The following is a 55,670-nucleotide window of genomic DNA, read 5'->3' as shown; positions in this document are numbered from 1 at the left end:
CCGGCAATTCGGGGCTGAATTTCATCTGCTTCTCGACGATCTGTTCCCAGCGTCCCTTAACGCCGAAGCTCTGCTCGAGCTGAGGGACCATCGCCTTGCACCAGCTCTCGGTCGGCTCGTCGAGATGTCCGATCGCCTTCAGCACCCAGGCGTCGACGAAGCGCAGAAAGGGCTTGTCGGTATAGCGGTCACTCACCTGTCTTCTCCATCATCCATTCGTCACGCAGCAAGCCGAAGATCAACGAATCGCGCACGCCGATATGCGTTTCCCATTCGCCGCGCAGCCGGCCCTCGCGCTGGAAGCCCAGCCGTTCGAGCAATGCGATCGATCCGCCGTTCTCGGGATCGGTATCGGCAAAGATGCGGCGCAGCCCGAGATCGTCGAAACCATGCGCGATCACCCGCGCCACCGCCTCGCGCGCAATGCCCGCGCCCCAATGATCGCGGCGCAGGATATAGCCGATCTCTTTCACTTGCGTCTTGCCGTCGATCAGGATCACCCAGCCGAGCGCGACATCGTCACCGGCGGTGATCGCCCAGCAATGATAGCCCTGCCCCTCGGCGGCATTGCCTTTGACATAGGCCTCGGTCTCGGCGAGCGACGCGTGCGGGCCGCTCGACCACCAAATCATCACCTCTGCGTCGGACAGCACAGGGAATAGCGCCGCGGCGTCATCCTCGCGGAGCTGGCGCAGCACGAGCCGCGCGGTCGTCAGTGTCGGCGCGGGCATGGGGCTATTTCTTCTCAGCCGCCTTCTTCTTGCGCATCGCGTCGTGGAAGCGGTCGGCCCAGCCGGGCTTGACCAGCTGCTCGCCGCGCACGAGGCGGAGCTCGCCGTCGGCGACGTCGCGCGTCACCGCGCTCCCCGCGGCGACGATCGCATCGGCGCCGATCTTGACCGGCGCGACGAGCGCGCTGTTCGATCCGATGAAGGCGCGCTCGCCGATCTCGGTCCGATATTTGAAATAGCCGTCGTAATTGCAGGTGATCGTCCCCGCGCCGATGTTCGCGCCCGCGCCGACGGTGGCGTCGCCGATATAGGACAGGTGGTTCGCCTTCGCGCCCTTGCCGAGGGTCGATTTCTTCACCTCAACGAAATTACCGACCTTCGCCTTCTCGCCGAGGATCGTGCCGGGGCGCAGCCGCGCGAAGGGACCGACTTCGCAGCCCGCGCCGATCGTCGCGCCCTCGATATGGCAATTGGCGCGGATATTAGCGCCGTCGGCGACCGTCACGCCGGGGCCGAAAAACACATTGGGCTCGATCGTCACGTCGCGACCGAGCACGGTATCCCATGAAAACCAGACGGTTTCGGGAGCCTTCAGCGACACGCCGGCGGCCATCGCCTCCTCGCGCCGGAACGCCTGCCATTGCGCCTCGGCGGCGGCGAGTTCGGCGCGGCTGTTGATCCCGGCGACCTCGGCGGCATCGGTTTCGATCACCGCGACGCGCTTCCCTTCAGCGATCGCCCCAGTCGCCACGTCGGGCAGATAATATTCGCCCTGCGCATTGTCGTTGCCGACCGCTTCGAGCAGGCGCCACATGTCCGCCGCGCCCGCGACGATCACGCCCGAGTTGCAGAGGTCGACCGCGCGCTCGGCCTCCGACGCATCCTTATACTCGACCATCTTGCGGACGGTGCCGTCGGCGTCGGCGATGATCCGGCCATAGGCGGCGGCGTCGGCCGGACGAAAGCCGAGCACGGCAACCGCCGCACCGCCATCGAGCGCGCCGCACAGGCGCAAGACCGTTCCCGCGGTCAACATCGGGCAATCGCCGAAACAGACGAGAGCGATGCCTTCGAAACCGGCCAGCGCATCCTTCGCCTGCAGCGCCGCATGCGCGGTCCCGAGTTGCGGGTCCTGAACCGCGACGACCGCGCCGGTCCCGGCGAGTGCCGCTTCGACCTGTTCGCGCTTGTCGCCGACGACAACCACCGTCGCCGCGGAGCGCAATTCGGCGAGCCCGCCGAGCAAATGCAGCAGCATCGGCCGCCCCGCAATCGGGTGCAGCACCTTGTGCAGGTCGGACTTCATGCGGGTTCCCTTGCCCGCGGCAAGGACGATAGCGGCGATCGGACGGGTCATGCCCGCCGCCATGCCAGCAAATCATTGCGGTTTCCAGCACATCGCGCCATGTGCGGCCGATGAACGGATTTCCTTTTGCGATCGTCGGCTTCGACCTCGACGGCACGCTGGTCGACACGCTCGGCGACCTCGCCGCCGCAGTCAATCATGCACTGGGGTTAGTGGACCGCGCACCGCTGGACGAGGATGCGGTGCGGCCGATGATCGGGCGCGGCGCCCAACATATGCTCGAAGAGGGGCTGCGTGCGACCGGCGGCGTGCCGGACGGCGCGGTCGAGCGGCTGTACCCCGAACTCCTTTCCTTCTACGAAGCACATATCGCGGTGCGAAGCCGTCCCTTCCCCGGCGTGATCGCCGCGCTCGACCGGCTCGATGCACTGGGCGTCCGAACGGCGGTGGTGACCAACAAGGCAGAGCATCTCGCGCGCCTGCTGCTCGCCGAACTCGGCCTTGCCGACCGGATGACAACGATCATCGGTGGCGACACGCTGGGCGTGCGTAAACCCGCGCCCGAGCCGATCCATGCGATGATCGAGCGCTGCGGCGGCGGCCGTTCGATCTTCGTCGGCGACAGCATTTACGATGTGCTGGCGGCGAAAAATGCCGGCGTACCCAGCGTCGCGGTCAGCTTCGGCTTTCTCGACCGGCCGACGGCCGAACTCGGCGCCGACCATGTGATCGATCATTTCCGCGAGCTGGCACCGCTGCTCGATACGCTTTGACGCTTGCGCCATTTCGTCCACAAATGCCGCGCCAGCATCGCGGGCGGCATGCGCAGCCAGTGCGAACGGATATAGAAGGCCTGCTCGATCAACGGCTCCGTCACGCGCCCCCAATCGTCGCGCGCGAGCAAGCGGCGGCGGAACCAGCCGTCGGTGCCATACTGCCGGTCCCAACCCTCGGGCAGCCGGGCCCCGTAGAGATCGCGCGACAGGCGCGCGGCGCGATGCACAGCTTCGCGCAAGCCGTGCAGCAGGGCGCGCCCGTCGAGCTTTCCCCAATAGCCCGGATCGGCTGCCGCAAAATCGCGCGTCATTATGTGGAAATCCCACAGGTTGCGCAGCCCGCCCTGCAAGTCGCCGTCGGCGAGCATATGCGCGGCACAATGAACCGCCATGTCGGCCGGGCAAAGCACGGCATAGCCCTTGGCGCTTTCGACCGCATCGCTCATCAGCGCGAGGGCGTCGGGTGTGATCCGGTGCGTGCGCGGCAGGATCGTGTGGTGAACGTCGATCATCCGGTCGCGCGCCTTGTGGATGAGGGGCGGCAGCTCGTGCATATGTTCGCGATAATAGGCGTCGTCATAGGGGTCGGATTTGACCCATTCCCACCCGGCGTTGAGCAGCGCATTTTCGGCGCGGCGGATGTCGGAGGCGAGGACGAGGATGTCGAGGTCGCCGATCTGGCGCCCCGCCGCGCACGCCATGCCCGCCGCGGCATAGGCGGCGCCCTTCAGCAGCACGAACTCGATGCCGGCGGGCGCGAGCGCACGCCGCGCCATTTCGGCCTCCCACAGCGCCTGCGCCTGCGCGACCTGGGCAGCCGCGCGCTGATCGGCGAACAGCGCGGCGACCGCAGGCGGCAGGTCCGCGCCGTGCAGCCGGTGCGCCAGCGTCGCCAGCATCGCCTCGCTTCGCGCAACGCCAATCGCGCCGTCCCAGTCGGACCGCGCCAGCGTCGCCGGGTCGCGGCGACCGGCGAGCAGGTCGACGAAGGTTGCAATCGCACTCATCGTGCGGCCTCCGCCCACAGCTGTTCGACCAGCGCCATCCCGGCCTCGCTGTCGGGATAGGAAATGCCGAACGCCGGCGTTTCGCGCACAAGGCGCGTCAACGCGGCAAAGCCCGCTTCGCCCAGCGCGACATAATTGGTCGATGCCTCGGTCAGCCGCACAAAGGCTTCGCCCTCGCCCATCGGCTCGACAGCCAATTCGCCGCCGAAACGCGGGAAGAGCAACAGCGCCGGACGCGCGGGCTCTTGCATCGCGGCGATCGCGTCGGCGCGCGGGATGAGGTGGCGGATATCGCCCTTCGGCGTTCCCGACAGCAAAGGCCCGAGCCGCGCGGCGTCGACGCGCGACGCAACCTCGGCGATCGCATCATTCTTGAGGCTGACCGCGCGGGGGAAAGCGATGGCGTCGCCCGCCGCCGGATCGATCAGCGTGAACTCGTCGCCCATCAGCCGCCAGTCGCCCTCGCCGAGCAGCGCAGCGAGCGTCGACTTGCCCGACCCTGACTCGCCCGACATGATCAGCGCGCGGCCATCCTTCGCGACCGCGCTCGCATGCAGCAGCATATGCCGCCGCCAGCCGAGCGCGACCTGCAAATTCATCCCCATCTCGGCGGCGAGCAACCCCATCGACAGCGGCAACGGCAGCGCGTCGGGGACGATAAAATCGCCGCCGATATGCACCGACGGGCGCAGCCAGCGCCGCCAGGGCCGCGCCGCGAACAGGCGCACCGTCGCGTCGGCGGACCGCGTTTCGTCCTGCGGATAGCCGGCGTAGAGATGGCGCAACGCCGCGACGGGTTCGGCCCAGTCGCTGCCGATACGAAATTGCACCGGACCGACCGCGATGCGCACACTATGCCTCACGCGCGCTCCACCAACCCCATCGCGGCAAGTTCGGTGAGCCGATCTGCGAGGATTGGCTGGGCCTCCGCTTCGCTATCCAGTTCGAACGTCGCGGCGAGACGCGCCGCCAATAGCGCGGCGTTGCATGCCTCGTCGCCCATCGCGCCCAGAATTTCGGGAATCGGCGACACGACGAGATGCGTCTGCATCGACCGGCGATCGAAGATGGCGGTGAGGTCACCGAGCGCTTCGATGCGCAGCGCGCCGGGCGGTGCGGCGCGATAGGCGCGATCAACCATAGTCTTCGGCAGCGTCGGTAAGCTTCGCGAGAATGGCGAGCAGCGTCGCGCGTTCGTCGGCGCTGATATTCGATTCGAGTTGCGCCTCGCTCGCCAGCGCCGCCGGGACAATTGCGTCGTAGAGCGAGCGCCCGGTCGCGGTGAGATCAAGATGGTGCGAGCGCCCGTCGGCCTGATGCGCCTCGCGGGCGATTAACTGCCGGTCAGCGAGCGCTTTTGCCGCGCGGTTCACCGTCACCTTGTCCATGCGCGTCGCTTCGACCAGTTCGCGTTGCGTCTTCGGCGCTCCTTCGCCAAGGACCGCCATCAACCGCCATTCGGGGATCTTCAACCCGAAGCGGTTCTGATATTCAGCGGCAATCCGGCTCGACAGGGCATTGGAGGCAATGGACAGGCGATACGGCAGGAAATTGTCGAGATTCAGTTTCTTCGCGGCCATGCTTTTCAAAACCCCCAAATCCAAAATCCCGGCAAAGCCCATCCTATCGCCTGTTTCGGGCCTGTGAAGGGCGGAATGCCGGGAAAATCAGAAAGAAAGGCGCGCGCCGACCCATAGGGTGCGCGGGGTGGCGCGCTCGACGATGCCGGCGGACGAGATCGCGGCGGGCACGAGCTCATCGAACAGATTTTCCCCACGCGCCTCGACGCTGACCGCATCGGTAACGCGCCAAGACAGTCCGGCATCAAGCGTCAGCGCATCGCCCAGCGCGAGCAGCCCCAGATCGTCCTCATTCTGCTTGCCGATATAACGCAGCGTTGCGAAGCCACCGAACGGGCCGCCAGCGTTGCTGCGCAGCGAGACGCTGCCGCCGTGCTTCGCGATCTGCGCCGGCCGGCGGCCATCGAGCGTCGCAGCGGCGCCCGACGCATCGACCTTCGCGTCGGTGAAGGCATAGGTCGCGCGTATCGTGAACGGCCCCAATCCCTGCTCGGCGCTGAATTCGATGCCCTTGCTGTCGATCGCGTCGAGATTCTGCCGCTGGCCATATGTCGCCCCAGCCGCGACGAAACCCACGCCCGGAAAATTGCCCGGCCCGGTTCCAAGCGTGACATTGGCGATGGCATTCGACAGGCGGTTTGCGAACAGGGTCACGCCCAGTTTGGTTTGGCCCGCCGACCAATCAGCGCCGACCTCCCCACCCCACAGTCGTTCGGGTTCGAGCGCCTCGTTCGCGGCGGTCGCGTCTGGGCCGACGCGGAACGGTCGGTAGAGCTCGTTGAGCGTGGGGAGCCGCCAGCCGCGATAGGCGGCGGCGCGAAGCGCGAGCGGACCCGTTATCCATTTAACGCCGACTCGGCCGCTCGCTTCCCAGCCATCCCTTGCGGCAAAGCGTGCGTCGGTAATGGGGGCACCTCCGATATTGGTTTCGAACCGATAGCCCTCGCCCAGCCACCAGCGATCGAGGCGGCCGCTCGCCGTCAACACCAGCCGGTCGTCTGCCAGGCAATCGGTCCATTCGGCAAAGGCGCCGAGCGTGTCACTGCTGCCCCCTGCCACGCGGCGGCGTCCGGGGACCAAGCCGGTGAAAAAATAGCTCTCCTCGGTGCGGCCAACCGTGCGCCGCCAGTCGATCCCGACGCGAAGCGGGTTGCGCGATCCGAAGGCGGGGCGCAGTTCGAAACGCGCGCCCAGGCCGGTCGCCGGCACGTGTTGGTCGAGCGCGGGGTTCGCGCTGTCGCGATCGGCCGCGACGCTCGCAAAGCCGGTGTCGAAGTCGCGAAGCTGGACATAGGCGAGCGCGCTCGCCCGCCAGCCGTCGCCGAAACCCGGATCAAGGACATAGCGGACGCTGGCATCGACGGCGTCGGTGCGGCTCCGCGAATAATCGGTACCACGGTCGCGTCGGTCGAAGAAGCCGCGCACCGTCGCCTCGATCCGCCCCGAATCGCCCGTCAGCGCCTGAAGCCGGATGCCGCCCCCGCCCTGGCGATAGCCCGCCGCGCGGTCGGCGGCGCCGCGCTGGTCCGCGACGACCGGGGTGAAACCGTCGCCGCCGGCGAAGCGTGCGTCGAGTGCGATCGCGCCTTCGCCGAGATTGCTTCCGACGCTCCCCGACAGGTCGAACGCGTCGCGCGAGCCATAGGCGGCGCTCGCCTCGGCGCCGTAAGTAAGGCTGCTGTGCAGGGCGATCGTGCCGGCCAGCGCGCCCGGCCCGTCGCCGCCACCACCGCCGCCGCGCGTGATCCGGATCCCGCCAAGCCTGACCGCATCGAAACCGCTCCACGCCACCCAGCCGCCGAAGGGATCGGCTTGCGGCACGCCGTCGAGCAGCACGACCGCACGGCTGGAGGCATTACCCCCCAGGCCGCGCAGCGTGACACCCTGGCTCGTCGGATGCGCAGACCGACCGTCGGAGCGCCGGAATTGGACGATCCCCGCCTCGCCGCGCAACCGGTTTTCGACCCGCGCGCCGAATCCGGGCTCGACATCGCGGATCAGCGTGACGGCCTGGACGCTGTCGCTCGCAGTCGGCGCGAGGCTGCCGGCGCCAGTCACGACGATCGTTTCGCGCGTTTCGTGCACGAGGACGATCGGCTCCTCGTTCGCGGCTACCGGACTGTCCTGCGCCGCCGCGACCGCCGGCAACGCCAGCGCCGCCACCCCCCCCATCAGCCGAATCACGCGGGCTTGACCGCATCGGGGTGCGCCTTTTGGAACGCGTCCAGTTCTATGCACGCGGCGTCGATCTCCACCAGCCGTGGATAGGCGTCGAGCGGCACCTCGAAGCGCCGCGCATTATACATCTGCGGGACGAGGCAGCAGTCGGCGATTCCCGGCGTCTCGCCGCCAAGGTAAGTCCCCTCACCCGCCATCGCCTCCAGCGCCTCGAAACCCTGCGCGATCCAGGTCGCGATCCAGCGGTCCTTGGTCTGTTCGTTGAGGCCGAGGTCCTTCGTCAGATATTTGAGCACGCGGAGGTTGTTGAGCGGATGGATATCGCTCGCCACGACCTGCGCCTGCGCCAGCGCGACCGCGCGCGGCATTGCCTCTTCGGGGATCAAGCGCGGCTCGGGATAAGCGCGGTCGAGCCAGTCGATGATCGCCATGCTCTGGATGATCGGCTCGCCATCGGCGACCAGCATCGGGACAAAACCCTGCGCATTGAGTTCGAGATAGGCATCGCTGCGCTGTTCGCCCGCGATCAGGCTGACCTCGACGCGCTCGTAATCCAGCCCTTTCAGATTCAGCGCGATGCGGACGCGATAGCTGGCCGAGGAGCGGAAATAATCGTGGAGGACGAGTTGGGTCATGCAACGCTCCTTAAGGCCAAGCGGTCGGCATAGAAACCCACGTCATTGCGAGCGTAGCGAAGCAATCCAGAGCGGCTTAGGCAGGCGCTGGATTGCCGCGTCGCTTCGCTCCTCGCAATGACGGGTAATCAGAGCGAGACCGCTCTTATCAGCCGCCCTTCGGCATTTCCGCAATCCATTGCCGCAGCAACGCAGCGCCTTCCTTGTGCACCGTCGACCGCCCGACCTCGGGCATCGCGATCCCGGGATCGGTGCTTTCGAGGCGATAGATCAGGAAGCTGTGGTCGGGATCGCCGGGCGCAATCGCGAAATCCATTCCCCCGCTGCCGCGCCCCGCCGCGGTCGGGCGCTTGCCGATACCGTAATTGACGCCTGCAGGATCGTCGGTCCAGCGCAGAAACAACCCGCTGTTCGATGCGCTGCCCGCCGGATTGTGGCAATGCGCGCAATTGACGTCGAGATAGGCACGTGCGCGGTCGGCGACCGTTCCAGCTTTCGGGTCGTCCCATTGCGGCATGGCCGGTTTGAACGCAGCCGGATTTGCGAAATAGAGGCTGCGCAGTTTGTCGGATGCCGCAGGATCGGGAATGAAATTCCGCGCCTTGGGCCCGATCGGCACGATCGCGCCGTTCAGGCTGTGACATTCCTTGCACTGATTCTTGTTCGGCACCGCATAACGGATGCTGTGCGTTTCGCCGTCGGGGCTTTTGAAACTCACCGGCACGCGGCGCCCGCCGAGCGCAAGCGTCGCATCCTTGCCGTCGGCGTCCCAGATATAGGGCAAGGCGATCCACCCCGACGCGCGGTGGATGAGCAGGCGCGTTTCGACCGGGCGTCCGCCGTTCACGTCAGCCCAGCCGAAGCTTTTGACGAGCACCGTACCGACCGGAAATTCGATCTCCCCGTCGGCGGCGACCGTCGCCTTTTTCCCTGCCGGGATCGATACGAAGCGATGCTTCTCGGTATAGTCGCTGAACAGCGGCGCGCGCAGCGTATAACCGATGCCGGTCGCCGGCTGTGCCGGGTCATTACCGCGAAACAGTCCGAAAGACGACAGTTTCGTCGGCATCGCGTCGCTTTCGACCAGCGCCTGATCGATCCCGAGCAGCGATCCTGCTGCCCCGCCGCTCGCACATAGCAGCGCCGCCGCAAGGGCGGCCAATACGCGCTTCACCGGACCTTCGCCTCCATGCTTTCGGGCAGCGTGATCGCCGGCAGCGCGGCGGGCGGCGTCGCCTTCGACAGATCGGCCGGCGTTGGCTTCGCCTCGCTCTGCGGCGTCTTCACATCGGGCAAGTTCAGCGACAGCACGCCGACCTTGTCGAGCACCACCGCGTCGCCCGCGCCGTCCCACAATATCGGCGGAATACTGCCGCCCATCGCCGCCGCGATCTGGTCGCCCCCGGGGAACTTCGGAGCATAACCCGCCTTGCCGTGCTGATTGCCCCGCACGACGATCGCGCGGGGCAGCGGCTGGTATTTCGGGTCCTTATGGTCGTAGCGATAGCCGACGATCATCACATTGGCGGTGCAATTGTCGGCAAAGACATTGTCGAAAATCTCGACATTGCGGTTCGCCATCACCAACACGCCGGTGCCCGTCGGCACACTCGCGACGATGTTGCCCTTGGGCGCAAAATTAGGCGTGCTGTTGTCATTGACGATATTGTCGAACACGCGGACGTTGTGCCCGCCCTGCATCGGCAGGCTCGGCAGATCGAACACGAGGATGCCGCCCGTGTTCTTCGTCGCAATATTGTCGTGGACGTCGGCGTCATAGCTGTTCTCGATCTCGATACCCGCGACATTTTCGGTCGCGATCGAGTCGCGGACGACGATGTTTTTCGACTGGCCGACATAGATGCCCGCATCCGACGCCCCGCGAACATAGACGCTATCGACCAGCACGTCGCTGCTTTCGACCGGATAGATCCCATAGGCGCCATTGGTTTCCGTGGGCCCGGCGGTCCATTCGACGCGCAGCTTGTGATAGACGATGCGGTCTGCGCCCTTCGACTTGATGCCGTCACCCTTGGTGTTGAGGACCGCGAAGTCGGCGAGCAAGACATCGTCCGAGGTGACGAGCAGCCCCTCGCCCGCACCCTGCTGGCCTGAAAAATCGAGGATCGATCCGCCCTCGCCGGCCCCGGCGCCGCGCACGGTGACATTCGCGACGTCGAGCGACAGGCCGTCGGTCAGCCTCCAAGTACCGGCGCCCAATTGCACCGTATCGCCGGGTTCGGCGAGAATCAGTGCCTCCTGCAGCTTTTCATTGGCGTCGGGCGTTACTGCACTGACGCTGATCACTTTCGCCGCCGCCGGTTGGGCGGCAAGCGCCGCCACGATGCAGAGCGTCGCCGCGTGACGGCTGAGGCCATGGAATCGCATATGTCTCTCCCCAAATTTTCGGGGAGCATGGTGCAAGACTTGACGGATGCCAAGCGATGTTGCTGACATATGTGTAGCTAACCGGGGAGAGGTCGCTTGATTCACAGATATATGCTGGCGCTTGCCGCCTTTGTCGCCTTGCCCGCGTCGGCGGCGGCGCCCGCGTCGCTGACGGGGCGCTGGAAAACCGACGACGGGAAAGGCATCGTCGCGATGGCGCCGTGCGGCGCCAAGATGTGCGGTCGGATCGCCGAGCTGCTGATCAAGGAGCCCGCCGGCGGTCAGCGCGACGAACGCAATCCCGACAAGTCCAAACGGACCCGCAAGGTCGAAGGCCTGCAAATCTATTGGGACCTCGCCCCGCATGGCGATGGCTGGAAAGGCGAGGGCTATAGCCCCGAGGACGGCCGTTATTACAAGGCGCACCTGCGCGTGAAGGGCAACAAGCTGACGATGAAGGGGTGCGTCGCGGTGTTCTGCCGGACGGTCACCTGGACGCGGATGGGGTGAATCCGATCCTCCCTGTGGCGAAGCCATGGGGAGGTGGCAGCGCGAAGCGCTGACGGAGGGGCCCATAACGCGACGTCGCAGCCCCTCCACCATTCGCTGCGCGAACGGTCCCCCTCCCCATCGCTTCGCGACAGGGAGGATGTTTCTCAATCCTCGCCCAAAATCCAGTCGACGCCCGCCGCGACATGGATGCGCGTGGTGTCGTAGATCGGCAGGACATTGGCGTCGGTGTCGACCAGCATCACCAGTTCGGTGCACGCGAGCACGACTGCCTGGATATCCTGCTTCGCGATGTCGGTGACGAAGGTCTTCATCGTCCGGCGCGAACTTTCGTTCACCTTGCCAAGCATCAACTCCTCATAGATGATCCGGTCGATCTCGTCGGCACGGCTCGCATCATAGGGCGCAAGCATCAGCCCGTGGCGGACAAGGCGCTGGCGGAACCAGGGTTCGGTCATCACATTGCGCGTGCCGATCACCGCCGCCGCCTTGATCCCGTCGGCCTTCATTTTCTCACCGGTTTCGTCGACGATGTGGATAAGCGGGATCGAGATCGCTGCTGCGACATCCTCGGCGACCTTGTGCATCGAATTGGCCGCGATCATCAGCGCAGTCGCGCCCGCCGCCTCGAGCCGCTGTGCAGAGGCGATCAGCACCTCCTTCGCATGCGCCCATTGCTCGGGCGTCGTAATGCGCGACAGCTCGCAATAGTTGAGGCTCTCCATCAGGATCGGCGCCGAACAGGCCGTGCCGAGGCGCTTTTGCACCCCCTTGTTGAGATGGCGGTAATAAAGCTCGGTCGATGCCCAGCTCATTCCCCCGATCAGGCCGATTTTGCGCAAGTGGTCCTCCGAAATACAACAGGACCGGGTCTCACTGGACCCGGTCCCGAACTTGGCTAGAAAAACTGGCGCCCGCGGGCAAGCCCGGGAGCGAAACTTTGCGGCAATCCGTCAGTGCCCGGTACCGCTCAGCGCCTTGACGATGTCGTCGGCCATCTTCTTGGCATCGCCGAGCAGCATCATCGTCTGGTCCATGTAGAAAACATCGTTGTCGACGCCGGCATAGCCGACCCCGCCCATCGAGCGCTTCACGAACAGCACCGTCTTGGCGTTGGCGACGTCGAGGATCGGCATGCCGTAGATCGGCGATGTCTTGTCGGTCTTTGCCGCCGGGTTCGTCACGTCGTTCGCACCGATCACGAAGGCGACATCGGCCTGCGCGAACTCGCCGTTGATGTCCTCGAGTTCGAACACCTCGTCATAGGGGACATTCGCCTCGGCGAGCAGCACGTTCATATGGCCCGGCATACGGCCCGCGACCGGGTGGATAGCATATTTGACGTTCACGCCCTCCTTCTTGAGCTGATCGGCCATTTCGCGGAGCGCATGCTGCGCCTGCGCCACCGCCATACCGTAACCGGGGACGATGATGACATTTTCCGCCTGGCTCATCAGGAAAGCGGCGTCGTCGGCGCTGCCCGGCTTCCACGGGCGCTGTTCCTTCGCCCCGCCACCGGCACCCGCTTCGGCATCGGCGCCGAAACCGCCAGCGATCACGCTGATGAAGCTGCGGTTCATCGCGCGGCACATGATGTACGACAGGATCGCACCCGACGAACCGACGAGCGCGCCGGTGATGATCATCGCGGTGTTGCCGAGCGTGAAGCCCATCGCCGCCGCGGCCCAGCCCGAATAGCTGTTGAGCATCGACACGACGACCGGCATGTCGGCGCCGCCGATCGGGATGATCAGTAGGAAACCGATCGCGAAGCTCAGCCCCGTGATCGTCCAGAACACCCACGGCGACTGGTCCTGCGTGAAATACGCCGTCAGCGCGACGATCGCAGCGAGCGTGCCAAGGTTGATGATGTGTCGTCCAGGCAGCATGATCGGCGAACCCGACATATTGCCGTTGAGCTTGAGGAAGGCGATGACCGACCCCGAGAAGGTGATCGCGCCGATTGCAATGCCAAGGCCCATCTCGACGCGGCTGACAACATGAATCTGCCCCGCGGCGTCGGCGATGCCGAAGGCGACGGGGTTGAGATAGGCGGCCGCCGCCACCGCGACCGCAGCAAGGCCAACGAGGCTGTGAAACGCCGCGACGAGCTGCGGCATCGCCGTCATCGCGATGCGGCGCGCCATGACGATACCAATGACCGCGCCGACGCCGATCGCCGCGAGAATTTCGATCAGCGAAACCCAGTCGACCATTAAATCGTGGGGATTGCCCTGCGGCAATGGATCGGACCGCATTGGCATATGCGTGAGCAAGGTCGTGACGACCGCAATCGTCATGCCGATCATGCCGAAGCGGTTGCCGCTCTGCGCCGTCGCGGGGCTCGAAAGCCCGCGCAGCGCGAGAATGAAGAGAATGCCCGACACCAGATAGGCGATCGCCGCGTAAGGATTTACTGCGCCATGGCCGCCGGTCGCGGCGGAAAGGATTGCCTGGATGTCCATCTCAGTGCTCCTTTGCCACAGCCGCATCCGCCGCGTTGTCACGCATGGCCATGTCTTTACCAACCGTATAGCCGGCGAAAATCACGAGCCAGAACGCGATTGCCCAGCGGTTGGCCTGAGCCCAACAAGAAATGCGTTGCATCGTCATGATCAGCGCTCCTTCTTCTTGTACATCGCGAGCATGCGCGACGTCACGGCGAAGCCGCCGAAGATATTGATGCTCGCCATCACGACGGCGGCGAGACCCAGCCATTTCGAGGTCGCCGACCCCGCGGCGGCGCTGGCTATCAGTGCGCCGACGATGATCACCGACGAAATGGCGTTGGTGACGCTCATCAGCGGCGTGTGCAGTGCCGGGGTCACCGACCAGACGACGAAATAGCCGACGAAGCACGCCAGGACGAAAATCGAAAAAATCGCGATAAAATCCACGGGCTCGCTCCCCTGCTGATTCCGTTTCGCGCACCTCTTGCCGCGCGCGGTGCGGCCTGTCGACTCCTAAACCGGCCAAAAAAGGGCGCGCGCATTTCCCTGCGTGAGAAAAGCGCGCGCTTTGTGAAATAAAATATCGCTTTATGGGCCTTGCGGGCGATCGATTTTACATTTGCGGGATAAGCACCGCGTCGATCACGTGGATGACCCCGTTCGACTGCCCGATATCTGCGGCGGTGACCGTCGCCTTGTTGCCGCTCGCGCTGGTCAGCAGGATATTGTCGCCGCTTTTCGTGGCGGTCAGATCCTGCCCGCCGACGGTCTTGAGCACGGCCTTGCCCCCGCCCTCGGCGATCTTGGCGGCAAGGTCGGCAGCGGTCAGCGCGCCGGACACGACATGATATTTCAGTACGCCGGCGAGAACATCCTTTTGCGCGGGGCGCATCCAACCGTCGCGGGTCACCGGTGCGACCTGGACAAAAGCCGCGTCGGACGGCGCAAACATGGTGAAGGGTCCGGTTCCCGAAAGCGTTTCGGCGAGACCAGCCGCTTCGATCGCGCTGGCAAGGCTCGTGAGGGTCGGCGCGCCCTTTATGCCGGCCGCGATGGTCGTCGTCGCGTTCGCCGTCATCGCCCCGCTGGTTGCGGAAGCGGCCTGCTGGTCGGCGGCGGGCGCATCACCGGGCTTTCCGTTGCACGCGGAGAGTGCCAGCGTAGCTGCTGCGACAATCAGGATAAGCGGGGTTTTCATGTTCCGTCCTTCAAAAATGACGACCACAGCGGATCGAATCGTCAGCCGAAGGCCGGCATCAACACGCTGTTGATGACATGAATGTTACGATGGTGCGATCGGCAAGGGTCGAGGCTATAGGCATCCCATGAACAGCAAGCGTTCCGTCGTCATATCGTCCGAATTCGCCAGCTTCGTGGGGCGCGGCCCATGCGACGCAGACGCGCTTCCCGACGATGCGCTGATCCTCGGCTTTGGCGACATCGGCGAGCCGGCCGTCATGATGCTTGGCAAAGCCGATCTGACCGACCAGGCGATCGACCATCTGGTCGTGCTTGCCATTGGCCGCGCGGAGTGTCTGCGGCTGTTCGGCATCCTCCCCAAAACCGACGGTCGCTGGTATTTGCCCGCCGACCTGCGCGGGCTCGGTCGCGCGCTGGTCGCGGTCGAGGGGGACGGCGCGGCATCGACGATGCTCCGCATGGCGCGCAGCATGGAATTGCTTTGCCAGCTCTTCGCGGCGCTCGAGGCCCATCGCATGGTAGAAGTCGGCGGTGCAACGACGCTGAACGAACAGGATATCACGCGGGTCGCCGCCGCGCACCAGATCGTAAACGAATGCTGGCACGAAAAATTGACGGTCGGCATCGTCGCGCGGCGGTGCGGCCTCAGCAAGGCCAAGCTTACGCACGGGTTTCGGCAGCTTTACCAATGCACCGTTCCCGAAGCGATCAGCGCGCGCCGGCTGGAACAGGCAAGGCAGTTGCTCGCGCAAAGCGACCTGCCCATTTCGAGCATCGGATATCGGTGCGGCTATCTGAGCAATGCGAGCTTCACGCGAGCGTTCGCGCGACGTTTCGGGATGGCGCCAACCGAAATGCGGCGCATGGAGATGACTCCGTAGATGCGAAGGCCTGCCGATTCCCGCGAAACGCTGTTATCGACGGCGCGCCAAACGATCCGCGAGGAGACTATCCGTTGAGTATCGCCAGCATCGCCCTGCCCCGCATTTTCCGCATCGGCGGCGGGGCGTCTAGGCAATTGCCCGAGGTGCTGGCGTCGCTGGGGCTGGCACGCCCGCTGGTCGTGACGGACAGCTATCTAGTGAGCAACGGACGCGCGGCGGAAATGGTCGACGGCCTGGCGGCTGCGGGGATCGTGGCGCGGGTGTTCGCCGATACGGTGCCCGACCCGACGGTGGCGTCGGTCGATGCCGGGGTCGTGTATCTGAAGGACGGCGATCATGACTGCGTTGTCGGCTTCGGCGGCGGTAGCCCGCTCGACAGCGCAAAGGCGATTGCGCTGCTCGGAAGGCATGGCGGCGCGATGGCGGATTATAAAGCGCCGCATGTGCAGGATGCGCCGGGCCTGCCGGTGATCGCGATCCCGACCACCGCGGGCACAGGGTCGGAGGCGACGCGCTTCACGATCATCACCGACGAGACCACCGACGAGAAGATGCTGTGCCCGGGACTCGCTTACCTGCCCATCGCGGCACTGGTCGACTATGAGCTGACTTTTACCAAGCCGAAGAGGCTGACCGCCGATACCGGCATCGACTCGCTGGTCCACGCAATCGAGGCCTATGTGTCGAAGCGCGCCAACCCGTTCAGCGATGGCATGGCCTTGCTCGCGATGCGTGCGCTGGCGCCCAATTTGCGGCGCGTGTGCAGCGACCCGCTGGACGCCGCCGCGCGCGAGGCAATGATGCTGGGCGCGACGCAGGCGGGGATCGCTTTCTCAAACAGCTCGGTCGCGCTAGTGCACGGTATGAGCCGGCCGATCGGGGCGCATTTCCACGTCCCGCACGGTCTGTCGAATGCGATGTTATTGCCTGCGGTGACCGCCTGGTCGGCGCCTGCGGCGCTGCACCGCTATGGGGACTGCGCACGGGCGATGGGCGTCGCCGACGAGGCCGAAGGCGACCAGTCGGCGGTGGCGCGGCTGCTCGACGAATTGGCGGCATTGAACCGCGAGCTCGAGGTGCCGGGACCGGCGGCGTGGGGCATCGACGCGGCGCGCTGGGACGCGCTGGTCCCGACGATGTGCGCACAGGCGGCGGCATCGGGCTCGCCCGCCAACAACCCGCGGGTGCCGGATGCCGAAGAGATGGCAATGCTTTATGCGCAGGTTTGGGCTGGTCAGGCCTAGGCGATGGCGATCAGGCGCTATCGTCCGTCGGACTTCGACGGTGTGCAATCGCTTTGGGAAGAGGCCTTTCCGAACGATCCGCCGTGGAACCGCGCCAAGGCGGCGATTCCTGCCAAGCTTGCCTTCCAGCCCGACCTGCTGTTCGTCGCGGTCGAGGGTGGCGCGGTGATCGGGTCGGTCATGGCGGGTTATGACGGGCATCGCGGCTGGCTCTATGCGATGGCGGTGCGAAGGGATTGCCGGCGTGGCGGGGTCGGCACCGCGCTGGTCCGCGAAGCCGAACGCGCGCTGGCGGCGCTGGGGTGCGAAAAGGTGAACCTGCAGGTGCGCGCGTCGAACGAAGCGGTCGCGCGCTTCTATACGAAGCTGGGTTATGCGATCGAGGATCGTATCAGTCTGGGTCGGCGTCTTTTAGCGGAGCCTTGACCGGATTTCGCGCATATTCGGTCAGCGGCAGGTCGAGCCAAGTGTGACGCTGTTCGGCCCATACCGCCTGTTCGGGCACGGGAAAGCCCGAATCCTCGAACGCCCCCGCCGCGACACCGGCCAAGTGCGGCATGCGCGCAGGTTCCCACCAGAGCGACGAGCCGCATTCGGGGCAGAAGTGGAAGGCAACGTCGAAACCGCTCGCCGAGGCGCGCGCGAAGACTTTCGCAGTCCCCGCGATCACCGTTACGCATTCGCGCGGAAAGAACGCCGCGACGCTGAACAGCGAGCCCGTCCGCCGCTGGCAGTCGAAGCAATGGCAGAGCGAGACCTTGGAAGGTTCACCGGTGCAGCGGAGCAAGAGCTGGCCGCAATGGCATGTGGCGCGTCGTTCCATGGGAGGAAGGAATAGCGCTGCCCAGCCCGAGAGCAAGGGCACCAGAAAAGTTCCGGAATACAATCCTGTTCATCATCCGGCAACCTGCACCCTGCTTAAGCGCCCCCGCCCTGCCTCCCTCTCTCCTACGTCTCATCGAGGAGGCGGGGCATCCCCCAACCGTCGTCATCCCGAACGTGATCCCGGATAGACGGCGGGCGAGCGTGCCGAGCGGCTGACAGGGATCGCGAGCGCCACAGCACAGCGGGCGCGGCCGACGCCGGTCCCATGATTGTCCTCGGGCATAGCCACCGTCGTCGCAGAACACCGAAAATCGGCCGAATCTGCAATTTCGGTCTGTTAGGGCAGATCTTTTCCCATCGATGTTTGCAGCACTGAATACCATTCGGCGCGCGTCCAGCGCGGGGCGAGAGCCTGCGGGATTTCCTTGATCCGTTCGACACTCTGCGTGCCGACGATCGGGATCGGGCGCGCTGGATGCGCCATCACCCAGCTGTAGGTCGCGGCGGCCCGCGAGACGCCGTACTCGGCCGCCTTGGCATCGAGCAGCTCCGCGACGGCGCCCGTGCGCTCCTCGGCAGGCTCACCGAGCCGGCCGCCGCCAAGCGGCGACCAGGCTAGGAAGCCCATGCCCTCCGCCATCGACTGGTCGAAAATGCCGTCGAAGATCGGAGCGAGATGGAGCGGCGAAAACTCGCTCTGATGGCTGACCACTGAAACGGGCAGGAATTTGGCAAGCGCAGCGGTCTGGGCAGGCGTGAAGTTCGAGACGCCGATCGCGCCGATCTTGCCCGCCCGGTGCGCGTCGTCGAGCGTCCGGGCGATTTCCTGCGGATGGGTGAGCAGGTCGGGGCGGTGAATCTGCCACAGTTCGACATGATCAGTGCGCAGGCGTTTCAACGACATATCAATCGCCGAGGCCAGATAGGCCGCGCTGCTGTCGTAGGGGACGCCGGGGATGATCCCGCCCTTCGTCGCCAGCATCATCTTGTCGCGCAGGCGCGGCGCTTCAGCAAAAACCTCGCCGAGCAACGCCTCTGCCGAGCCGAAGCCACCCGGCGTGTCGCAGCCATAAATGTCGGCGGTGTCGAACAGCGTGACCCCGGCCTCGAACGCGGCATCGATACGCGCACGCGCGGAGCGGATATCGACACCGGCAAAGCGCCACATGCCCCATGCGATCGGCGAAACGTCACGGCCGGCGAGGGTCACATTGGCGGGAGCGGGCAGAAAATCTGACATCACTGTCATATACTCCAAAAGCCGGTGCGAGCGATCGTCAGCGTGGGAAAGCAGGCGCGCGGCTCACCATCGCCGGCAGTGGACGGTCCATCACCCCGGCGAGCCAGCCTGCGGCCTCGACGATGTGCGGCAGCGCGAGGCCGGTGCGAACGCCGCCGCGTTCGAGCATATAGGCAACATCCTCGGTCGCGACATTGCCCGCCGCGCCCGGTGCGAAGGGACAGCCGCCGAGCCCGCCGAGCGACGCATCGACCGTCGCCGCGCCTTCGCGCACCGCGGCCCAGACATTGGCGATACCGGTGCCGCGTGTGTTGTGGAAATGCACGCGCACGGGAAGATGGCCGACCGCCTCGCGCACCCGGCCTACCATCTCGGCGACCTGCGCGGGCACGCCGACGCCGATTGTGTCGGCGAGCGCGATTTCGCGCGGGGCCGCATCGGCGGCGCGTTTTGCCATCTCGACCACGCGGCCCAGCGCAACCTCGCCCTCGAAGGGACAGCCGAAAGCGGTCGCGATGGTGATATGGCCGCTCCGCCCCGCCGCCTTCGCCAGCGCAACGATCTCGATCGCGGCGGCGAGCGATTCATCCGAGCTTTGCCCTTGGTTGCGAACGCCGAACGTATCGCTCGTCACACACACCGCGCCCAGTTCGTCGATGCGGCCGGTGGCGAGGGCGCGTTCTGCGCCGCGGCGATTGAGGACGAGGCCAATCCAAGTCACATCGTCGCGATCGGGCAACGTCGCCACCAGGTCCTCGGCATCGGCGAGTTGCGGCACCTTCTTCGGGTTGACGAAGCTCGTCACCTCGATACGCCGGACGCCATAGTCGATCGCGCGGCGGATCAGTTCGAGCTTGTCGGCGGTCGAGACGATCGCACTTTCATTTTGCAGCCCGTCGCGCGGACCGACTTCGACGATTTCCACGGCATGGTTTTTCAACATCTTGCGTCCCGATTGTCCCGAGTCATTTAGCAGGTTGAAAATTACATAGCATTCTAAGTATACAATGGCCATGGGCGAGGCAGGCCGTCTTACCAGAGTCGGCCGCGAAAGGAATGATATGAGCGAGACGGGCAGCGGGGGCGCGCTGGAAGGCATCAAGGTCGTCGAAATGGGGCAGCTGATAGCGGGGCCCTTCTGCGGCCAGCTCCTCGGCGACATGGGCGCCGAAATCGTCAAGCTCGAACCCCCGGTGACGGGCGACCAGATGCGCAACTGGGGTCAAGGCGACAAACCGAGCTGGTGGCGCGTAATCGCACGCAACAAATATTCGGTAGCCGTCGACCTGCGCAGCGAAGAGGGACAGGCGCTCGCACGCGAGCTGATCGCCAAGGCCGATATCCTCATCGAGAATTTCCGCCCGGGCACGCTCGAAAAATGGAACCTCGATCCAAAGGAGTTGCGCAAGACCAACTCCGGGCTGATCGTCGTGCGCGTGTCGGGTTACGGTCAGACTGGACCCTATTCGGCGCGCGCGGGCTTCGGCGGAATCGGCGAGGCCATGGGCGGCTGGCGCGGCATCGTCGGTTATCCCGACCTGCCGCCCGCGCGCATGGGCGTGTCGATCGGCGACACGCTCGCTGCGACTTACGGGTGCATGGGCGCGCTCGCGGCGCTCCATCATCGCAGCAAGACCGGCGAGGGCCAGATCGTCGATTCCGCACTCTATGAGGCAGTGCTGCAGGTGATGGAATCGACTGTGTCCGACTATTCGGCGAGCGGCACCAAGCGCCGCCGCACCGGCTCCACCCTGCCCGGGATCGCACCGTCGAACGTCTATCCGTGCAAGGATGGCGAATATCTGATCGGCGCCAATCAGGACGGCGTCTTCGCGCGGCTGGCGGCGGCGATGGGGCGGCCCGAACTCGCCGTCGACGAACGTTACGCGACGCACCGCGCGCGCGGGGTGCGTCAGGAAGAGCTCGACGCGCTGATCGGCGAGTGGACAAGCACGCTGACGATCGAAGAGCTGGAGAAGAAGATGGTCGAGGCGGGGGTTCCGGCGGGCCGCATCTTCGATGCCGAGGATATGCTGGCCGACCCGCATTTCGCCGCACGCGAGGCGCTGGTCAGCGTTCCCGACGCGGAACTCGGCGAAATCCGGATGCAGGGCATCTTTCCGAAACTGTCGGCGACGCCGGGCAGCGTGCGGCGCCCTGCCCCGCTGACTGTCGGACAGGATAGCGCCGAGGTGCTGAAACGCTGGCTTGGGCGGGAGGTTTGACGCGATGATCACGCTTTATGGCGGCCCGACCCCCAATGCGCGCAAGATCGCGATCGCGCTGCTCGAAATGGGGCTCGACTGGCAGCTGGACTATATTGACATCCTCGCGGGCGACCAGCTGACCCCCGAATTCCTTGCGCTCAACCCGAATAACAAGACGCCGGTGATCGTCGACGACGAAGGGCCGGGTGGCGAACGCTTCGCGCTGTGGGAAACCGGCGCGATCCTGCTGTATCTTGCCGAAAAGACGGGACGCTTCGTGCCGGTCGATCCGGTGAAGCGCGCGATCTGCTGGCAATGGCTGATGTTCCAGGTGTCGGGGGTCGGCCCGATGTTCGGGCAGGAGGCGCATTTCACCCATTATGCCAAGGACCGGCACGACTATGCCATCGCGCGGTACAGCCGCGAGGTCGACCGGCTGATGATGGTGCTCGACAAGCGCCTGGGCGAGGCCGAATGGCTTGCGGGCGAAGACTATACGATCGCCGATATGGCGACCCTGCCCTATCTGCGCCGCCAGCTGATCGAAAAGGCGGGGCGTTTCCCCAACGTCGATCGCTGGGGCGCCGCGATGCTCGAACGCCCCGCGGTCGCCGAGGGCATGACCGTGGACGTCGCACGCGCCGAGACGATCGAGGGCGGCCTCACCGGCTTTACCGACGAGCATCGTGCGATCCTGTGGGGCGACCGCCAGCATGTGAAGCGGTAAGAGATCGTCCTTTTTGGGGTTGGGGGGCGGACGCTACCTAATCGTCGCCCCCCCGAAGGCGACGGCTGATACCGGTCGTTTTCGGATATTCGGACCTCAATCCCCCCGCACCACCGCATGGTTCGCATCGCCAAACATGTTCGACCATTCCGCATCATCAAGCTGCTGGTGGCGGCCGATATATTTGGCGGGTGCCTTCAGGTCGCCGCGCGCCGTCGCGCGCGCCACCGCAGGGCGTTCGCGGATGCGTTCAAACCAGCCGCGCATCGCGGGCCATTCATCGAGCCCCAACCCCATCACGAACGCCGACGCGCGGCCGGGCCAGATCGCCATGTCGGCAATCGTGTAATTCTCGCCCGCGACATAGGTGCTTTTTTCCAGCCGCTTTTCGAGCACCGTGAGCAGGCGCGTGAGTTCTTTCGTGTAACGTTCGATCGCATAATCCTGCCCCGCGGGGGCGTAGCGGAGGAAATGACTCGCCTGCCCGCCCATCGGCCCGAGTCCCGCGACCTGCCAGTTGAGCCACGACAAGGTCGCGGCGCGCGCCGCGCCCGATGCGGGCAGGAAGCGCCCGCTTTTTTCTGCCAGATATTGCAGGATCGCGCCCGATTCAAAAACGGTGATCGGATCGCCCCCGCCTGCCGGGTCGAGGTCGACGATCGCCGGCAGTTTGTGGTTCGGATTGATGCGCCCGAATGCCGCGGTCAGCTGGTCGCCCGCGAAGATGTCATAGGGAATGACGCGATAGGGCTCGCCGATTTCCTCGAGCATGATCGCGATCTTCTGTCCGTTCGGCGTTGCCGAATAGTGAAGGTCGATCATCACAATATCTCGTGGATCACGTGGCGGACGCCAAAAGCAGTGCGCTCGCCGACGCCCACCGCGAGCACGCCGTTGAGCCAGCTATATTTCGCGCTCGCGGTCTCGAACACCGGCGCGATTCGCAGATAATAGCGCGAGGGATCGGCGTCGGGCGTCGCCGGATCGGCAAAGGTCGCGCGCACATCGTCGGGGATGATGTTGCGGCCGGTGTAGCTCAAGTAGATGAGGTCGCCGTCGTCGGTTTGCCACACCGCGCGGGCGTCGAAGGTGCCGACCGAGGCACCGTCGCCGAGCCGTCCGCTGCGTGACCAGTTGCCGCCGCCGGGAAGGACCATGCCGTTGATCCGGGAACCGAAAAAGCGGCCGCCGCTGATATAGCCGAGTCGCTGGTCACCAAAGGGCGACGCACCGATCCCGATGATCCCGCCGCCCACTTCGAACTCGACGGTGCAAAGGTGACGGGTCGCCAGCGGCGCGTGCGAATTTTCTTCGTTCATGATGCGAATCCTGTTCCAGCCTATGGACAAACATAAAACCATTAGTATACTAAGGGTCAATCAGATTGACGGATCGGAAGCCATTCCGGGACCGGCGACAACAAGCTCTATGGGAGGGTGACAATGAAGGCGCATAACCAGTTCCTGCTGTCCGGCGTGGCGGCGATCGCGATGCTCGCCAATGCCGCGCCGGCGATGGCGCAGACGGCCCCCGCCGACGCCGCGCCCGATGCGTCGAACGTCGACGACAGCAACACCAACGAGATCATCGTGACCGCGCAGAAGCGCGAGCAGAATCTGCAGAATGTGCCGATTTCGATGGAAGTCGTCAGCGGCGCCAAGCTCGCCGAGTTCAATACCAGCGATATCAAGGCGGTGATGAACTACACGCCGAACGTCTTTGTCCAGTCGACCGCGGGCAACGACGTCATCTACATCCGCGGCTTCGGCTCGCCGCCGGCGAACTTCGCCTTCGACCAGTCGGTGTCGCTCTATGTCGACGGCATCTATGCCGGCCGCAACCGGCAGGCGCAGGCCCCGTTCTTCGACCTTGCGCGCGTCGAGGTGCTGCGCGGGCCGCAGGGCGCGCTGTTCGGCAAGAACACCGCCGCGGGCGCGGTCAGCGTGGTGTCGGCTGGCCCGACGAAAGATTTCGAGGGCGCGATCACCGGCCTCTATAATTTCGACCACAAGGGCACCGATTTTTCGGGCTATCTGTCGGGACCGATCACCGACACGCTGGGCGCGCGCCTTGCGTACAAGATCGTCAACCAGGACGGCTATATCTATAACCGTGCGACCGATCACGACGATCCCGAAATCAAGTCGCAGTTGCTGCGCCTGACGCTGAAATGGGAGCCGTCGGCCAATTTCGACTATACCGCGAAGGTCGAATATGGGAACCGCGAAGTCAACGGCGGCATCACCGTATCGAGCCCGCTGACCAGCGGGCAGGATCCGCAGACGACGCGCTATCTCGAACGCTCGGCGCTGGGTGACGAGGGCAATGACAACAAGTCGGTGATGATCTCGGGCGTCGGCAACCTCGCGCTCGGCGATTTCACGCTGACCTCGGTCACCGGCTATAGCTGGTTCAAGTCGAAGATCATCAACGGGTTCGACCAGACGATCCCGAACAGCGGCGGCGCCTTTACCGCCAACTCGGTTTATAACGCCTTCCCCGAACGCTTCGACCAATTCTCGCAGGAAGTCCGCCTGTTGTCGCCGACCGGCAAGACGTTCGAATTCATCGTCGGCGCCTATTACGACAAGTCGAATTACACGCTGGAACAATATCAGGGCTTCGACCTGCCGAGCCTGACTATCCCGGGCGTCTTTACCGGCCCCTATTTCGGCCGCATCGACAGCGTATTCAACCAGGAAGCCGAAAGCTGGTCGGTGTTCGGACAGGGCACGTTCAACGTCACCGACGCCTTCCGCGCGATCGGTAGCCTGCGGTACAGCCACACCAAGAAGGACGGCGATTTTGCTGCGCGCCTCGTCTATGGTTCGAATGGCGTCAACGGCCAGCCTTTTGCGTTGCGCCCGATTTCGAGCGCGGTCGGCAAGATCAGCGAAGGCAATGTCGATCCGTCGGTGACGCTGCAATATGACGTCGCGCCGCGCGTGATGATCTATGGCACGTGGGGCCGCGGTTCGAAGTCGGGCGGTTTCGTGTCGAACACGCTCGGCACGACGAACGCCACCTTCACCTTCGAGCCCGAACGGTCGGAGAATTTCGAGGCGGGGATCAAGTCGACGCTGTTCGATGGCAAGGTCGTCGCGAACGTCTCGCTCTATCACACCAAGTTCAAGGATTTGCAGGTTTCGGTCTACCAGCCCGCGACGTCGAGCTATCTGACCGGCAACGCCGCGGCCGCGACGTCGAAGGGGGTCGAAGGATCGCTCAGCATTTTCCCGATCGACAATTTCGACATCAGCGCGTCGGCCGCCTATTCGGACATCAAATATGACGATTACCCGGGCGCGGCCTGCCTTGCCTCGCAGGTCGGCTGTACGCCCGCGACGAACAACCTCGCCGGCTATCCGGTCGCCTATTCGTCGAAATGGACGGGCAGCGTCACCGCACACGCGCGTTTCGACATGTCGCAAGACTTGAAGCTCGACGTCACCGGCGTTGCGGCCGGGCGGTCCAAATATTTCAATTCAGACAATCAGAGCCCGATCTTCGGCGTCCAGGACGGCTATGTGAAGCTCGACCTGCGCGTCCAGCTCGCCGATCGGGACAATAGCTGGCACCTCGCGCTGGTCGGCAAGAACCTGACCAACCAGAAGACGATCGGCAGCGCGTTCAACCTGCCCTTCCCGATCACGCCGGTTCCGCGCGCGATCCTTTACCTCGAACCGACGCGCAATATTTCGGTCGAGGCCGGGATCAAATTCTAGGTTCGATTACGATGTCCCAGGGATCGGCCGCCATCGATGCTTTCCTCGACAGGAAAGCGGCGATGGCGGTCGTGACCTGTTATGCAAGCGCGCTCGATGCGCGCGACTGGGCCGGCTATCGCGCGCTGTTCACCGACGAAGTCGCAATCGATTATGGCGCGATCGGATCGCTTGCCGCGACGGTGCCAGCCGACGAATGGACGGAACGTTGCAGGGCGCTCGAAGGTTTCGACGCGACGGCGCACCAATTGCACAATATGGACACCGCGATCGACGGCAACCGTGCGACGGTGACGAGCATCGTCGATGCCGTCCATGTCGTCGAGGTCGAGGATCGCGCTTTGCTGGGCGACCTGATCGGCCGCTACACCCACCGGCTGGTGCGGCAGAACGGGTGGAAGATTGCCGGCGTCACTTTGACCGTCGTCGCCTATCCCGCCGGCAAGGACGCGTTCGAAGCCGCTTTCGCCGCCGCGCGCGCCATTTTTGCCGAAGGAAAGTCCGCATGATCGACGTTTATTTTACGCCCACGCCGAACGGCCACAAGGTATCGATCATGCTCGAAGAGGTCGGCCTGCCGCATAATCTGATCGCAATGAACATGCTCGAGGGCGATCATCTGACCCCCGAATTTCGGCGGATCAATCCGAACGGCCGCCTGCCCGCAATCGTCGATCACGACCCGATCGGTGGCGGCTCGCCGTTGCCGGTGTTCGAAAGCGGGGCAATCCTGCTTTACCTCGCTGAGAAGACTGGCCAATTGCTTCCAGGGAGCACGCGCGGGCGTGCCCAAGCGCAGCAATGGCTGATGTGGCAGATGGCAAGTTTCGGACCGATGCAAGGTCAGGCGCATCATTTCATCCGCTATGCGCCCGAGGGACAGGCTTATCCGGTCGAACGCTATCGCAACGAGACGCTGCGGCTGCTCCATGTCCTCAACGGGCGGCTGAGCGAAGCCGATTACCTGGCCGAGGAATATTCGGTCGCCGATATTGCCTGCTGGCCGTGGACGCGCGCGATCCGCGCGATCGGGCTGACGCTCGACGATTATCCCGCGGTCGCGGACTGGTTCGCGCGGATCGGCGAGCGGCCCGCGGTGATCGCCGGAACCGACGTCAAGAACGCCGCCAACCTGTCGAGCGCGCGTCCGATACTGACCGAGGAACAATGGTCGAATTTGTTCGGCAAGAATATGCTGGAAGCGCCCACGCGCTAGTACGAACCTTATCTCGTCATTCCCGCGAAAGCGGGAACCCAGTGGCAACGTCGGCTCGCTGGTTCCCGCTTTCGCGGGAATGACGGAGGTTGGTTTACGGGGTATTGGCGTGCCCCCACTGATATTCGACCTGCCCCTGCAGCCGCCGGACCGCCACCCAGTCGCCCCCGGCAAGGCTGTCGTCCTCGATCAACATGGCTACACCGCCCGCAATATCCTCCGGCACGCACGCCTCGTTGTTCGCGAGCACGGTCTTCATCCATTCGGACTTGCCGCCCGCGCCGGTCGTGTCGAGGATCGGCGTGTCGACCAGCCCGGGCAACATGCCCACGACGCGGACGTTATATTCGTCCTTCAACGGCGCGCAGCAGCGGGTGAACATCATCACCGCCGCCTTGGTCGTCGCATACATCGCGTCGTAAAAGCCGGTGCCCAGCGCGACGGTCGATACGGTGTTGATGATCACCCCGCCCCCGCGCGACTTCATTTTCTGCACTGCGACCTGCGTTGCGGCGACCAGCGAGGTGATGTTGACGTCGATGATCCTGCGGATCCGCGCCGCATCGACATCGGGAAATTGCGGGAGGCCGGAGACGACGCCGGCATTGTTGTGGAGGATGTCAACGTTGCCATACGCCCTGAACCAGGTTTCGACCGCAGGAACGTCGGCGAGGTCGAGAGCGTGCATCGCCGCCCGCGCGCCCTCCGCTTCGACAAGCCGCGCGGTTTCGGCGAGCGCGTCCGCCTTGACATCGACCAGACTGATTTCGGCCGCGCCGCGCTGCGCCAGCATCACCGCGGTGGCACGGCCGATGCCGCCCGCCGACCCCGTCACGATCGCGCTTTTGCCTTTGATGTCCATCTCTTCTCTCCCGCTCGCCTTCTCGCTACCGTAAAGCACATTGACAGATAAACTTAAATATCTAAGTATTTTTGACCGAGAAGACTCGTGCGTTTTTGGGGAGAGTTATGACCGAGGCCACCGCCCTCAGTGCAGGCACCGCAGCGCCGGCCAGCGGCCATGCGCTCCGCCGCAACATCGCGCTCGCGATGCTGTTCATCGTCGGCACGATCAACTTCGTCGACCGCCAACTCCTGTCGGTGCTCGTCGAACCGATCCGCGCCGAAATGAATTTCAGCGACACGCAATTCGGCCTGCTCACCGGCTTTGCCTTCGCGCTCTTCTATGCGGCGGCCGGCGTGCCAGTGGCGATGATCGCCGACCGCTGGAATCGGGTGAAGCTGATCGGCATCGCGTGCGTTGTGTGGAGCGGCTTTACCGCAGCGTGCGGCATGGTCTCGAACTTCTGGCAGCTGGCCGTGATGCGGTTCGGCGTCGGCGCGGGCGAGGCGGGCGGCACCGCACCGTCGCTTTCGGTCATCGCAGACTATTATCCACCGGCGCAGCGTCCGCTGGCGATTGGCCTGTTTACATGCAACGGCCCGTTCGGCGTTTTCGTCGGCGCGACCTTCGGCGCATGGGCGGCGGCGAATATCGGCTGGCGCAACGCCTTCATCGTCATCGGGATCGTCGGCATATTGGTCGCGCCGCTGCTGATCTGGCTCGTGCGCGAACCCGCGCGAGGTCAGATGGATACGCACAAGCCCGCCGACGAAGCCCTGCCCTTTTCGCAGAGCCTCGCGATGTTCTGGCGCCGCCCGTCGCTGCGCATGGTGATGATCGGCAGCGGCCTCGCCGCTTTTGTGAGCTATGGCATGCTCAACTGGATTCCGGCCTTCCTGATGCGGACGCAAAAAATGCCGCTGGAGGCGATGGCGACCTATTTCGGTCCTGCGGCGGGCATCACCTTCGGTATCGGAATCCTTGGCGGCGGCTGGCTCGTCAGCCACCGCGCGAAGCATTCGGCGCGGGCCTATGGCTCGATCCCGGCGCTCGCGACTGCGGTGCTGATCCCGACCTTTATCGCCGCGCTGCTCGTCGACAAATGGCAGCTCTCGCTCGCGCTGATGCTGATCCCGATGGCGGCGTGCACAGCCTATGTCGCGCCGGCGCTCGCGCTCGTGCAGAACCTCACCCCGCCGCGCAGCCGCGCGACCGCCGCCGCGGTGCTGATGCTGATGTTCAACATCATCGGCCTCGGCCTCGGTCCGCTATTCGCTGGAATCGTCAGCGACACGCTGAAACCCGGCTATGGCGACGATAGCCTGCGGTGGGCGCTGATGGCGCTGATGCCCTTCGCCGCCGCCGCGGGCATCGCGCAATATCGCATGACGCGCACCCTAGAAAATGACTTCGCCGAATGACAGACGTCGCGGGCAAGACCGCCTTCATCACGGGCGGCGCGAGCGGCATCGGGTTCGCGACTGCGAAAGCGCTCGCGGCGAAGGGAGCATCGGTGATCCTCGCCGATATTGACGCGGCGGGTTCGGAGAATGCTGCGGCGATGCTGCGCAGCGAGGGGGTCAACGCGCTTGGCGTCCAGCTCGACGTCACCAGGGAAGAGAGTTGGGCTGAAGCGGGTGCGAAGGCACGCGCGTTCGGCCCGGTACGCATACTGTTCAGCAACGCAGGGGTCGGCGGCGGATCGGGGCCCTTCGAGCAATATGACACCGAGGTCTGGCGCTGGAACTACGCCGTCAACGCGCACGCGCATCTCTATGCCTGCCGCACTTTCCTCGGCGAGATGAAGGCAAGCGGCGAGCCGTGCCATCTCGTCATCACCAGTTCGATGGTCGCGATCGTACCGCCGCCGATCTCGGTCGCCTATATCAGCTCCAAATATGCGACGCTCGGCATCGCTATGGCGCTGCGCAACGAGCTTGCCGACAGCTGCGTCGACATCTCTGTGCTGATGCCCGGCATGTCGGCAACGCGGATCGTCGAGACGACGCGCGAGTTGCGCCCGGTGGAAGTCGAGGTCGGTAAGGCGGCCGCCACGAGCCAGGCGATGCAGGGCGTGCTCGCGGGCGGCATGTCGCCGGACAAGATCGGCGCGCGCGTCGTGCAGGCAATCGAGAATGGCGACTACTGGATTTTCACCCACCCCGAATGGAAGGCGATGGCCGAGCTGGTGACGCGGGACATGCTGGCATCCTTCGGTCCGTCGGCCGATCCGGCGTATAAAGGCGACGATATCGACGGGCTGATCGCGGCCAACGGCGGCCGCATGTTCGGCGCAAAAGCATAGGAGAGAGACATGGCCGAGGAAAACGACATTCGCGCAATGGCGCAGCGCTTCTTCGACGCGATCGAGGCGGGCGACATCGAGACGATGCAGGGTAGCTTCACCCCCGATGCCGAAATTTGGCACAATACCGACGAACTGATCGTTACCCCCGAACAGACCGCGCAGACGCTGACCGGCATGGTCGCACGCATCAAGGACCGCGAATATGCCGACCGCCGCCTGACGGCCTTTCCCGGCGGCTTCGTCCAGCAGCATGTCCTGAAGGGCCGCCGCGTCCACGACGACGGCGAAGTCCGCCTGCCCTGCGCGATCATCTGCAAGGTCGAAAATGGCAAGATCACGCGTCTCGACGAATATTTCGATAGCGCGCATGTCGCCGAATTCCGCAAATTTGCGAACGCCTGAGGAGTCAATCATGCCCGTCCTGCGCCAGGTTCCCCGCTCGGAAGTCACCGACGAGACCGTCCTTGCTTACTATAACCGCCTGTTCGGCGACCGCGACCCCGTCGCCGAGCCCGGCACCGCTACCGGCACGCCCGGCGACTGGTGGACGGTGTTCGCGCTGTCGCCCGACATCTTCGAGCATGCGGTCAAAGGCTTCGCCGTCTATCGCAACCCGGCGCGCACGATCGATCCGGTGCTCCGCGAACTGGGCCAGACGCGCGCGGGCTGGGTCAAGGGCAGCCAGTTTGTCTTTTCGCAGCATTGCAAGTCGCTCCGCGGCCTCGGCGTCAGCGAGGAAAAGATCGCCGCCATCGCGCACTGGCAGGTGGCGGACTGCTATGACGAACAGGAACGCACCGTGCTCGCCTATGCCGATTGCCTGAGCCAGGCCGACGGGCGCGTGCCGCTCGAGGTGTTCGACAAGCTCAAGACCTTCTGGAACGATGAGCAGATCTTCGAATTCACCTACATCACCTGCCTTTATGACATGCACGCCGTGATTACGCGCGCGCTGCGCATGGAATATGACGCGCGCGAGGACCCGATCGTCGAGATCGCCGCGCCCGAAGGCTTCAGCGCCGCCGACTTCCTCAGCGCCCCAAGGCCAGCGAACGGATGAGCGGCTACGGCCCGCCAGAGGTCGTCGCGACGGGCCTTCGATTTCCCGAAGGCCCCGTCCCGATGTCGGACGGGTCGATACTGCTCGTCGAGATCGCGCGCGGGACGCTGACGCGCGTCGCGCCCGATGGCAGCCTGTCGGTGGTCGCCGAACTTGGCGGCGGGCCGAACGGGCTTGCCATCGGGCGCGACGGCGCGGCCTATGTCTGCAACAATGGCGGTTTCGAGTGGATCGAGGCGGACAACCTGCTGTTTCCCGGCCACGCGGCAAACGCGGACGCCTGCGGGTCGATTCAGCGCGTCGACGTGACGAGCGGCGCGGTGACGACGCTCTACGACAGTTTCGAGGGAGGACGGCTCAAGGGGCCGAACGATATCGTGTTCGACGCCGCGGGCGGCTTCTGGTTCACCGATCATGGTCAGGTGCGCGACACCGGCCGCGACCATGGCGCAGTCTATTATGCGGCGGCGGATGGCTCGACGATCATCCGCCAGCGCGCCGATATGATGGGGCCCAACGGCATCGGCCTCGCGCCCGATGGCAAGACGCTTTACGTCAGCGAAACGATGACCGCGCGGGTATGGGCGATGGACATCGTCGTGCCCGGTGAGCTCGCGCCGCCGCCACCTTGGGCGCCCGGCCGCTTCGTCGGCACGCCGCCCGCCTTTCGCCTGCTCGACAGCATGGCGATCGAGGAAAGCGGGAATATCTGCGTCGGCACGATGGTCGAGGGCGGGATCACGATATTCGACCCCTATGGCGGCGGATCGCAGTTTGTCCCGCTGCCCGACATCGGCATCACCAACATCGCCTTTGGCGGCGTCGACCGGTGCGATGCATATGTGACGGCGTCGACAACAGGAACGCTCTACCGCATGCGATGGCCGCGTCCAGGCTTATCCGTCAATTAAATTGACGATTGGTCGGTAAAATGATAAGAGAGACGGGAGAGGACAGAATGAAATTCTACACCAGCGTCGGCCCGAACCCCCGCGTCGTGAAGCTTTTCATGGCCGAAAAGGGTATCGAGATCCCCGAGGTCACGATCGACCTGCGCGGCGGCGAGAACCGGCGCGCGCCCTATAATGTCGATGTGAACCCCGCCGGACAGACGCCGGCGCTCGAACTCGACGACGGCAGTTTCATCTGCGAGATCATTGCGATCTGCGAATATCTCGACGAGAAATATCCCGATACGAGTTTGATCGGTTCGACCCCCGAGGAACGCGCCGACACGCGCATGTGGACGCGGCGCATCGACCTCAAGATTTGCGAGCCGCTGACCAACGGCTTCCGCTTCGCCGAAGGGTTGCCGCTGTTCGAGGCTCGACTGCGTTGTCTTCCCGAAGCGGCCGAAGGGCTGAAGGCAACGGCGCAGGACGGGATCAAATGGCTCGATGCGCAGATCGCCGGGCGCGCGTTCGTCGCAGGCGACCGCTTCAGCCTCGCGGACATCATGCTGTTCGCTTTTCTCGATTTCGGCGCGTCGGTGGGGCAACCGATCGATCCCGCCAACAGGCATATTCTCGGCTGGTACGACCGGGTGAAAAGCCGCGCCAGCACCACTGCAAACTAAGGAGACGGATCATGGCTGCAGCAAATAGCGAGTTCGAATTCTGCGGGGTCAACCACCTCGCGCTCGTGTGCAAGGATATGGCGAAGACGGTCGAGTTTTACCGCGACAAACTCGGCATGCCGCTGACCAAGACGATCGACCTGCCAGGCGGGCGCGGCCAGCATTTCTTCTTCGACATCGGCAACGGCGACAGCCTCGCCTTCTTCTGGTTCCCGAATGCGCCTGAGGCGGTGCCGGGCATTTCCGCTCCCGCTGCGCTGCCGACGAAGGGCAGCTTCGTGTCGGCGCACGGATCGATGAACCATATCGCGATCAACGTCCGTGCCGACAAGTTCGATGACTATTACAACCGCCTGATCGAGAAGGGCATCGAGGTCACTCCGGTGCTCAACCACGACGACAGCCCGACCCAATCGTCGGCCGAACTACACCCCGGCGTCTTCGTGCGCTCGGTCTATTTCTTCGATCCCGACGGCGTGTGCCTCGAATTCGCGGCTTGGACGAAGGAGTTCAACGAGAGCGACGTCGCGCACGACCCGGTACAGGCCGACGGCACGAAACGCGAAGGCTTCATCGTCGGCCGCACGCCGGTGCCCGCCGAATAGAATTTCCCAATCATTACCCATTGGGAACTCCTCCTGACCCGGTCTTTTGGCCGGGTTCTTTTTTTGTGTTTCGGGATGCCGGTAACGGTCGGCAATTGCCGCACACGCTCTATTTTGTCATTCCGGCGCGACCAAATCGACGATCGCCGGTCCGTAGAGGGCACCAAGGAAGATGCAGACCATCGCGGCACCGACGGCGATGCTCCGGCCGTCCTTGATCGCGAAAGCCACCGGGTCGCCTTCCACCTCGCCGCGTCGCGCCATCATCCAGATGCGGTTCAGCCAATAGATCAGCGGCAGGCAGAGTAGCCACAGCATTTCGGGCAGCGCATAATGTTCGGCTGTCGCCGGGTCATGCGCAAACAGCGCGAGGACAAGGATCGCAACCATTCCGGCCGAAATCCCGGACATCATCACCACGTCGAGGTCGCCGCCGACATACCCGCGCCCGCTCAGCAGGCGCTCCGGCTCGATGGCGTCGCGCATCTCCACATAGCGTTTGAGATAGGCAAGGCTCAGGAACAGGAAAACCGAGAACAGCAACAGCCAGAAGCTGAGCGGTACCCCGATCGCGATCGCACCGATCCAGATCCGGATCGTGTAAAGCGAGGCGAGGACGATGGCGTCGCCGACCATCACCGCCTTCAGCCGGAATGAATAAGCGGTCGTGATCGCCATATAAGCGAGGAGCCAGAAGGTCAGTTCCGGGCCGCCCAGCAGCCATCCCCCGGCAAGGCCCGCGGCTGCGAGCAGCAAGGACAGACCCAGCGCAGCAGGGATCGCGATATCGCCATTAGCAAGCGGTCGCTTCCACTTGGTACGATGCGCGCGATCGGAGTCGATATCGAGCAGGTCGTTCAGCAAATAGATTGACGAGGCGATCAGCGACATGAGCATCGCAGCCGCCACCGCCGTCGGCAACACGCCCCTTGTCATGAACTCGCCCGACGTGAAAGCGGGAACGATCACCAGCGCATTCTTCGCCCATTGGTGAGGGCGCATGGCCTTGATGATGGCCCGGGCAGGACCGGGGCGCGGGGCCCCAAGACGTTCGACTGGCGATCGCGGCGGGATATGGCCGACCGACCAGCCGCGCCGCGCTGCACGCCACAGGCAGGCGTCGGCGCGGCTGTCACCCACATAGTCGAAGGGCGTATCGGGGCCGATACGTGCGCGAATGGCGGCCAGCTTGGCGGCGCCTTTGAGATTGGACCGGCCGCGCGTTGCAATGACCGGATCCGACAGCGTGAGATGGTCGGCGATACGCCGGATGTGCCGCCAATGGCTCGCGCTCGCAAGGATCACGGGACGGCCTTCGGCCCTGGCCTGCTCGATGATATCAAGCACCTCTTCGCGGTAAGGCAGTCGCGCGGCATCGATGCGGTCGCGCCGCGCCGCCATCGTCTTGGCCACGGCGCGGCCCGCGACCAGCCATGCCAGCACCGCGATCATCGCGGCCCAGCTGGAGCGCGCGATCCGCACGAAACTTTCGAGTGAGATATCCGCGCGCGTCAGCGTCCCGTCGACGTCAACGAACAACGGCACGGCCTCGTCGGCCGGATCGGGTCGTTCATGCCGCATCGCGTGGGGCCCTTCGCGCCGAAAGCCGCTCGATCCCTACCGCGACCGGGATGGCAGCCATGACGATCAGCAGCGGAATCGCCGGATCGCGGTAACGGACGATGATATAGGCTGCGGCGTGGATCAACCAGAAGCCCGCGATCATGGCGGCGAAAATCCATTTTCCGTCGCTGGCGATCCGCCGCGAGCGAAAGGCGAGCAGCCCAAGCAGCAGGATCAGCGCATATTGTGCAACCTCGAAGACCCGGATCGCGGCGACGGATTTTGAGGCTGCAAAGTCGTCCGCGTCGGGCAGATTGGGCTGCCAGAAATAGGCGAGTTTGAGCGCGGCCAGTTCGGCCGTCCTGCCCGGATTGGCTTCGATCCAGTCGAGCGCCTCGGTTTGCAGGCGGTCGGCGTTGCCGACCTCGCCAAGACGGAGCCGCGTGGCTTCCCAATCCTTTGCCAGCGGGGTGTCGGCGATGCTCACGAACTTGCCCGTCGCGGCAGGGTTGTGGCCGAGATAGAGGTTGAACGCGGCGTTGGTGGTGAGGACCGGGCGGCCGACCATCTGGTTGGTCGCATAGAGCCATGGCGCCAGCACCAGCGCGGCCCCAGCGATGACGCACAGACCCGCCGAAAATGCCGGTGCAAAGCTGTTCCGAGCCCGCCAGAGCATCAGTAGGGCCGCCGCGACGCCCAAGCAGAGGAGCAGCGCCGAGCCACCTGTGACGAGCGCCGCACCCCACAAAAGTCCCGCGATCAGCGCGGTACCGGCGGGGCGATCGCCGCGTGCGATCCCGACTGCGCACAGGGCAATGCCAAGTAGCAAGGGGGTCGAGAGATTTTCCTTCGCCAGCATCGTCGCGTTCCAGATGCCCGGAAACCACAGCGCATAGATAGCGGCGGCGATCAGGCCCGCGCCGCGATGTCCGGAGAGCGCGATCGTGAGCCTGAATATCAGCCCGATGCTGATCGCGCACAAGAGCAGGTTGACCGCTATCGCCGTGCCCACCGAACTGCCGAATGCCTTGAAAAAGGGAGCTAGCAGCAAGGGATAGCCGGCGCTGTAGAAAGCCTTTTGGCCGTACATATCCGCGAGCTCGCCGCGTTCGGCGAGGCCTTGAGCCATCGTGAAATAGGCAAGCGAGTCGCTATCGAGCGGGTGCTTCAGGACCCACTCGCCCGCCACTCTCAGCATCACGGCAACAAGAACGATCGCGGCGAGCAACACCGAACAGGCGCGCGGTGAGAGTTCCAGTATCGACGGCTGAATGGTTGAGGCCCGCGAAGTCATGGGTTTACGCCGAGCGGGCGACCAGCACGCAGCCGATGGCGATCAACAAGGTTCCCGCAAGGCGGGCGACGCTGATGCTTTCGTTCAGCCAAAAGGCGCCCGCGAGCATCGTCAGGATGAACCCGATCCCGACGAAGGGATAAGCCAGCGACAGCGGCACACGGCCGAGGACAAAAAGCCAAAGCAGCGCCCCGATGCCATAGAGACCGAGGCCAAGGATGATCATCGGCGACTGAGCAAGGCCGCCAATCTCGCCGCCGATGCCTGTTGCCCGACCGCCGGCGGCGGCGGCTGTCCCGATCTTGAGCGCGAGCTGCGCAAGCGCGGAAAGGCTCACGCTTGCGAGAATCAGAAGGAACAGGCGCACCGTCATGGACAATCTTTCGGTCTATCAGCGGTTTGCCACTAAGCGCGGCGGTTCAAGATAAGGTTAATCTTGAACGAAATGTCGAGCCGATTCCTGAAGAACGAGCTGTATTTCAGCATATCGCCGGGCTGAATTTTCCCGGAAAATGCGCTAAATGAAGGGCGGATCGTCGATGACGATCCGCCCTTCCAATTTTGGCAATCATTTGGCGCCGAGTGGAGCCGACGCGTCGCTATGCGATGGAGGCGATCAGGAAATCGCTGGATTGTGAACGATTTGAAGGTAGCGGAACCAGGTCGTTCCCGCGCCGTTCGGACCGAGCAAATCCTGCTGTGTCACCTTCTCGCTTCGCCAACTTGCCGCGGTGGTCGCCGCCTGGTCGAGGTCGCTTCCCGATTGGCCAAGCTGGTTTTTCAGGATCGATGGCCCGGCAATCAGTTGATCCATCGCCTGTCCATCGCGGGTGCCAATGTTCGCGCCTTCCTGGAACACGTCCCACGAAACATTGGTGCCGTTGACCGCTGCAAGGTTCGCATAACCCTGCGGCAGGCCGGCCACGTTGCCGCCGGCCGCGATCAGGCTGGCGCGACTCCAGATCCTCAGCAGATAGGGCGTACCCGTTCCGCAGTCGGTATTGGCCGCGGCATTGATACGGCCGACGATGCGCTGGCGATGCTTGGCGATCAGCCAGTCTAGCACCGCACCCGCGGTCGCCGACCGCCCCCGAACGGCGGCATTGAAGCCGATCCGCTCGGCGATTCCCAGCGCCGTCAGCCAATATCCGATGTAGAAGTCGTGCTGTGCGACATCGCCATCGTGCAGCCCGCACACACCGAAGCGGTGGGTGGCGGCATAGATCGCCCGCGCATCGTCGATACTTCCCCCGACCATCACGTTGGACGGCGGATTGTCGAATCCGGGGTTTGAAGTCTTGTGCGCCGCGCTGAACGTCTCGAAATCCTGAACGACAAAAGTCAGTATTTCGTCGCGCGAATAGAGGCGATCGGAATTGCGCGAAGCAGTTTTCCAGATCAGCGCCGCGTGCAGGAACTGCCAAGCCGCCCCGCGTTCAGCAAACAGGTTAGGGTCGCCGAACGGGCTCGAGAGGATCCAGTTTTCGTACAGCCGCGCCTGGTCGCTGAGCTTGTGGCCCAGGAAGGCGAACTCCGGCGATTTCCATAGCAGCGATCCCCAGTGCGGGAATTGATGGGCGTGCGGCAGGTCGATTTCGTTGGTTCCGAAATAGGGTTTGTCCGCCGCAATCCCGCCATAGGGCACTTTCGACGACCAGGGATTATAGCTGTTCGCCATATCGTACTGGCGTCCGCCCTGGACATAATATGACTTGTTCGCGGGGCGCGAACCCGACCCATAGCCGTAATAATGGCCGCGCAGCCCGATATCGCGGGTGGCGTTGTTCCCCTTGAACAGCGGTACGTTCCGCCCGCCCTCGAAACAATGGAACGGATCGCTGGCGTAGGCAGTCAGATAGTCGAGCGCGATCAGCGCGCGCGGCGTTCCGTCGTGTGGGCGCAGCGAGGTGATGTCGTGCATATAGGCGGCAACGGGCTCGGCGATCGCACAGCGATCGTCGCGTACGCCGCCCGGACCTGTGATCGGCGAGCGGCCGCACTGGTTGAACGGCGTGTAGCGCAACCAGGTCGACGCGACGGCCGCGAGCGACGACGCGGTGTAGAGCGACCCCTTGTAAGGATCGTTCGTCACCCCCGCCTGCGGAACAAGCGTCGCATGGTTCGTCGGCTGATAGGGCATGACCCGCGTGTTGCCGAATCCATTGAACCCGTCCGATCCGAACAGCCGGACATCGAAGCCGTTGCTCGAATAATGGGTGTGCGACCCATAGGGAACCGACGCGTCATAGCGGGGCAGATTGGCGTCGATTGTCGCCTGGTCGTATGCGCCGGGCGCGCCCGAACGCCAGATCACGCCGGACCGGACGGTGCCATGCGGATACCATCTGTTCGTCGCATTCGTGATGGCGGCGCCGTTGCCGTCATAGCTGCCCGAGAAAATCCGCGGGATGTCGGTGCCGTTGAGCGGTCCGCCATCAGGACGTTCGACGGTCGCCAACACATTGCCCGCCTGATCTTCGATGCGCCATTTGTGCGGGACCATATAGCTGTCCTTGCCCGCCGGATCGCCGAACGGATTGTCGGGCATCGACACCGCGGTCCAGTCATAACCGAACTGGAATTGGACATAGCTGCCCGACCGGATCGCCTCGCAATAATAGGCGATTCCGGCAATCGTCGGCGCGGAGCCTTCGGGAAGACACTCCATCCACGGCGCTTGATTGGCGCGCAGGAAGCTATCCTCGAACTGGCAATTCTGGCGCGACGGGCGCGTCATCACCAGCACCTGCGGATGGTCGACGCGGCTACCGCTGCTCCAGTTTTCGAGCACCGCGCGATAGGCTTGCCCTGCCGACACGACGACCGGGCCGACAATCACATCGACCGTAAAGGCCGTGCCGCCTGCCGGCGTGACCGAGATGATCTTTGTCGCCTGCGGCGACGATACGCCGGTCGCATCGACATGGAGCGCTTCGAGCTGTGTGGCCGAGATCGTTCCCGACGTCACGGGCTCGAAAGCATAGGATTGCCCCGCCATCTCGATCGTAACCGACAGGTTAGCAATCTTCTGCGCGACCGAATTGCTCGTGTTGCCGAGCGAGGCGTTATGTTCGAGTTCGGCGTCGGGCGTGATACGCGGTTTGAATGCCACCGCCTGGCTCGGGCCGAAGGGCATGCCATCGCGCAGGAAGGTGATCGTCCCGCCCGCGCCGGTCGGATTGTCGTCATAACGCACGCCGACCCTTTCCTGCGCGATAGTCGAAAGTCCGCCGACGCTGTCGATCTGGATGCTCTGTCCGTCGCGCTGCATCGTCAGGCGAAGACGCCCCGCGTCCCAATGGCTGTTCAGAGAAAATTCTCCCGCATCATAGTCGAACAGCGACACGAGGGGGCTCTGGTTGGCGGGTAGGATGCCCGTGAATTCGAGCTCGATCACGACGGGCGTCTGGGTTTTTGCGGGATCCGCACTGGTCGGCAGGCTAATCCCCAGCGATCCTGCCGTCAGGTAGGTTCCCGCAGGCAACCGCAAATAGCTGCCGTCGAAGCTTGCGCCCAAGCCGACCACCTCCAGCGAATTGGACGTGACGCCGTCATTGGTCTGCGTCGGAGCGAAGTCGGGTCCGGTGTTCGGGAAAGCGTAAGCCGATTTCCGGTCGATAAGCGCGGTAGATGTCACGCGCTCCTGCACCGACAGCCCCGACGGGATCGTCACGGCATAGGTCGCGGCGCCACCCGAAACTGGTATGTCGAGCGGAAAGCGCGTTCCGGGCTTGCCATAAACGGTAAAAGTACCGCCGCCTCCACTGGGAGGATTGGTCGTCGCCTGCGTTCCGAGGGTGAGTTTGATCTCACGGACCTTCTGCGCGCCGCTATTCGCCGTGTTGCCGAGCGAGGCGTTGCATTCGAGCACCGCGTCGGGCGTGATCCGCGGTTTGAAGGAGAGCGTCTGGCTTGCCCCCAAGGCGGCGCCGTTCCGCAGGAAGGTAATCGTGCCGCCCGCGCCCGACGGATTGTCGACATAGCGCAGACCCACTCGTTCCTCCGCCGTCAGCGAAAGACCACCAATGCTGTCGATCTGCGCCCGCGTGCCGTTGCGTTCGAAATTGGCGCGAAGACGGCCGGTGTCCCAATGCGCATAGAGCGAAATCTCGCCATCGTTATAATCATAGAGCGAAACCAGCGGACTATTGGTGGCCGGCAGGATGCCGACATATTCGAGGGTGATGTCCTCGGGCGTCTGCGTCTTGGCGGGGTCGCTGTTCGTCGGCAGCGCAATGCCGGCATTTCCTGCGGTCAGATAGGTTTCGGCCGGCAATTGTAGATAAGTGCCGTCGAATGTCGCGCCCGAACCCGAGATGGCAAAACCCTGCGTCGTCACGCCGCCGTTGGCCTGCACCGGTGCGTACGGGCCCGATGCATTGGGGAAGGCAAAGGCCGAGCTCGTGCCGTCATCATTGCCGCCGCCATCGCCGGGTGGGGTGGTCGTCGTCTGAGCGCCAAGCGTGAGTTTGATCTCGCGGACCTTCTGGGCACGGCTGTTCGCGGTGTTGCCTAGCGATGCGTTGCACTCGAGCGTCGAATCGGGCGTGAGCCGCGGTTTGAAGGCGAGCGCCTGGCTGGGACCGAACACGACGCCGTTACGGAGGAACGTTACCGTCCCGCCGACACCGGAGGGATCGTCGACATAGCGCAATCCGACGCGCTCTTCGGCGGTCGTCGAAAGCCCTCCGATGCTGTCGATCATCGCTGTGGTGCCGTTGCGCTCGAAATTGGCGCGCAGGCGGCCGCTATCCCAGTGCGCGTAAAGGTCGATGCGGCCATCGCCATAATCGAAGAGCGACACTAGCGGGCTCTCATCCGCCGGCAGGATGCCGACATATTCGAGAGTGAGTTCCTCGGGGGTCTGGGTTTTCGCCGGATCGGCATCGGTCGGTAGGGTGATATCTGCGATGCCTGCGGTCAGGTAGGTGCCCGCCGGAAGGTTTAAATATGTGCCGTCAAAGGTCGCGCCCGAACCCGATATCGCAAAGTGGTGCGCGGTCACGCCGCCATCGGTTTGGGAGGGCGCATAGGGGCCAGTGGCGTTGGAAAAGGTAAAGGTCGAAATAGTCATTGGTGTTCCTCTTTCGAATCAGCAGGTTAGATCAGGGATGGAGCCGATTCGATTTGGAACGTAAAGAGAACAAATATTGTAGGAAAGATAGGAAAAATCCTATTTCGTTCGAGCGCGCGGTCCTCTCCGGGAAATGGAATGCGACCCTATAACTCCGGAAATTCTGTCAGGGCTTAAGGAGCTGAGCGTCCTGTATTGGCCCTTTTCGTGCGGCTCGGTTCAGAGCGAACGAGAGTCGGGCAATTCGGTCCAGCCGGCAGCCGGCAGCCGGCGACCGATTGCGGACAGGCGTCAAATCGGCCGGCGCGCAACGCCAAACTTTACTGAGCTTTAGACGCCGGCACAAGCGGCTGCCAGAAACTCGCCCCATAGGGGGCTCTCCTAACCCACTGCGCGATCGCGCCCTTCCCAATAGGGCGCACGCAGTTCCCGGCGCAGCACCTTGCCCGACGGGTTGCGCGGCAGCGCGTCGATGAACTCAATGCTTTTGGGAACCTTATAAGCGGCAATGCGCGCGCGCGCCCACGCAACGATGTCGGCGGGATCGAGCGTCGCGCCCGGGGCGGGCACGATCAGCGCCTTCACTCCCTCACCCCATTTGTCGTCGGGCACGCCGATCACAGCGACGTCGGCAACCCCGGGGCAGCCCATGATCGCACTCTCGACCTCGGCCGGATAGACATTCTCGCCGCCCGACACGATCATGTCCTTGATACGGTCGTGGACATAATAGAAGCCGTCGGCGTCGCGATATCCGACGTCGCCGGTGTGCAGCCAGCCGCCCGCGAGCGTTTCTTCCGTGGCTTTTTCGCGGTTCCAATAGCCCTTCATCACGATGCCGCCGCGGATCGCAATCTCGCCGATCTCGCCATCACCGAGTACGCGGCCCTCGCCATCGAGGATGGCCATCGCGGCGCCCGGCCACGGCTTGCCGCACGAGGTCAGCTTGCCAGGCAAATCATGGGCGGCCGGCGACAGATAGGAGCCGCCGCCGGCGGATTCGGTCATGCCGTAGAATTGCACGAAGTCGCAGCCGAAGGTCGCCCGCGCGCGGCGCAGCACATCCGCGGCGATTGGCGAGGCGCCATAGGCGATCGACTTGAGCTGCGGATAGGGCGCGCCGTCCGCATCGGGCTGGATCAGCATCATCTGGATCATTGCAGGCGCGAGGAAGGCGTGCGCGACATTTTCCTCACGCATCATCTGCACCGCGTCGGCGGCGGTGAAGTCCTTGACGAGGACAAGGCGCCCGCCCTGCGCCAACCCCGAAAAGCTGACGTTCGTGCCCGCGACATGGAATAGCGGCATGACGATCATCACCGTCTCGTCCTCGCCATAAGCGAAGCCGTCAACCTCGGTCGCCGCTTCAAGGAAGGTACGATAATTGGCGTTGGTCAGTACGACCCCCTTGGGCAACCCCGTCGTTCCGCTGGTGTAGAGCTGGAGCACATCGTCGGCGAGTTGCGGCGGATCGGCGAGCGCAGCGTCGGACGCCGCGCCGAGCCAGGCGCCGAACGGCTCGAACCCGGGGTGATCGCCATAAAGCGCGATCAGGCGCGGCGGCGAAGCAAGGCCTTCCACTGCCGCGAGCGCGCAATCGAAGAAATCCTCGCCAACGAACAGCAGCTTGGGTCCGGCATCGCCGAGGATGAAGCCGATCTCGGCCGGTGCGAGGCGGCAGTTGATCGGCGCGAAACAGGCGCGCGCCCGCGCGGTGCCGAAGAAGAGCGGATACCAGCTGTCGTGGTTCTTGGTCAGCGCCGACACGCGGTCGCCGGGCGCGATGCCCGAAGCGGCCAGCGCGTGCGCGACGCGGTTCGAGCGCGCATCGAGTTCGGCAAAACTCGTCTCGCGGTCTCCGAATTTCACTGCGGCCGCCTGTCCCCGCAATTTCGCCTGTGCCGCCGGAATGTCCGCCAGCGTCCGGATGGCCTCCAGATCGATCATTTTGCTCTCCCAACCATCGTTTCGACTTGAATTAGATAGAATACTAAGCAAATGTTTGGCCAGCCTAAAAATCGAGAGGATTGGCCTTGTTCGACCACCCCATATTGCCGACGACGATCGTCGGAAGCTACCCCCAGCCCGACTGGCTGATCGACCGCGAGCGTTTGAACGCCAGCCTGCCCCCACGTGTGCGCGCCGAGACGCTGTGGCGCATCCCTCAACCCTGGCTCGCTGACGCGCAGGAAGCCGCGACGCTGATGGCGATCCGCGAACAGGAGGAACTCGGCATCGACATTGTCGGCGACGGCGAGATGCGACGCGAAAGTTACTCGAACCGACTCGCGACCGCGCTGTCGGGGATCGATACCGAGAAGCATGGTACCGCGATCGACCGCACCGGCAACGCCAACCCGGTACCGCTCGTCTCGGGCCCGATCCGCCGCGTAGCGCCGATCGAGGCGCAGGACGCCGCCTTCCTGCGTCGCCATTCGACCAAGCCGGTGAAGCTCACCCTGCCCGGCCCCTTCACGATGACCCAGCAGGCCGAGAATGGCTATTATCCCGACCTGCGCGCACTCGCGATGGACTATGCCGATGCGGTCAATGCCGAAGTGAAGGATCTGTTCGCTGCAGGCGTCGACGTCGTCCAGCTCGATGAACCCTATCTGCAGGCGCGCGCCGCCGAGGCGAACAGTTATGCGATCGAAGCGATCAACCGCGCGCTCGACGGCGTCGATGGGACGACCGCGCTGCACATCTGCTTCGGTTACGCGATGGTGCATCATGGCGCGGGCGCGACGGGCCCGAAGCCCAAGGCCTATGACTTCCTTGCCGAACTCGAAGCCTCGGCAATCGATGTGATTTCGATCGAGGCCGCGCAGCCGGGACTCGACCCCGCGATCCTTGCCGAACTGCCGTCCAAGACGATCATGTACGGCGTCCTCGACCTGTCGATCCCCGAGGTCGAGACGCCAGAGGTGGTCGCGGGCCGCATCCGCGAGGCGCTGCGCTATGTCGACGCCGAGCGGCTGTGGATCGCGCCCGATTGCGGGATGAAATATCATAGCCGCGAGCATAGCCAGGCCAAGCTGAAAGCGATGATCGACGGGACCGCGCTGGTGCGGGCGGAGCTCAAATAGCGGTCCATAATGTTCCCCGGCGAAAGCCGGGGAGGGGGTACTGGACCCCGGCTTTCGCCGTGAAACACTGACGATCAGGCGTCGATAAACGCCGCCAGCAACGGCACGACCACCTCGGGCACCTCGACGGTCGGTAGATGCCCCGCCCCCGCGATCACCTCAAGCCTTGCCCCGGGGATCGCGTCCAAGATTTCGTCATGATGCGCGCGGCTGGTGATCCCGTCCTGCTCGCCCCACACAAGCAGCGTCGGTACCGCAATCTCGCCGAGCCGCAGGCGGCTGTCGATGCGCGCCATGATCGCGCGCTGCTGGGCGAGGAAGGTGTCCGCGCCGGTATCGGCCGCCATCTGCCGCGCAATGCCGAGCAGGCGGGTGTCATTCCGCTTTTCTTCGGGGAAGAGGATCGGGATGCGCTCCTCGACGACCTGATCGAAATTGCCACTCTCAACAAGGTCGATATAGCCTTGCCGCCGCGCGGTCTGCGCCGGCCCGTCGGCCGAGGCGAGCGTCGAGATCAGTGCAAGTTTGACGATACGCTCAGGTGCGCTGCGCATCACTTCGAAAGCGATGAAGCCGCCCATGGCGTGGGCGATAAGCGCGAATTTGGGCGGGGCATTGTCGAGGAGACGCTGCGCGAAGCCCTTGATCGTGTCGTCGCTCTGGTTGTCAGCGACGATGATGTCGCGGTCGGGCCAGGCGTCGAGCAGCGGCTGCCAGACGGCGTCGGTCAGGAGCTGGCCAGTGATAAGGACGATTGGAAGTGACATTAGACCACCTGATGCAGGAGCGGTTCGCGGGCAGCGAGGCGTCGGCAATTTTCGTGAGCCACCGTCAGGCTTCGCACGAGCGTTTCGGGAGTGAGCCAGGCGATGTGGGGGGCGAGCACCGCGTTGGGCAGGCCGAGCAAAGGATTGCCGCGCGGCAGCGGCTCCTCGGCGAAGACGTCGAGGCCTGCGCCGCGCAGGTGGCCGCTGGTGAGCGCCTCAACCAACTTCGCCTCGTCAACCAGTTCGCCGCGCGCGGTGTTCACCAGCACCGCGCCCTTCTTCATTGCGAAAGGATCGATGCTCCCGCGCGTCGCGTCGGTAAGCGGCATGTGCAGCGAGACGATGTCGCTGGTGGCGAGCAGGTCGTCGAGCGGCAAATATTCATAGGGCACGTCGCGCGGACTGCGCGCGGTGTAGGCGACTTCTGCGCCGAGCGCGGCGAGCGCGGGCGCGAGCAATTGCGCCGAATTGCCGAAGCCGACGAGGCCGATAGTACGCCCGCCGATCTCGCCGACCTGATCGAGTTCGGACGGGTCAGCGGTCCAGCCCTCTCCCGCTCGCGTGCGCGCGTCGAAGAAGCAGGTGCGGCGCAGCACCGCCATCATCAGCGACAACGCCATTTCGGCGACCGCCTGACTGTTCGTACCGGGCATGTTGCACACTGCGACACCGTGGTCGCGGGCAGCGTCGAGCGCGATCGTGTTCACCCCGACACCGAGCTTCTGGATCAGCTTCAGTTTCGGCGCCGAAGCGATGAAGTCGGCGGTCACCGGGGTGAGCACATGGAGCAGCGCGGTGATCTCGCCCGCCACCGCGTCGAGCGGCGCAGATTCATCGGCATGCACGACGACGCCGGCGCCGAAGATCGCATCGACGGCCTCGCGGAAACCCGGACTCGGGCGTGCGTGAAGGACGATCATGCCGCGACCCGGCCGATCGAACCGGCGAAGGCGGAGAAGCCCGCAAATTCGGCATCGGCGCCCATTGCTTCCTCGATCCGGAGCATCTCGTTCCACTTCGCCATGCGTTCGGAGCGGGTGAAACTGCCGACCTTGAGCTGTCCGGCGTTCCAGCCCGTCGCGAGGTGCGCGATCGTGACATCCTCGCTCTCGCCCGAACGCGCCGACACGATCGTACCCCATCGACGCGCCACGGCGGCGTCGAGCGCGGCCTTGGCTTCGGTCACGGTGCCGACCTGGTTGACCTTGATCAGCGCGGCGTTGCACACCCCCGCGTCGCCGGCGCGGGCCACGCGTTCGGCGTTGGTGACGAGCACATCGTCGCCGATGATCTGCACCTTGTCGCCGATCGCGGCGGTGACTGCGGCCATCGCCGTCCAGTCGTCCTGCCCTGCCGGATCCTCGATCGACAGGATCGGATAACGGCCCGCCCATTCGACGATGCGCGCGGCCATCGCCTCGCTCGTCAGGCGGCCGTCGTCGAGCGCGAGACCGTAGCCCGAGGCGTCGCCGAGTTCGTTGGCAGCAATGTCGAGCGAGATGAAGACATCCTCGCCCGCACGGTAGCCGCTCGCATCGATCGCCTTCGTCAGCGTGTCGAGCGCATCCTCGTTCGACGCGAAATTGGGCCACCAGCCGCCTTCGTCGGCGACGCCCGACAGCGGCCCCTTGCCCTCCATCAGCCTGCCCGCGGCGCGATAGACATCGTCGGTGATTTCGAGTGCGCGACGGAAGCTGTCTGCCGTGGGGCACATGATCATGAAGTCCTGCACATCGGTACGCCGCCCGGCGTGCGCGCCGCCGCCGAAAATCTGGATTTCGGGGAGCGGGATACGGACTTTCGCGTCGCCCGCGAGATAGCGCCATAGCGGCAACCGCGCATCGGCGGCGGCGGCGTGAAGCACCGCCATCGATACCGCAACGACCGCGTTCGCGCCAAGCCGCGCCTTGTTCGGGGTTCCGTCGAGCGCGCAGAGCGCCGCGTCGACCGCCGCCTGATCATGGGCGTCCATCCCGGCTATCGAGCCCGCGATCTCCGATCCGATCCCCGCGACGGCGCGAGCGACCCCGAAACCGCCGAACGCGGCGCCTCCATCGCGCAGGTCGATCGCCTCATGCGCGCCGCGCGAAGCGCCCGCGGGCGCAATGGCGCGGCCGACGGCGCCCGAGGCGAGCTTGACTTCGGCCTCGACCGTGGGCCGCCCGCGCGAGTCCCATAGCTGGCGGCCGGTGACGGAGGCGATGGGCGAAGTCATTTCATGTCCTTTTCCAATTGGTAGCAAGCGCGTCGATCGGTTGCGGCGCGGCGATCAGTGCGCGCGCTTGATCGCGCACGATGCGTCGGTGTTCACGATCGGTAAGATATGGCGCCGGCGACTTGCCCTCGACGCGAGCGAGCAGCAGCCCGGCGGTGAGCTTGCCCGCGCGGAGCAGCAGGTCGTCAGCATCCTCCCACCCGATGCCGGAACGATAGGCGTCGACCAGCGCCGCCGCCGCCGCGTTCAGCCGCGCGTCGCCCGACCATACCGCCTTCAGCAGCAAATGCGTGGTGCAGAAGGCAAGGTCGAAGGCCGGGTCGCCAAAGACCGCGCATTCAGCATCGAGGAAGACAGGGCTATCGGCACTGACGAGTATATTCTTCGGACTGACGTCGCCATGAACGAGCGCGATCTTGCGCGAGGCCAGATCGTCGGCGAGCGCGGTCAGCGCGGGCGCGAGTTCGCTATCATGCTGCGCAACATAGAGCAGGAAAGGATCGACGCGCAGCGCACGGAACATCTCGTCGTTCGGAAAGGCGGCGCGGTCGCGATCATTATGCGCGGTTGCAGCGTGCACAGCGGCGATCCCCTGCCCCACCTGCGCCGCAAATGCGAGATCGACCCGCCCCGCCATCAGCTCGTCCTTCCACACCGGGCAACCGGGGAGAAAGCGCATCGCGAAGGCGTGGCCCGGCAATTCGGCGAGCACCTCGGGCGCGATATGCGGATCGACACCGCGCGCGCGGCGCAGCCAGCGCACCTCGCTCGTCCCGCGTTCGACCGGCGCGAGCCATTCGGCCGCGACGCGAAGCTGCGGCAGCGGACGCTTGACGACGATCGGCCCCAACGGCGTTTCGACCTTCCACACATCGCACGACACGCCGCCGGTGAGCGGTTCGAGGACGATATCGCCCTCGCCCGCCAAACCGGCGCCGCGCAACCCGTCCACGATGTCGGCGTCCACCGTCACGTCACAGCTTCTCCCGGATCCATGCGCCGACGAGGTCGGCGGCATTCTGCCGTTCCTCGATCGAATCCTCGAAATAATGCGCCCCGGGGATCAATTCGAGCTTCTTGTCGCTGCTCCCGAGGAAATCGAAGATCTTGCGCGCGTCGCTGGGGAAAACGCCGGTGTCGGCCGTTCCCTGCACGACGAGCGCGGGCGTATCGTGCTTGGCGAGATGCGGTTGCCCCTGACACGGCGAGGTTTCGAGGCTCCACATGTTGAGCCAGGTCTTGATCGTGTTGGCGCGCCCGATGCTCGGCGTGCGGTTCGCGACCGCCGGATTGCCGCGATAGCACCAGTTCGGCTTGCGGTCCGACGGATCGATCGCCGGATCGACGCATCGGATGTCGCCCCAGCAGCGGAACATCGGAAAGATGCGATCGGGGATGCCCGCCGCGTTGAGCCGCGCGAGCTCGGCCTTCGCCCAGTCGGTGATGCGCTGATTGCGCGCGCGCTGCGCGGCGCGGTATTTTTCGATGAACGCATCCGAATAGGGTGGCCCGTTGTCGGGATTGAACGGGTCGAGTTCGGGGTCGGTCGCCACGGGGTCATTTTCGTCGATCACCGACGCGTCCATCCAGTCGGTCAACACTTCGGGCCGGCCTTGATGCGCGTTGAAGCTGATGTAGAGATCGCCTTTGACGAGGTTAGCCAGCGCGTCCTGCCCGACCGAGGGCAGCCGATCGGTGAGCGTCGGCGCGATGGCTTCGGCCTGATAGGCGCCCATCAGCGAACCGCCGCCCGAATTGCCAAGAATGACGATCTGTTCGACGCCCGCCTCTTCCTTGAGCCACCTCATGCCCACGCCAATATCGATCACCGCATGTTCGAGCAGGAACTGATCCTCGACCCCGCGGTAGCGCGTATTCCAGCCGAGGAAGCCGAACCCCTGCCGCGCGAAATACGGCGCGATATAATGTTCGGAGAAATCGACGTTGTAATGCGTCGCGATGATCGCGACCTTCGGCCGCTTGCCGCTTTCGGTCCAATAGATGCCCTGGCACGGATGCCCGCCCGCCTGGATGCGCGGCGCGGTCGGCGACACGCGCCCGATGAATTGCGCGTCCAGTCCTTCAATCCCGTTCGGGTCCATCATCGTCTCTCCTGTTTGTAATTGTGTCAGCGGGTGCCTTCAAAGGGCAGCTCATAACCCTCCAGCCCCGCACGGATTGCCTTCTTGTCGATCTTGCCCGTCGGCCCGAGCGGGATATCCGCGACGAACAGCACGTCGTCGGGCATCCACCAGCGCGCGATCTTACCGTCGAGAAAATCTTTGAGGTCGTCGGCGGAGGCGCTGGCGCCGGGCTTCAACTGGCACAGCAGAATCGGCCGCTCGTCCCATTTGGGATGCGCAACCCCGACTACTGCGGCGTTGGCGACCGCCTCATGACCCATCGCGATATTCTCGATCTCGATCGAACTGATCCACTCCCCGCCCGACTTGACGACATCCTTCGCGCGGTCGGTGATCTGCATATAGCCTTCGGCGTCGATCGTGCTGACGTCGCCGGTATCGAAAAAGCCTTCCTCGTCCAGCACGTCGCCGCCCGCGCCGTCAAAATAGGCACCGGCGATCGTCGGCCCCTTGATCATCAACCGCCCCGGGGTCTTGCCGTCGTGTGGCAGGCGATTTCCCGCATCGTCGACCAGCTTCATTTCGAGGCCGCAGAGCAGCCGCCCCTGCTTGAGCTTATACGCCATCTGTTCGGGTTCTGATTTCACGGCGACAGAAGCATTAGGCACCGACACGGTACCGAGCGGCGAGGTTTCGGTCATGCCCCAGCCCTGGATGACATCGACGCCATAATCGTCGCGAAAAGTACGGATGATCGATTCGGGGCACGCCGAACCGCCGATCGTTACGCGCTCCAAAGTCGTGAAGCGTTTCCCACTTTCCTGCATATACTGGAGCAGCATCTGCCACACGGTCGGGACCGCAGCCGAATAGGTCACGCCCTCCTGCTCGATCAGATTGTAGATCGACTCCCCGTCCATCCGCTGTCCCGGCAGAACGAGCTTGGCGCCGACGGCGGGCGCCGAATAGACGACGCCCCACGCGTTGGCGTGATACATTGGCACGACGAGCAGCACCGTGTCGCGCGCCGACAACGCGAGTGCGTCGCGCTGCAAGGTCATCAGCGCGTGAATATAATTCGACCGGTGCGAATAGAGCACGCCCTTCGGATTGCCTGTCGTCCCGCTGGTATAGCAAAGCCCGCACGCGGTATTTTCGTCGAAAGCGCCCCAATCATATTCCGCAGACTGAACGGCGATCCAGTCGTCGAACGCCACCGCAGGAAACGTCGTTTCCGGCATCGACTCCGCATCGCAAAAGAAAATCACCTTCTCGATAGACGGAACCTGCGGCAACAGCTCCTCGACCAGATCGGCGGTCGCCGGATCGGCGATCAGCATGCGGTCGCCGGCATGGTTCGCGATATAGGCTATCTGTTCCAGAAACAGCCGCGGGTTGAGCGTATGCAGCACCGCCCCCATCCCTGTCGCGCCGTACCAAGCGGCGACGTGGCGCGCCCCATTCCACGCCATCGTCGCGATCCGGTCGCCGGGCTCGATCCCTTCGGCCGCAAGCGCATTGGATACGCGCTTTGCGTCGGCGTGAATGTCGGCATAGGTCGAACGGGTAACGCGCCCCTCCGCATCGCGCGACACAATCTCGCGTCCGCCGTGCCAGTTTGCCGCATGATCGATGATCCGGTCGACCGTCAGCGGCACATTCTGCATCAACCCGTCCATGCGGTTTTCTCTCCCGGCCACTTGTCGATATAGATAGTATGCTAAGTATTTTGCTTTTGCAATATCGGGGAGCGCCTTGCGTCGCCCCTGCCGCTCTTCTAGCGTGACGGTCCGGCCTGCCTGCCGGCAACAGGGATTGTCACCGGCATAATGCGCACCAACCAGCTTATCATTGCACTGTTCCAGCGCTTTTGCTGGCTTGACGAAGGCCTTCAGGCACGGCTGCACGATGGCGGCTGGCCCGACGTCAGCCGCCCGCAATCGATGGTGATGACCAATATCGTCAGCGGCATCGTCCGCCCTTCGGATATCGCGCGCAACCTAGGCGTATCGCGGCAGGCGATCCACAGCACGATCAATCAGATGGTCGGCCTGGGCATCGTCAAGCTCGACCCCGATCCTGACGACCGTCGCCACATGGTCGTCTCGCTGACCGATACCGGTGCACGGATGCGCAAGGACGCGCAAGCCGCGATGGACGAACTCGCGGACCAGCTTTCGGCGAAGCTCGGCAAGGATCGTTTCGACGCACTGCTCGCAACGCTCGAAGCCGATTGGGGCGATAATATCGGGGCGTCGCGCGAGACGAAGCGGCAGGCCTAATCGTCGGGCGATCCTTAGGTCACCCCGGCTTAGCCGCCCTGCTTTTTCGCGCGCGCTGCCTTGACGCCCTCGACGAATTGTTTCTGATTGACCTTCACCGCCAGCCCCTTTTGCGACAGGAAAAAGGCCGCCCGGGGCATGGTGATATTGCCTTCGCTGGTCGTCAGCACCGCGCCCTGAGGCGCCACCGCCTTGACCGTGCCGAGAATTGCCGTGCCGTCGGCGCTGCGAACCTCCGCCCCCCGTTTCAACGCCCCGTCCACCGCCGCTGCATCGGCCTCGGCTTCCTTCAGTACGGCAAGAATTTTTTCTTTCGGCGCCTTCAGCGCGGGCCCCTTTGCGGTCTTCAGAAAATCGCCCTTCGATACCACCAGTCCGCTGCCTCCAATCGCGACGGCTACTTTGTCGCCGGCGATTTTGGCGATCTGGCCAACTTCCTCGCCGCGTTCATCATAGACTTTGGCCCCGGGGGTCAACGACGCGGCGGGCGCGGCCTGCTGCGCCCGCGCTACGGGGATCGTGGCAAAGGCGGACGCGGCAAGGCATAGCCCGGCGAGCAGGCCGGAAGGCTTGGACATAACGACTCCTGTGAATGACCGTGCCCGTCGTGCCGCACCGCGCCGCGTCGCGCCAAATGCCATGTTGCCGGGCCGTGCAACCGGCGCGGCGAGCCGATGGAGCCCGTGGCCTATCCGATCGCCTTCGCCACCGCGACCAGCCGCGCCGCGGTCGCGTCGACCAACGAGGCCGGGAGCGCTTCCTTCAGCTTGCCCGATTCGTCGAACGCGGCGTGCGCCGCCGGCACCAGCACCTGTTCGGGAATGACGAGCGTCTGGACGGTCGACAGGATCTGGCGCAGGTGCATCAACCCGCGCAGTCCGCCGAACGGACTGATTGACGCCGACATGACCGCGCTCGCCTTGCCGCGATAGGCGGTAAGCGCGACGAGCGATTCGTCGCCGGTGGGACGCGATGCCCAGTCGATCGCATTTTTGAGCAGCGGTGAAACCGACCCATTATATTCGGGCGATACAAAGAGCAGGCCCTGCTGCGCGGCGAAAAGCTCTTTCAGCCGCACCGCATCGGGAGGAAAGCCGTTCGCTTCGAGCGCCGCCGAATAAAGCGGCAGGTCGAAAGCCGACAGGTCGACATCGGTGACGATTGCGCCATGCGCCTCCAGCGCGCGAACCGCAAGCGTACCGAGCGCGCGGTTGAACGATCCGTCGCGCGTGCTTCCCACAATGACTGCAATCCGTGCCAATTTTTCCTCCCGGGTAATTTAGTTAGCATACTAACCTATTGCCCGCGAGGGTCGCAACCGTCTTTGGCGATCAGGCCTTGATATCTGACAGCGTCGAAAGCTTCGCAGTCTCGTCGGCAAGATTATCGATTACGCGGCGCAGCAACGCCTGCAGCGTTTCGACCTCCTCATCGCTCATCCCGCGCGTCGCAACTTCGTGCACTTCGGCGTTCATCGGAGCGAGGATGAGTTCGAGCTTCTTCGCGTGAGGGGTCAGGTGGATGAAGGTCTTGCGCCGATCGTCGGCAGTCTTCTTGCGCGTGATGAAGCCGGCCTTTTCGAGGCCTTTCAGCGCTACGACCGTGGTCGGCTCGCGCATCCCTACCCGTTCGCTGAGTTCGCGCTGGGTAATCCCGTCCTCGCGCCACAGCTGGCGCAGGAACCGCCACTGCCCCGCTGACACGTCGTGTGTCAGCGTACCGCGTTCGAGCAGGCGCGAAAAGGATCGGAACACGATACGCGCGAGATAGCCGATGCTGTTGTCCGGGTTGGTGTAATATTCGGCCGGATGCCGAAAGCCCTCATTCTTCTTGGCCAAGATCTTTCCCCTTCGGCCGCCGCAAGGCGGAGCCGTGTCGCTATGCAAACCTTAGGGCTCTATGATTCGCGCCGCAAGCTGCTTCGACACGGCGATATCTTTGGACAAAGGGATTTTTCCGATATACTTAGATACCTAAGTTATTGGACGGAGCTCGATGGAAAGATTCGACCGGATGACCGCCATCGCGGCGCCTTTACCCCTTGCCAATGTCGATACCGACATGATCATCCCGGCGCGCTTCATGAAGGGGCTGACGCGCAGTGGGCTCGGCACCCATCTGTTCCGCGAGCTTCGCTATACGCCCGATGGCGCCGAACGCGCGGACTTCATCCTCAACCATCCGGTGGGCCGGCACGCGCGCATCCTGGTCGCCGACCGCAATTTCGGCTGCGGATCGTCACGCGAACATGCGGTTTGGGCGCTTGCCGATTTCGGCATCCGCTGCATCGTCGCGTCGAGCTTCGGGGATATATTTGCCGGCAATGCCCGCAAGAACGGGCTGCTGCTTGTCCGCCTGCCCCACGGGGTCTGCGAACGGCTGCGCGAAGAAATCGCGCTCGCACAATTCGCGCCGCTGACGGTCGATCTGATCGAACAGCGCATCATCCTCGCGTCGGGCGAGACGATCGACTTCGCGATCAATCCCGACGACCGGCGTACGCTGATCGAAGGGCTCGACGACATCGCGCGGACGTTGCGACACGAAGCTGCGATCGCGCGTTTTGAGGCTAGCCTTTAGCGGAGGCTCGCGGGATCGGCGATGCACCCCGCGATCGCGCTGGCCGCGGCCAGTGCCGGACTCATCAGATGTGTGCGCCCGCCGCGGCCCTGCCGATTTTCGAAATTGCGGTTCGATGTCGCGGCGCAGCGTTCGCCGGGCTGGAGCCGGTCGGCGTTCATCCCGACACACATCGAACAGCCGGGCTCGCGCCAATCGAAACCCGCCGCGCGCAGCACCTTGTCGATCCCTTCGGCCTCGGCCTGCCGCTTGACCAGCCCCGACCCCGGCACGACCATCGCGCGGATATGCGGCGCGACCGTCCGGCCCCGGACAACGGCGGCGGCGATCCGCAGATCCTCGATCCGGCTGTTCGTACAGCTGCCGATGAAAACGCGGTCGAGCGGAATTCCCGCGATCGGCTGTCCCCCCGTGAGGTCCATATAGGCCAGTGCCCGGTCGGCGGCACCGCGCACGTCACCTCCCGTCAGGGTTCCGGGGCTGGGAATGCAAGCATCGATCGCAATCGATTGTGCGGGGTTGGTCCCCCAACTGACCATCGGCCGTACATCGGCGGCGTCGAAGACGACCTCGCGATCGAACACCGCCCCCGCGTCGGTCGCCAAATAGCGCCAGCGATCGACGGCCGTTTCCCAATCTGCACCCTGCGGTGCGGCGGGGCGCCCCTCCAGATAGGCGAAGCTTGTCGCGTCGGGGGCGATCAACCCGGCGCGCGCTCCCATTTCGATGCTGAGATTGCACAATGTCATGCGCGCCTCCATCGACAGCGCGCGAACCGCCGGTCCGGCATATTCGATCACATGTCCCGTCGCGCCATCGACCCCGATCGCAGCGAGCAAATGCAGCGCGAGATCCTTGGCATGGACATAAGGCGCTAGCTGCCCCTCGACGACAATCCGCATGTTGCGCGACTTCCGCTGGCGGATTGTCTGCGTCGCGAGGACATGTTCGACCTCCGACGTGCCGATGCCAAAGGCCAGCGCGCCAAACGCGCCATGCGTCGACGTATGGCTGTCGCCGCAAACGATGGTCATTCCGGGCTGCGAGCGTCCCTGTTCGGGCCCGACGACGTGAACGATCCCGCCGCGCGGGTCGCCCATCAGGAAATTCTCGATCCCGAACCGGCGCGTGTTGTCGACGAGCGCCGCGAGCTGCGCACGCGCCTCTTCATCCTCGACGCCCGCCGGACCCGCTGCTTGCCCCGTCGTGGGGACATTGTGATCGGACAGCGCCAGTGCGCGCGCCGGGCGCCGCACAGCGCGTCCTGCCGCATCGAGACCTGCGAATGCCTGCGGCGACGTGACTTCGTGCAGCAGGTGCAGATCAATATAGAGCAGCGTTTCGCCATCGTCGTCGGCGACGGCGTGCGCCTCCCAAATCTTGTCGTAAAGCGTGCGCGGCCAGTTCACATCATCCCCGGCGTATTTTTCCTTGGCCCCAGATAACCGAAGAGGAAAGCTGCGACTTTTCGCATTTGGATTTCCTCGGCGCCTTCGGTGATGC

Annotated in this window: 57 protein-coding genes (1 of these 57 running past the window's edge); 20 read left to right on the top strand and 37 right to left on the bottom strand. The window is 64.4% G+C overall.

From position 1 onward, the window contains the following. The 3 genes in view from ATE71_RS12110 to glmU are tightly spaced (at most 4 nt apart) and all read right to left on the bottom strand, a layout consistent with a single transcriptional unit that may run on beyond the window. Nucleotides 1-196: the 5' portion of a hypothetical protein gene (locus tag ATE71_RS12110; protein ID WP_058803560.1), read on the bottom strand. It extends 125 nt beyond the left edge of the window; only the first 196 of its 321 coding nucleotides appear in the window; it begins with the start codon at nt 194-196; its stop codon lies off the left edge, out of view. Continuing rightward, the gene (locus tag ATE71_RS12105; protein WP_058803559.1) at nt 189-731 is read right to left on the bottom strand and encodes a GNAT family N-acetyltransferase; all 543 of its coding nucleotides are present in this window, start codon (nt 729-731) and stop codon (nt 189-191) included. Before ATE71_RS12105 ends, ATE71_RS12110 begins: the two co-directional genes overlap by 8 nt. Before the next feature lie 4 nt (nt 732-735). Next, entirely contained in the window at nt 736-2,100 is a 1,365-nt protein-coding gene (gene glmU / locus ATE71_RS12100; RefSeq protein WP_058803558.1) for a bifunctional UDP-N-acetylglucosamine diphosphorylase/glucosamine-1-phosphate N-acetyltransferase GlmU, read from the bottom strand. 47 nt (nt 2,101-2,147) lie between these two features. Here glmU and ATE71_RS12095 point away from each other — a divergent pair, with 47 nt between their 5' ends. After that, nucleotides 2,148-2,810, top strand: a complete 663-nt coding sequence (locus tag ATE71_RS12095; RefSeq protein WP_058803557.1) for an HAD-IA family hydrolase — start codon at nt 2,148-2,150, stop codon at nt 2,808-2,810. On the opposite strand, the gene ATE71_RS12090 is transcribed toward ATE71_RS12095, so the two are convergent. The 8 genes from ATE71_RS12090 to ATE71_RS12055 form a co-directional block, all read right to left on the bottom strand. Continuing rightward, nucleotides 2,771-3,820, bottom strand: coding sequence for a nucleotidyltransferase family protein (locus ATE71_RS12090; protein ID WP_058803607.1), 1,050 nt, complete (start codon nt 3,818-3,820; stop codon nt 2,771-2,773). The two genes, ATE71_RS12095 and ATE71_RS12090, sit on opposite strands and share 40 nt — an antisense overlap. Continuing rightward, nucleotides 3,817-4,683, bottom strand: a complete 867-nt coding sequence (locus tag ATE71_RS12085) for an HprK-related kinase A (RefSeq protein ID WP_058803556.1) — start codon at nt 4,681-4,683, stop codon at nt 3,817-3,819. Before ATE71_RS12085 ends, ATE71_RS12090 begins: the two co-directional genes overlap by 4 nt. Then, complete coding sequence (locus ATE71_RS12080; RefSeq protein ID WP_058803555.1) at nt 4,680-4,961, bottom strand: HPr-rel-A system PqqD family peptide chaperone; 282 nt, start codon at nt 4,959-4,961, stop codon at nt 4,680-4,682. The genes ATE71_RS12085 and ATE71_RS12080 overlap by 4 nt, the downstream gene beginning before the upstream one ends. Then, the gene (locus ATE71_RS12075; RefSeq protein ID WP_058803606.1) at nt 4,954-5,400 is read right to left on the bottom strand and encodes a MarR family winged helix-turn-helix transcriptional regulator; all 447 of its coding nucleotides are present in this window, start codon (nt 5,398-5,400) and stop codon (nt 4,954-4,956) included. The genes ATE71_RS12080 and ATE71_RS12075 overlap by 8 nt, the downstream gene beginning before the upstream one ends. A gap of 87 nt (nt 5,401-5,487) precedes the next feature. Further along, the gene (locus tag ATE71_RS12070; RefSeq protein WP_058803554.1) at nt 5,488-7,584 is read right to left on the bottom strand and encodes a TonB-dependent receptor; all 2,097 of its coding nucleotides are present in this window, start codon (nt 7,582-7,584) and stop codon (nt 5,488-5,490) included. After that, nucleotides 7,581-8,213, bottom strand: a complete 633-nt coding sequence (gene maiA, locus ATE71_RS12065) for a maleylacetoacetate isomerase (protein WP_058803553.1) — start codon at nt 8,211-8,213, stop codon at nt 7,581-7,583. Before maiA ends, ATE71_RS12070 begins: the two co-directional genes overlap by 4 nt. A 148-nt stretch (nt 8,214-8,361) precedes the next feature. Next, complete coding sequence (locus ATE71_RS12060) at nt 8,362-9,387, bottom strand: SO2930 family diheme c-type cytochrome (RefSeq protein WP_058803552.1); 1,026 nt, start codon at nt 9,385-9,387, stop codon at nt 8,362-8,364. After that, nucleotides 9,384-10,601 carry a parallel beta-helix domain-containing protein gene (locus ATE71_RS12055; protein WP_058803551.1) on the bottom strand — a complete coding sequence of 406 codons (1,218 nt, stop codon included), beginning with the start codon at nt 10,599-10,601 and terminating at the stop codon, nt 9,384-9,386. The genes ATE71_RS12060 and ATE71_RS12055 overlap by 4 nt, the downstream gene beginning before the upstream one ends. A gap of 96 nt (nt 10,602-10,697) precedes the next feature. Between ATE71_RS12055 and ATE71_RS12050 the strand changes: the two genes are divergently transcribed. Further along, nucleotides 10,698-11,111 carry a DUF2147 domain-containing protein gene (locus tag ATE71_RS12050; RefSeq protein WP_152998759.1) on the top strand — a complete coding sequence of 138 codons (414 nt, stop codon included), beginning with the start codon at nt 10,698-10,700 and terminating at the stop codon, nt 11,109-11,111. Between the two features lie 146 nt (nt 11,112-11,257). Here ATE71_RS12050 and ATE71_RS12045 read toward each other — a convergent pair whose 3' ends face one another. The 5 genes from ATE71_RS12045 to ATE71_RS12030 form a co-directional block, all read right to left on the bottom strand. Further along, entirely contained in the window at nt 11,258-11,953 is a 696-nt protein-coding gene (locus ATE71_RS12045; protein ID WP_058803549.1) for an aspartate/glutamate racemase family protein, read from the bottom strand. Between the two features lie 111 nt (nt 11,954-12,064). Next, on the bottom strand, nt 12,065-13,576 hold the full coding sequence (locus tag ATE71_RS12040) for an NAD(P)(+) transhydrogenase (Re/Si-specific) subunit beta (RefSeq protein ID WP_058803548.1): 1,512 nt from the start codon (nt 13,574-13,576) through the stop codon (nt 12,065-12,067). A 1-nt stretch (nt 13,577) separates the two neighbouring features. Next, nucleotides 13,578-13,724 carry a hypothetical protein gene (locus ATE71_RS22530; RefSeq protein ID WP_160328038.1) on the bottom strand — a complete coding sequence of 49 codons (147 nt, stop codon included), beginning with the start codon at nt 13,722-13,724 and terminating at the stop codon, nt 13,578-13,580. A gap of 2 nt (nt 13,725-13,726) precedes the next feature. Next, nucleotides 13,727-14,008, bottom strand: coding sequence for a proton-translocating transhydrogenase family protein (locus ATE71_RS12035; protein ID WP_058803547.1), 282 nt, complete (start codon nt 14,006-14,008; stop codon nt 13,727-13,729). A gap of 166 nt (nt 14,009-14,174) precedes the next feature. Then, a complete protein-coding gene (locus ATE71_RS12030; protein ID WP_058803546.1) occupies nt 14,175-14,759 on the bottom strand; it encodes a fasciclin domain-containing protein in 585 nt (194 codons plus the stop codon). 127 nt (nt 14,760-14,886) lie between these two features. Between ATE71_RS12030 and ATE71_RS12025 the strand changes: the two genes are divergently transcribed. The 3 genes from ATE71_RS12025 to ATE71_RS12015 all read left to right on the top strand — a co-directional run bounded on the left by ATE71_RS12025 (nt 14,887) and on the right by ATE71_RS12015 (nt 17,315). Next, nucleotides 14,887-15,642 (top strand): helix-turn-helix transcriptional regulator, encoded by a 756-nt coding sequence (locus ATE71_RS12025; protein WP_058803545.1) that lies wholly within the window; start codon nt 14,887-14,889, stop codon nt 15,640-15,642. A 74-nt stretch (nt 15,643-15,716) separates the two neighbouring features. Then, nucleotides 15,717-16,889 carry an iron-containing alcohol dehydrogenase gene (locus ATE71_RS12020; protein ID WP_082665183.1) on the top strand — a complete coding sequence of 391 codons (1,173 nt, stop codon included), beginning with the start codon at nt 15,717-15,719 and terminating at the stop codon, nt 16,887-16,889. Nucleotides 16,890-16,892: 3 nt separating this feature from the next. Then, complete coding sequence (locus tag ATE71_RS12015) at nt 16,893-17,315, top strand: GNAT family acetyltransferase (RefSeq protein ID WP_058803544.1); 423 nt, start codon at nt 16,893-16,895, stop codon at nt 17,313-17,315. Here ATE71_RS12015 and ATE71_RS12010 read toward each other — a convergent pair. The 3 genes from ATE71_RS12010 to ATE71_RS12000 all read right to left on the bottom strand — a co-directional run bounded on the left by ATE71_RS12010 (nt 17,281) and on the right by ATE71_RS12000 (nt 19,897). Next, nucleotides 17,281-17,712 carry a GFA family protein gene (locus tag ATE71_RS12010; RefSeq protein ID WP_058803543.1) on the bottom strand — a complete coding sequence of 144 codons (432 nt, stop codon included), beginning with the start codon at nt 17,710-17,712 and terminating at the stop codon, nt 17,281-17,283. The two genes, ATE71_RS12015 and ATE71_RS12010, sit on opposite strands and share 35 nt — an antisense overlap. A 339-nt stretch (nt 17,713-18,051) precedes the next feature. Further along, nucleotides 18,052-18,954 carry an aldo/keto reductase gene (locus ATE71_RS12005; protein ID WP_152998758.1) on the bottom strand — a complete coding sequence of 301 codons (903 nt, stop codon included), beginning with the start codon at nt 18,952-18,954 and terminating at the stop codon, nt 18,052-18,054. Nucleotides 18,955-18,991: 37 nt separating this feature from the next. After that, nucleotides 18,992-19,897 (bottom strand): hydroxymethylglutaryl-CoA lyase, encoded by a 906-nt coding sequence (locus ATE71_RS12000; protein WP_058803541.1) that lies wholly within the window; start codon nt 19,895-19,897, stop codon nt 18,992-18,994. A gap of 118 nt (nt 19,898-20,015) precedes the next feature. Between ATE71_RS12000 and ATE71_RS11995 the strand changes: the two genes are divergently transcribed. Together ATE71_RS11995 and ATE71_RS11990 are read left to right on the top strand one after the other, a co-directional pair. After that, entirely contained in the window at nt 20,016-21,179 is a 1,164-nt protein-coding gene (locus ATE71_RS11995) for a CaiB/BaiF CoA transferase family protein (protein WP_058803540.1), read from the top strand. Between the two features lie 4 nt (nt 21,180-21,183). After that, nucleotides 21,184-21,888 (top strand): glutathione S-transferase family protein, encoded by a 705-nt coding sequence (locus ATE71_RS11990; protein WP_058803539.1) that lies wholly within the window; start codon nt 21,184-21,186, stop codon nt 21,886-21,888. A 96-nt stretch (nt 21,889-21,984) separates the two neighbouring features. Here ATE71_RS11990 and ATE71_RS11985 read toward each other — a convergent pair whose 3' ends face one another. Together ATE71_RS11985 and ATE71_RS11980 are read right to left on the bottom strand one after the other, a co-directional pair. Beyond that, on the bottom strand, nt 21,985-22,710 hold the full coding sequence (locus ATE71_RS11985; protein WP_058803538.1) for a glutathione binding-like protein: 726 nt from the start codon (nt 22,708-22,710) through the stop codon (nt 21,985-21,987). Further along, entirely contained in the window at nt 22,710-23,207 is a 498-nt protein-coding gene (locus ATE71_RS11980) for a DUF3237 domain-containing protein (protein ID WP_058803537.1), read from the bottom strand. The genes ATE71_RS11985 and ATE71_RS11980 overlap by 1 nt, the downstream gene beginning before the upstream one ends. A gap of 123 nt (nt 23,208-23,330) precedes the next feature. Between ATE71_RS11980 and ATE71_RS11975 the strand changes: the two genes are divergently transcribed. From ATE71_RS11975 to ATE71_RS11965, 3 genes are read left to right on the top strand one after another with little or no spacing between them, the layout of a single operon-like run. Then, complete coding sequence (locus ATE71_RS11975; RefSeq protein WP_058803536.1) at nt 23,331-25,613, top strand: TonB-dependent receptor; 2,283 nt, start codon at nt 23,331-23,333, stop codon at nt 25,611-25,613. A gap of 11 nt (nt 25,614-25,624) precedes the next feature. Further along, a complete protein-coding gene (locus ATE71_RS11970) occupies nt 25,625-26,122 on the top strand; it encodes a nuclear transport factor 2 family protein (RefSeq protein WP_058803535.1) in 498 nt (165 codons plus the stop codon). Further along, on the top strand, nt 26,119-26,829 hold the full coding sequence (locus ATE71_RS11965) for a glutathione S-transferase N-terminal domain-containing protein (protein ID WP_058803534.1): 711 nt from the start codon (nt 26,119-26,121) through the stop codon (nt 26,827-26,829). The genes ATE71_RS11970 and ATE71_RS11965 overlap by 4 nt, the downstream gene beginning before the upstream one ends. Before the next feature lie 94 nt (nt 26,830-26,923). Here ATE71_RS11965 and ATE71_RS11960 read toward each other — a convergent pair whose 3' ends face one another. Further along, nucleotides 26,924-27,691 (bottom strand): SDR family NAD(P)-dependent oxidoreductase, encoded by a 768-nt coding sequence (locus ATE71_RS11960; protein WP_058803533.1) that lies wholly within the window; start codon nt 27,689-27,691, stop codon nt 26,924-26,926. A 107-nt stretch (nt 27,692-27,798) separates the two neighbouring features. Between ATE71_RS11960 and ATE71_RS11955 the strand changes: the two genes are divergently transcribed. From ATE71_RS11955 to ATE71_RS11925, 7 genes are read left to right on the top strand one after another with little or no spacing between them, the layout of a single operon-like run. Beyond that, nucleotides 27,799-29,094, top strand: coding sequence for a spinster family MFS transporter (locus ATE71_RS11955; RefSeq protein WP_058803532.1), 1,296 nt, complete (start codon nt 27,799-27,801; stop codon nt 29,092-29,094). After that, nucleotides 29,091-29,978 carry an SDR family NAD(P)-dependent oxidoreductase gene (locus ATE71_RS11950; RefSeq protein ID WP_058803531.1) on the top strand — a complete coding sequence of 296 codons (888 nt, stop codon included), beginning with the start codon at nt 29,091-29,093 and terminating at the stop codon, nt 29,976-29,978. The genes ATE71_RS11955 and ATE71_RS11950 overlap by 4 nt, the downstream gene beginning before the upstream one ends. A gap of 9 nt (nt 29,979-29,987) precedes the next feature. Further along, the gene (locus ATE71_RS11945) at nt 29,988-30,383 is read left to right on the top strand and encodes a nuclear transport factor 2 family protein (protein WP_058803530.1); all 396 of its coding nucleotides are present in this window, start codon (nt 29,988-29,990) and stop codon (nt 30,381-30,383) included. 10 nt (nt 30,384-30,393) lie between these two features. Further along, the gene (locus ATE71_RS11940) at nt 30,394-31,041 is read left to right on the top strand and encodes a carboxymuconolactone decarboxylase family protein (RefSeq protein WP_058803529.1); all 648 of its coding nucleotides are present in this window, start codon (nt 30,394-30,396) and stop codon (nt 31,039-31,041) included. Beyond that, nucleotides 31,038-31,952, top strand: a complete 915-nt coding sequence (locus tag ATE71_RS11935) for an SMP-30/gluconolactonase/LRE family protein (protein WP_058803528.1) — start codon at nt 31,038-31,040, stop codon at nt 31,950-31,952. The genes ATE71_RS11940 and ATE71_RS11935 overlap by 4 nt, the downstream gene beginning before the upstream one ends. Nucleotides 31,953-31,999: 47 nt before the next feature. Further along, nucleotides 32,000-32,617, top strand: a complete 618-nt coding sequence (locus ATE71_RS11930) for a glutathione S-transferase family protein (RefSeq protein ID WP_058803527.1) — start codon at nt 32,000-32,002, stop codon at nt 32,615-32,617. 11 nt (nt 32,618-32,628) lie between these two features. Then, entirely contained in the window at nt 32,629-33,222 is a 594-nt protein-coding gene (locus ATE71_RS11925) for a VOC family protein (protein ID WP_058803526.1), read from the top strand. A gap of 117 nt (nt 33,223-33,339) precedes the next feature. Here the strand turns inward: ATE71_RS11925 and ATE71_RS11920 are convergent, their stop codons facing one another. The 5 genes from ATE71_RS11920 to ATE71_RS11900 all read right to left on the bottom strand — a co-directional run bounded on the left by ATE71_RS11920 (nt 33,340) and on the right by ATE71_RS11900 (nt 43,100). Beyond that, a complete protein-coding gene (locus ATE71_RS11920; RefSeq protein ID WP_058803525.1) occupies nt 33,340-34,803 on the bottom strand; it encodes a UbiA family prenyltransferase in 1,464 nt (487 codons plus the stop codon). Beyond that, nucleotides 34,793-36,079, bottom strand: coding sequence for an ArnT family glycosyltransferase (locus ATE71_RS11915; protein ID WP_058803524.1), 1,287 nt, complete (start codon nt 36,077-36,079; stop codon nt 34,793-34,795). Before ATE71_RS11915 ends, ATE71_RS11920 begins: the two co-directional genes overlap by 11 nt. 4 nt (nt 36,080-36,083) lie before the next feature. Further along, complete coding sequence (locus ATE71_RS11910) at nt 36,084-36,452, bottom strand: EamA family transporter (protein WP_058803523.1); 369 nt, start codon at nt 36,450-36,452, stop codon at nt 36,084-36,086. A 243-nt stretch (nt 36,453-36,695) separates the two neighbouring features. Beyond that, nucleotides 36,696-41,153, bottom strand: coding sequence for a hypothetical protein (locus ATE71_RS11905; RefSeq protein WP_058803522.1), 4,458 nt, complete (start codon nt 41,151-41,153; stop codon nt 36,696-36,698). 381 nt (nt 41,154-41,534) lie between these two features. Next, nucleotides 41,535-43,100 carry a long-chain-fatty-acid--CoA ligase gene (locus ATE71_RS11900; protein WP_058803521.1) on the bottom strand — a complete coding sequence of 522 codons (1,566 nt, stop codon included), beginning with the start codon at nt 43,098-43,100 and terminating at the stop codon, nt 41,535-41,537. A gap of 80 nt (nt 43,101-43,180) precedes the next feature. On the opposite strand from ATE71_RS11900, the gene ATE71_RS11895 reads away from it, so the two are divergent. Then, nucleotides 43,181-44,239 carry a 5-methyltetrahydropteroyltriglutamate--homocysteine methyltransferase gene (locus ATE71_RS11895; protein WP_414892829.1) on the top strand — a complete coding sequence of 353 codons (1,059 nt, stop codon included), beginning with the start codon at nt 43,181-43,183 and terminating at the stop codon, nt 44,237-44,239. Nucleotides 44,240-44,313: 74 nt separating this feature from the next. Here ATE71_RS11895 and ATE71_RS11890 read toward each other — a convergent pair whose 3' ends face one another. The 6 genes from ATE71_RS11890 to ATE71_RS11865 are packed head-to-tail and all read right to left on the bottom strand — an operon-like array spanning nt 44,314 to nt 51,005. Then, on the bottom strand, nt 44,314-45,006 hold the full coding sequence (locus ATE71_RS11890; RefSeq protein WP_058803520.1) for an alpha/beta fold hydrolase: 693 nt from the start codon (nt 45,004-45,006) through the stop codon (nt 44,314-44,316). Further along, on the bottom strand, nt 45,006-45,926 hold the full coding sequence (locus ATE71_RS11885) for an NAD(P)-dependent oxidoreductase (RefSeq protein WP_058803519.1): 921 nt from the start codon (nt 45,924-45,926) through the stop codon (nt 45,006-45,008). The genes ATE71_RS11890 and ATE71_RS11885 overlap by 1 nt, the downstream gene beginning before the upstream one ends. After that, nucleotides 45,923-47,221: a phosphopyruvate hydratase gene (gene eno, locus ATE71_RS11880; RefSeq protein WP_058803518.1), complete on the bottom strand. Its 1,299-nt coding sequence runs from the start codon at nt 47,219-47,221 to the stop codon at nt 45,923-45,925. Before eno ends, ATE71_RS11885 begins: the two co-directional genes overlap by 4 nt. A gap of 1 nt (nt 47,222) precedes the next feature. Then, on the bottom strand, nt 47,223-48,194 hold the full coding sequence (locus ATE71_RS11875) for a phosphotransferase family protein (RefSeq protein ID WP_235587994.1): 972 nt from the start codon (nt 48,192-48,194) through the stop codon (nt 47,223-47,225). Between the two features lies 1 nt (nt 48,195). Next, nucleotides 48,196-49,326: an alpha/beta hydrolase gene (locus ATE71_RS11870; protein ID WP_058803516.1), complete on the bottom strand. Its 1,131-nt coding sequence runs from the start codon at nt 49,324-49,326 to the stop codon at nt 48,196-48,198. A gap of 23 nt (nt 49,327-49,349) precedes the next feature. Next, nucleotides 49,350-51,005, bottom strand: coding sequence for a long-chain-fatty-acid--CoA ligase (locus ATE71_RS11865; RefSeq protein ID WP_321164278.1), 1,656 nt, complete (start codon nt 51,003-51,005; stop codon nt 49,350-49,352). Between the two features lie 129 nt (nt 51,006-51,134). Here ATE71_RS11865 and ATE71_RS11860 point away from each other — a divergent pair, with 129 nt between their 5' ends. Then, on the top strand, nt 51,135-51,587 hold the full coding sequence (locus ATE71_RS11860; RefSeq protein WP_058803514.1) for a MarR family winged helix-turn-helix transcriptional regulator: 453 nt from the start codon (nt 51,135-51,137) through the stop codon (nt 51,585-51,587). A 29-nt stretch (nt 51,588-51,616) separates the two neighbouring features. On the opposite strand, the gene ATE71_RS11855 is transcribed toward ATE71_RS11860, so the two are convergent. The 3 genes from ATE71_RS11855 to ATE71_RS11845 all read right to left on the bottom strand — a co-directional run bounded on the left by ATE71_RS11855 (nt 51,617) and on the right by ATE71_RS11845 (nt 53,425). Next, entirely contained in the window at nt 51,617-52,165 is a 549-nt protein-coding gene (locus ATE71_RS11855) for a hypothetical protein (RefSeq protein ID WP_058803513.1), read from the bottom strand. Between the two features lie 110 nt (nt 52,166-52,275). Continuing rightward, a complete protein-coding gene (locus ATE71_RS11850) occupies nt 52,276-52,848 on the bottom strand; it encodes an NADPH-dependent FMN reductase (protein WP_058803512.1) in 573 nt (190 codons plus the stop codon). Nucleotides 52,849-52,918: 70 nt separating this feature from the next. After that, a complete protein-coding gene (locus ATE71_RS11845; protein WP_058803511.1) occupies nt 52,919-53,425 on the bottom strand; it encodes a MarR family winged helix-turn-helix transcriptional regulator in 507 nt (168 codons plus the stop codon). Between the two features lie 157 nt (nt 53,426-53,582). On the opposite strand from ATE71_RS11845, the gene leuD reads away from it, so the two are divergent. Then, entirely contained in the window at nt 53,583-54,167 is a 585-nt protein-coding gene (leuD, locus tag ATE71_RS11840; RefSeq protein ID WP_058803510.1) for a 3-isopropylmalate dehydratase small subunit, read from the top strand. Here leuD and leuC read toward each other — a convergent pair. Continuing rightward, entirely contained in the window at nt 54,164-55,576 is a 1,413-nt protein-coding gene (gene leuC / locus ATE71_RS11835; RefSeq protein ID WP_058803509.1) for a 3-isopropylmalate dehydratase large subunit, read from the bottom strand. The two genes, leuD and leuC, sit on opposite strands and share 4 nt — an antisense overlap. Nucleotides 55,577-55,670 lie beyond the last annotated feature (94 nt).

Source organism: Sphingopyxis sp. H115, from assembly GCF_001468465.1.
In the GTDB taxonomy this organism is placed as follows: domain Bacteria; phylum Pseudomonadota; class Alphaproteobacteria; order Sphingomonadales; family Sphingomonadaceae; genus Sphingopyxis.
Note: the sequence above shows the minus strand (reverse complement) of the source record. Positions and strands in the feature narration are given on the sequence as shown.

Coding starts and splice junctions, on each gene's coding strand:
- eno (WP_058803518.1), bottom strand. CDS start 47,221: ATGACTTCGCCCATCGCCTCCGTCACCGGCCGCCAGCTATGGGACTCG.
- ATE71_RS12095 (WP_058803557.1), top strand. CDS start 2,148: ATGAACGGATTTCCTTTTGCGATCGTCGGCTTCGACCTCGACGGCACG.
- ATE71_RS12040 (WP_058803548.1), bottom strand. CDS start 13,576: ATGGACATCCAGGCAATCCTTTCCGCCGCGACCGGCGGCCATGGCGCA.
- ATE71_RS11950 (WP_058803531.1), top strand. CDS start 29,091: ATGACAGACGTCGCGGGCAAGACCGCCTTCATCACGGGCGGCGCGAGC.
- ATE71_RS11975 (WP_058803536.1), top strand. CDS start 23,331: ATGAAGGCGCATAACCAGTTCCTGCTGTCCGGCGTGGCGGCGATCGCG.
- ATE71_RS11980 (WP_058803537.1), bottom strand. CDS start 23,207: ATGAACGAAGAAAATTCGCACGCGCCGCTGGCGACCCGTCACCTTTGC.
- ATE71_RS11855 (WP_058803513.1), bottom strand. CDS start 52,165: ATGTCCAAGCCTTCCGGCCTGCTCGCCGGGCTATGCCTTGCCGCGTCC.
- ATE71_RS11910 (WP_058803523.1), bottom strand. CDS start 36,452: ATGACGGTGCGCCTGTTCCTTCTGATTCTCGCAAGCGTGAGCCTTTCC.
- ATE71_RS12030 (WP_058803546.1), bottom strand. CDS start 14,759: ATGAAAACCCCGCTTATCCTGATTGTCGCAGCAGCTACGCTGGCACTC.
- ATE71_RS11915 (WP_058803524.1), bottom strand. CDS start 36,079: ATGACTTCGCGGGCCTCAACCATTCAGCCGTCGATACTGGAACTCTCA.
- ATE71_RS12075 (WP_058803606.1), bottom strand. CDS start 5,400: ATGGCCGCGAAGAAACTGAATCTCGACAATTTCCTGCCGTATCGCCTG.
- ATE71_RS11870 (WP_058803516.1), bottom strand. CDS start 49,326: ATGATGGACCCGAACGGGATTGAAGGACTGGACGCGCAATTCATCGGG.
- ATE71_RS11890 (WP_058803520.1), bottom strand. CDS start 45,006: ATGTCACTTCCAATCGTCCTTATCACTGGCCAGCTCCTGACCGACGCC.
- ATE71_RS11955 (WP_058803532.1), top strand. CDS start 27,799: ATGACCGAGGCCACCGCCCTCAGTGCAGGCACCGCAGCGCCGGCCAGC.
- ATE71_RS11900 (WP_058803521.1), bottom strand. CDS start 43,100: ATGATCGATCTGGAGGCCATCCGGACGCTGGCGGACATTCCGGCGGCA.
- ATE71_RS12025 (WP_058803545.1), top strand. CDS start 14,887: ATGAACAGCAAGCGTTCCGTCGTCATATCGTCCGAATTCGCCAGCTTC.
- ATE71_RS11930 (WP_058803527.1), top strand. CDS start 32,000: ATGAAATTCTACACCAGCGTCGGCCCGAACCCCCGCGTCGTGAAGCTT.
- ATE71_RS11945 (WP_058803530.1), top strand. CDS start 29,988: ATGGCCGAGGAAAACGACATTCGCGCAATGGCGCAGCGCTTCTTCGAC.
- ATE71_RS11970 (WP_058803535.1), top strand. CDS start 25,625: ATGTCCCAGGGATCGGCCGCCATCGATGCTTTCCTCGACAGGAAAGCG.
- ATE71_RS11885 (WP_058803519.1), bottom strand. CDS start 45,926: ATGATCGTCCTTCACGCACGCCCGAGTCCGGGTTTCCGCGAGGCCGTC.
- ATE71_RS11935 (WP_058803528.1), top strand. CDS start 31,038: ATGAGCGGCTACGGCCCGCCAGAGGTCGTCGCGACGGGCCTTCGATTT.
- ATE71_RS12105 (WP_058803559.1), bottom strand. CDS start 731: ATGCCCGCGCCGACACTGACGACCGCGCGGCTCGTGCTGCGCCAGCTC.
- ATE71_RS11925 (WP_058803526.1), top strand. CDS start 32,629: ATGGCTGCAGCAAATAGCGAGTTCGAATTCTGCGGGGTCAACCACCTC.
- ATE71_RS11940 (WP_058803529.1), top strand. CDS start 30,394: ATGCCCGTCCTGCGCCAGGTTCCCCGCTCGGAAGTCACCGACGAGACC.
- ATE71_RS11860 (WP_058803514.1), top strand. CDS start 51,135: ATGCGCACCAACCAGCTTATCATTGCACTGTTCCAGCGCTTTTGCTGG.
- ATE71_RS12080 (WP_058803555.1), bottom strand. CDS start 4,961: ATGGTTGATCGCGCCTATCGCGCCGCACCGCCCGGCGCGCTGCGCATC.
- glmU (WP_058803558.1), bottom strand. CDS start 2,100: ATGGCGGCGGGCATGACCCGTCCGATCGCCGCTATCGTCCTTGCCGCG.
- ATE71_RS11990 (WP_058803539.1), top strand. CDS start 21,184: ATGATCACGCTTTATGGCGGCCCGACCCCCAATGCGCGCAAGATCGCG.
- ATE71_RS11905 (WP_058803522.1), bottom strand. CDS start 41,153: ATGACTATTTCGACCTTTACCTTTTCCAACGCCACTGGCCCCTATGCG.
- leuD (WP_058803510.1), top strand. CDS start 53,583: ATGGAAAGATTCGACCGGATGACCGCCATCGCGGCGCCTTTACCCCTT.
- maiA (WP_058803553.1), bottom strand. CDS start 8,213: ATGACCCAACTCGTCCTCCACGATTATTTCCGCTCCTCGGCCAGCTAT.
- ATE71_RS11985 (WP_058803538.1), bottom strand. CDS start 22,710: ATGATCGACCTTCACTATTCGGCAACGCCGAACGGACAGAAGATCGCG.
- ATE71_RS12015 (WP_058803544.1), top strand. CDS start 16,893: ATGGCGATCAGGCGCTATCGTCCGTCGGACTTCGACGGTGTGCAATCG.
- ATE71_RS12010 (WP_058803543.1), bottom strand. CDS start 17,712: ATGGAACGACGCGCCACATGCCATTGCGGCCAGCTCTTGCTCCGCTGC.
- ATE71_RS12000 (WP_058803541.1), bottom strand. CDS start 19,897: ATGTTGAAAAACCATGCCGTGGAAATCGTCGAAGTCGGTCCGCGCGAC.
- ATE71_RS11960 (WP_058803533.1), bottom strand. CDS start 27,691: ATGGACATCAAAGGCAAAAGCGCGATCGTGACGGGGTCGGCGGGCGGC.
- ATE71_RS12055 (WP_058803551.1), bottom strand. CDS start 10,601: ATGCGATTCCATGGCCTCAGCCGTCACGCGGCGACGCTCTGCATCGTG.
- ATE71_RS11965 (WP_058803534.1), top strand. CDS start 26,119: ATGATCGACGTTTATTTTACGCCCACGCCGAACGGCCACAAGGTATCG.
- ATE71_RS22530 (WP_160328038.1), bottom strand. CDS start 13,724: ATGACGATGCAACGCATTTCTTGTTGGGCTCAGGCCAACCGCTGGGCA.
- ATE71_RS12090 (WP_058803607.1), bottom strand. CDS start 3,820: ATGAGTGCGATTGCAACCTTCGTCGACCTGCTCGCCGGTCGCCGCGAC.
- ATE71_RS11920 (WP_058803525.1), bottom strand. CDS start 34,803: ATGCGGCATGAACGACCCGATCCGGCCGACGAGGCCGTGCCGTTGTTC.
- ATE71_RS12005 (WP_152998758.1), bottom strand. CDS start 18,954: ATGTCAGATTTTCTGCCCGCTCCCGCCAATGTGACCCTCGCCGGCCGT.
- ATE71_RS11995 (WP_058803540.1), top strand. CDS start 20,016: ATGAGCGAGACGGGCAGCGGGGGCGCGCTGGAAGGCATCAAGGTCGTC.